The 57,671-nt window shown below is 43.1% G+C and carries 57 protein-coding genes, 1 tRNA gene and 1 other RNA gene (2 of these 59 only partly in view); 19 read left to right on the top strand and 40 right to left on the bottom strand.

The features are described from left to right. The 8 genes from RIN70_RS01510 to RIN70_RS01475 form a co-directional block, all read right to left on the bottom strand. Positions 1-480, bottom strand: the beginning of a protein-coding gene (locus RIN70_RS01510) for a glycoside hydrolase family 1 protein (RefSeq protein ID WP_155169346.1). Its footprint begins 906 nt before the window's first position; the window shows 480 of its 1,386 coding nt (coding positions 1-480); its start codon is at positions 478-480; its stop codon lies beyond the left edge, outside the window. A 134-nt stretch (positions 481-614) separates the two neighbouring features. Beyond that, complete coding sequence (locus RIN70_RS01505; protein ID WP_021154354.1) at positions 615-1,310, bottom strand: gamma-glutamyl-gamma-aminobutyrate hydrolase family protein; 696 nt, start codon at positions 1,308-1,310, stop codon at positions 615-617. 177 nt (positions 1,311-1,487) lie between these two features. Further along, complete coding sequence (locus tag RIN70_RS01500) at positions 1,488-3,008, bottom strand: ABC transporter permease/substrate-binding protein (protein ID WP_070674734.1); 1,521 nt, start codon at positions 3,006-3,008, stop codon at positions 1,488-1,490. Then, a complete protein-coding gene (locus RIN70_RS01495; protein WP_070674731.1) occupies positions 3,001-3,729 on the bottom strand; it encodes an ABC transporter ATP-binding protein in 729 nt (242 codons plus the stop codon). Before RIN70_RS01495 ends, RIN70_RS01500 begins: the two co-directional genes overlap by 8 nt. Then, the gene (locus RIN70_RS01490) at positions 3,722-4,576 is read right to left on the bottom strand and encodes an SDR family oxidoreductase (RefSeq protein WP_070674728.1); all 855 of its coding nucleotides are present in this window, start codon (positions 4,574-4,576) and stop codon (positions 3,722-3,724) included. The genes RIN70_RS01495 and RIN70_RS01490 overlap by 8 nt, the downstream gene beginning before the upstream one ends. Before the next feature lie 18 nt (positions 4,577-4,594). Then, a complete protein-coding gene (locus RIN70_RS01485; protein ID WP_070674725.1) occupies positions 4,595-5,044 on the bottom strand; it encodes a MarR family winged helix-turn-helix transcriptional regulator in 450 nt (149 codons plus the stop codon). 395 nt (positions 5,045-5,439) lie between these two features. After that, positions 5,440-7,941, bottom strand: coding sequence for a leucine--tRNA ligase (gene leuS / locus RIN70_RS01480; protein WP_195623504.1), 2,502 nt, complete (start codon positions 7,939-7,941; stop codon positions 5,440-5,442). 123 nt (positions 7,942-8,064) lie between these two features. Further along, complete coding sequence (locus tag RIN70_RS01475; RefSeq protein WP_313790622.1) at positions 8,065-10,044, bottom strand: peptide ABC transporter substrate-binding protein; 1,980 nt, start codon at positions 10,042-10,044, stop codon at positions 8,065-8,067. A 165-nt stretch (positions 10,045-10,209) separates the two neighbouring features. Here RIN70_RS01475 and RIN70_RS01470 point away from each other — a divergent pair, with 165 nt between their 5' ends. Then, positions 10,210-11,532, top strand: a complete 1,323-nt coding sequence (locus RIN70_RS01470; protein ID WP_080674710.1) for a DUF1958 domain-containing protein — start codon at positions 10,210-10,212, stop codon at positions 11,530-11,532. A 316-nt stretch (positions 11,533-11,848) separates the two neighbouring features. Here the strand turns inward: RIN70_RS01470 and RIN70_RS01465 are convergent, their stop codons facing one another. Continuing rightward, on the bottom strand, positions 11,849-12,940 hold the full coding sequence (locus tag RIN70_RS01465) for a glycerol dehydrogenase (protein WP_070594751.1): 1,092 nt from the start codon (positions 12,938-12,940) through the stop codon (positions 11,849-11,851). Positions 12,941-13,342: 402 nt separating this feature from the next. Next, positions 13,343-15,238 carry a M13 family metallopeptidase gene (locus RIN70_RS01460; RefSeq protein WP_049482786.1) on the bottom strand — a complete coding sequence of 632 codons (1,896 nt, stop codon included), beginning with the start codon at positions 15,236-15,238 and terminating at the stop codon, positions 13,343-13,345. A gap of 192 nt (positions 15,239-15,430) precedes the next feature. Here RIN70_RS01460 and RIN70_RS01455 point away from each other — a divergent pair, with 192 nt between their 5' ends. From RIN70_RS01455 to tpx, 4 genes are all read left to right on the top strand, one after another. Continuing rightward, positions 15,431-16,153: a metal ABC transporter ATP-binding protein gene (locus tag RIN70_RS01455; RefSeq protein WP_023919584.1), complete on the top strand. Its 723-nt coding sequence runs from the start codon at positions 15,431-15,433 to the stop codon at positions 16,151-16,153. Further along, positions 16,150-16,992: a metal ABC transporter permease gene (locus RIN70_RS01450; protein ID WP_003004302.1), complete on the top strand. Its 843-nt coding sequence runs from the start codon at positions 16,150-16,152 to the stop codon at positions 16,990-16,992. Before RIN70_RS01455 ends, RIN70_RS01450 begins: the two co-directional genes overlap by 4 nt. 11 nt (positions 16,993-17,003) lie before the next feature. After that, positions 17,004-17,933, top strand: a complete 930-nt coding sequence (gene fimA, locus RIN70_RS01445; protein ID WP_070594750.1) for a metal ABC transporter substrate-binding lipoprotein/fibrin-binding adhesin FimA — start codon at positions 17,004-17,006, stop codon at positions 17,931-17,933. Between the two features lie 78 nt (positions 17,934-18,011). Beyond that, the gene (tpx, locus tag RIN70_RS01440; protein WP_049491046.1) at positions 18,012-18,506 is read left to right on the top strand and encodes a thiol peroxidase; all 495 of its coding nucleotides are present in this window, start codon (positions 18,012-18,014) and stop codon (positions 18,504-18,506) included. Positions 18,507-18,540: 34 nt separating this feature from the next. Here the strand turns inward: tpx and RIN70_RS01435 are convergent, their stop codons facing one another. After that, positions 18,541-19,566 carry a DUF3114 domain-containing protein gene (locus RIN70_RS01435; RefSeq protein ID WP_049491047.1) on the bottom strand — a complete coding sequence of 342 codons (1,026 nt, stop codon included), beginning with the start codon at positions 19,564-19,566 and terminating at the stop codon, positions 18,541-18,543. Between the two features lie 124 nt (positions 19,567-19,690). Here RIN70_RS01435 and RIN70_RS01430 point away from each other — a divergent pair, with 124 nt between their 5' ends. After that, positions 19,691-20,344 carry a metal-dependent transcriptional regulator gene (locus RIN70_RS01430; RefSeq protein ID WP_070594749.1) on the top strand — a complete coding sequence of 218 codons (654 nt, stop codon included), beginning with the start codon at positions 19,691-19,693 and terminating at the stop codon, positions 20,342-20,344. A gap of 21 nt (positions 20,345-20,365) precedes the next feature. Here RIN70_RS01430 and dtd read toward each other — a convergent pair whose 3' ends face one another. From dtd to RIN70_RS01395, 7 genes are all read right to left on the bottom strand, one after another. Further along, positions 20,366-20,809, bottom strand: a complete 444-nt coding sequence (gene dtd / locus RIN70_RS01425; RefSeq protein ID WP_049486459.1) for a D-aminoacyl-tRNA deacylase — start codon at positions 20,807-20,809, stop codon at positions 20,366-20,368. A 179-nt stretch (positions 20,810-20,988) separates the two neighbouring features. Next, positions 20,989-23,208, bottom strand: coding sequence for a RelA/SpoT family protein (locus tag RIN70_RS01420; RefSeq protein ID WP_013904522.1), 2,220 nt, complete (start codon positions 23,206-23,208; stop codon positions 20,989-20,991). A gap of 172 nt (positions 23,209-23,380) precedes the next feature. Continuing rightward, on the bottom strand, positions 23,381-24,124 hold the full coding sequence (locus tag RIN70_RS01415; protein WP_313790621.1) for a 16S rRNA (uracil(1498)-N(3))-methyltransferase: 744 nt from the start codon (positions 24,122-24,124) through the stop codon (positions 23,381-23,383). A gap of 1 nt (position 24,125) precedes the next feature. Next, positions 24,126-25,076: a 50S ribosomal protein L11 methyltransferase gene (prmA, locus tag RIN70_RS01410; protein WP_049486462.1), complete on the bottom strand. Its 951-nt coding sequence runs from the start codon at positions 25,074-25,076 to the stop codon at positions 24,126-24,128. A gap of 10 nt (positions 25,077-25,086) precedes the next feature. After that, complete coding sequence (locus tag RIN70_RS01405) at positions 25,087-25,983, bottom strand: GIY-YIG nuclease family protein (protein ID WP_049482800.1); 897 nt, start codon at positions 25,981-25,983, stop codon at positions 25,087-25,089. Beyond that, positions 25,980-26,423, bottom strand: a complete 444-nt coding sequence (locus tag RIN70_RS01400; RefSeq protein WP_129824462.1) for an NUDIX hydrolase — start codon at positions 26,421-26,423, stop codon at positions 25,980-25,982. The genes RIN70_RS01405 and RIN70_RS01400 overlap by 4 nt, the downstream gene beginning before the upstream one ends. 12 nt (positions 26,424-26,435) lie before the next feature. After that, positions 26,436-26,906 (bottom strand): DUF3013 family protein, encoded by a 471-nt coding sequence (locus RIN70_RS01395; protein ID WP_003009881.1) that lies wholly within the window; start codon positions 26,904-26,906, stop codon positions 26,436-26,438. A gap of 114 nt (positions 26,907-27,020) precedes the next feature. On the opposite strand from RIN70_RS01395, the gene RIN70_RS01390 reads away from it, so the two are divergent. The 11 genes from RIN70_RS01390 to RIN70_RS01340 all read left to right on the top strand — a co-directional run bounded on the left by RIN70_RS01390 (position 27,021) and on the right by RIN70_RS01340 (position 35,704). Beyond that, positions 27,021-28,292, top strand: coding sequence for a replication-associated recombination protein A (locus RIN70_RS01390; RefSeq protein WP_003013609.1), 1,272 nt, complete (start codon positions 27,021-27,023; stop codon positions 28,290-28,292). Positions 28,293-28,358: 66 nt separating this feature from the next. After that, a non-coding RNA gene (ssrS, locus tag RIN70_RS01385) (6S RNA) lies at positions 28,359-28,551 on the top strand. Between the two features lie 5 nt (positions 28,552-28,556). Then, positions 28,557-28,629 (top strand) — tRNA-Lys (locus RIN70_RS01380). 96 nt (positions 28,630-28,725) lie between these two features. Continuing rightward, positions 28,726-29,139, top strand: coding sequence for a helix-turn-helix domain-containing protein (locus RIN70_RS01375; RefSeq protein ID WP_313790768.1), 414 nt, complete (start codon positions 28,726-28,728; stop codon positions 29,137-29,139). Between the two features lie 315 nt (positions 29,140-29,454). After that, on the top strand, positions 29,455-30,465 hold the full coding sequence (locus RIN70_RS01370; RefSeq protein WP_031576934.1) for a YeiH family protein: 1,011 nt from the start codon (positions 29,455-29,457) through the stop codon (positions 30,463-30,465). Between the two features lie 518 nt (positions 30,466-30,983). Then, the gene (locus RIN70_RS01365) at positions 30,984-31,400 is read left to right on the top strand and encodes a helix-turn-helix domain-containing protein (protein ID WP_225305933.1); all 417 of its coding nucleotides are present in this window, start codon (positions 30,984-30,986) and stop codon (positions 31,398-31,400) included. Between the two features lie 217 nt (positions 31,401-31,617). Then, positions 31,618-32,133: a DUF308 domain-containing protein gene (locus RIN70_RS01360; protein WP_155127159.1), complete on the top strand. Its 516-nt coding sequence runs from the start codon at positions 31,618-31,620 to the stop codon at positions 32,131-32,133. A gap of 610 nt (positions 32,134-32,743) precedes the next feature. After that, positions 32,744-33,277, top strand: coding sequence for a hypothetical protein (locus RIN70_RS01355; protein WP_201037030.1), 534 nt, complete (start codon positions 32,744-32,746; stop codon positions 33,275-33,277). A 152-nt stretch (positions 33,278-33,429) separates the two neighbouring features. Next, positions 33,430-33,927, top strand: coding sequence for a hypothetical protein (locus RIN70_RS01350; protein WP_118095969.1), 498 nt, complete (start codon positions 33,430-33,432; stop codon positions 33,925-33,927). Positions 33,928-34,025: 98 nt separating this feature from the next. Next, the gene (locus RIN70_RS01345; protein ID WP_272144443.1) at positions 34,026-34,583 is read left to right on the top strand and encodes a C1 domain-containing protein; all 558 of its coding nucleotides are present in this window, start codon (positions 34,026-34,028) and stop codon (positions 34,581-34,583) included. Between the two features lie 11 nt (positions 34,584-34,594). Beyond that, positions 34,595-35,704 carry an SPFH domain-containing protein gene (locus RIN70_RS01340; protein ID WP_118095970.1) on the top strand — a complete coding sequence of 370 codons (1,110 nt, stop codon included), beginning with the start codon at positions 34,595-34,597 and terminating at the stop codon, positions 35,702-35,704. A 50-nt stretch (positions 35,705-35,754) separates the two neighbouring features. Here the strand turns inward: RIN70_RS01340 and RIN70_RS01335 are convergent, their stop codons facing one another. The 19 genes from RIN70_RS01335 to RIN70_RS01245 form a co-directional block, all read right to left on the bottom strand. Further along, a complete protein-coding gene (locus tag RIN70_RS01335) occupies positions 35,755-36,462 on the bottom strand; it encodes a hypothetical protein (RefSeq protein ID WP_003017225.1) in 708 nt (235 codons plus the stop codon). Next, entirely contained in the window at positions 36,459-37,139 is a 681-nt protein-coding gene (locus RIN70_RS01330; RefSeq protein ID WP_272144446.1) for an ABC transporter ATP-binding protein, read from the bottom strand. Before RIN70_RS01330 ends, RIN70_RS01335 begins: the two co-directional genes overlap by 4 nt. Before the next feature lie 289 nt (positions 37,140-37,428). Next, positions 37,429-38,715: a sensor histidine kinase gene (locus RIN70_RS01325; protein ID WP_241672902.1), complete on the bottom strand. Its 1,287-nt coding sequence runs from the start codon at positions 38,713-38,715 to the stop codon at positions 37,429-37,431. A gap of 30 nt (positions 38,716-38,745) precedes the next feature. Next, on the bottom strand, positions 38,746-39,480 hold the full coding sequence (locus tag RIN70_RS01320) for a response regulator transcription factor (RefSeq protein ID WP_118228517.1): 735 nt from the start codon (positions 39,478-39,480) through the stop codon (positions 38,746-38,748). 909 nt (positions 39,481-40,389) lie between these two features. Next, positions 40,390-42,015: a chaperonin GroEL gene (gene groL / locus RIN70_RS01315; RefSeq protein ID WP_070590330.1), complete on the bottom strand. Its 1,626-nt coding sequence runs from the start codon at positions 42,013-42,015 to the stop codon at positions 40,390-40,392. 21 nt (positions 42,016-42,036) lie between these two features. After that, entirely contained in the window at positions 42,037-42,318 is a 282-nt protein-coding gene (groES, locus tag RIN70_RS01310; RefSeq protein ID WP_024055367.1) for a co-chaperone GroES, read from the bottom strand. Positions 42,319-42,447: 129 nt separating this feature from the next. Next, positions 42,448-42,741 carry a hypothetical protein gene (locus RIN70_RS01305; RefSeq protein WP_031572673.1) on the bottom strand — a complete coding sequence of 98 codons (294 nt, stop codon included), beginning with the start codon at positions 42,739-42,741 and terminating at the stop codon, positions 42,448-42,450. A 98-nt stretch (positions 42,742-42,839) separates the two neighbouring features. Beyond that, positions 42,840-43,694 (bottom strand): PTS system mannose/fructose/sorbose family transporter subunit IID, encoded by an 855-nt coding sequence (locus tag RIN70_RS01300; protein WP_037585172.1) that lies wholly within the window; start codon positions 43,692-43,694, stop codon positions 42,840-42,842. Next, entirely contained in the window at positions 43,678-44,520 is an 843-nt protein-coding gene (locus RIN70_RS01295) for a PTS mannose/fructose/sorbose/N-acetylgalactosamine transporter subunit IIC (RefSeq protein WP_014712796.1), read from the bottom strand. Before RIN70_RS01295 ends, RIN70_RS01300 begins: the two co-directional genes overlap by 17 nt. A gap of 56 nt (positions 44,521-44,576) precedes the next feature. Then, positions 44,577-45,071: a PTS sugar transporter subunit IIB gene (locus RIN70_RS01290; protein ID WP_000261775.1), complete on the bottom strand. Its 495-nt coding sequence runs from the start codon at positions 45,069-45,071 to the stop codon at positions 44,577-44,579. Positions 45,072-45,085: 14 nt separating this feature from the next. Beyond that, positions 45,086-45,523 carry a PTS sugar transporter subunit IIA gene (locus RIN70_RS01285; RefSeq protein WP_049472855.1) on the bottom strand — a complete coding sequence of 146 codons (438 nt, stop codon included), beginning with the start codon at positions 45,521-45,523 and terminating at the stop codon, positions 45,086-45,088. A 140-nt stretch (positions 45,524-45,663) separates the two neighbouring features. Further along, positions 45,664-46,962, bottom strand: coding sequence for an ABC transporter substrate-binding protein (locus RIN70_RS01280; RefSeq protein WP_129824457.1), 1,299 nt, complete (start codon positions 46,960-46,962; stop codon positions 45,664-45,666). Beyond that, positions 46,959-47,642, bottom strand: a complete 684-nt coding sequence (locus RIN70_RS01275; RefSeq protein WP_037585171.1) for a response regulator transcription factor — start codon at positions 47,640-47,642, stop codon at positions 46,959-46,961. The genes RIN70_RS01280 and RIN70_RS01275 overlap by 4 nt, the downstream gene beginning before the upstream one ends. Positions 47,643-47,647: 5 nt before the next feature. Continuing rightward, positions 47,648-48,964 carry a sensor histidine kinase gene (locus RIN70_RS01270; protein WP_049513885.1) on the bottom strand — a complete coding sequence of 439 codons (1,317 nt, stop codon included), beginning with the start codon at positions 48,962-48,964 and terminating at the stop codon, positions 47,648-47,650. After that, positions 48,964-49,947, bottom strand: a complete 984-nt coding sequence (locus RIN70_RS01265; RefSeq protein WP_272144453.1) for a substrate-binding domain-containing protein — start codon at positions 49,945-49,947, stop codon at positions 48,964-48,966. The genes RIN70_RS01270 and RIN70_RS01265 overlap by 1 nt, the downstream gene beginning before the upstream one ends. Positions 49,948-50,135: 188 nt before the next feature. Continuing rightward, positions 50,136-50,531: a single-stranded DNA-binding protein gene (locus tag RIN70_RS01260; RefSeq protein ID WP_003004675.1), complete on the bottom strand. Its 396-nt coding sequence runs from the start codon at positions 50,529-50,531 to the stop codon at positions 50,136-50,138. A gap of 101 nt (positions 50,532-50,632) precedes the next feature. After that, positions 50,633-51,259: a YtpR family tRNA-binding protein gene (gene ytpR / locus RIN70_RS01255; protein WP_003009800.1), complete on the bottom strand. Its 627-nt coding sequence runs from the start codon at positions 51,257-51,259 to the stop codon at positions 50,633-50,635. A 9-nt stretch (positions 51,260-51,268) separates the two neighbouring features. Then, on the bottom strand, positions 51,269-51,586 hold the full coding sequence (locus tag RIN70_RS01250; protein ID WP_003009797.1) for a thioredoxin family protein: 318 nt from the start codon (positions 51,584-51,586) through the stop codon (positions 51,269-51,271). Then, positions 51,583-51,873: a DUF4651 domain-containing protein gene (locus tag RIN70_RS01245; RefSeq protein WP_003004245.1), complete on the bottom strand. Its 291-nt coding sequence runs from the start codon at positions 51,871-51,873 to the stop codon at positions 51,583-51,585. The genes RIN70_RS01250 and RIN70_RS01245 overlap by 4 nt, the downstream gene beginning before the upstream one ends. A gap of 142 nt (positions 51,874-52,015) precedes the next feature. Here RIN70_RS01245 and pepA point away from each other — a divergent pair, with 142 nt between their 5' ends. After that, positions 52,016-53,080, top strand: coding sequence for a glutamyl aminopeptidase (pepA, locus tag RIN70_RS01240; protein WP_014712788.1), 1,065 nt, complete (start codon positions 52,016-52,018; stop codon positions 53,078-53,080). A 244-nt stretch (positions 53,081-53,324) separates the two neighbouring features. Next, the gene (locus RIN70_RS01235; RefSeq protein WP_021154294.1) at positions 53,325-54,809 is read left to right on the top strand and encodes a DUF1846 domain-containing protein; all 1,485 of its coding nucleotides are present in this window, start codon (positions 53,325-53,327) and stop codon (positions 54,807-54,809) included. Between the two features lie 387 nt (positions 54,810-55,196). On the opposite strand, the gene folK is transcribed toward RIN70_RS01235, so the two are convergent. The 3 genes in view from folK to RIN70_RS01220 are tightly spaced (at most 25 nt apart) and all read right to left on the bottom strand, a layout consistent with a single transcriptional unit that may run on beyond the window. Continuing rightward, positions 55,197-56,006, bottom strand: a complete 810-nt coding sequence (gene folK, locus RIN70_RS01230) for a 2-amino-4-hydroxy-6-hydroxymethyldihydropteridine diphosphokinase (protein ID WP_223325253.1) — start codon at positions 56,004-56,006, stop codon at positions 55,197-55,199. Positions 56,007-56,031: 25 nt separating this feature from the next. Continuing rightward, positions 56,032-56,586 carry a GTP cyclohydrolase I FolE gene (gene folE / locus RIN70_RS01225; RefSeq protein WP_003019101.1) on the bottom strand — a complete coding sequence of 185 codons (555 nt, stop codon included), beginning with the start codon at positions 56,584-56,586 and terminating at the stop codon, positions 56,032-56,034. An 8-nt stretch (positions 56,587-56,594) separates the two neighbouring features. Then, positions 56,595-57,671, bottom strand: partial view of a bifunctional folylpolyglutamate synthase/dihydrofolate synthase gene (locus tag RIN70_RS01220; RefSeq protein ID WP_272144458.1) — the 3' portion only. The gene runs 234 nt beyond the window's last position; the window shows 1,077 of its 1,311 coding nt (coding positions 235-1,311); the start codon falls outside the window, past its right edge; it ends in the stop codon at positions 56,595-56,597.

Raw genomic sequence — 57,671 nt, 5'->3', positions numbered from 1 at the left:
CTGATCGACCAGATCTCCATAGGTCTTGAAACAAAAACGCGCATATTCCTGGTAAGCATAGGCGGTTTCTTTTTTTTCCCAACCATCCCCTTGCTCTTGAAGAGCCATCGGTAAATCAAAATGATAGAGGTTGACCAAGAGGTGAATCCCTTTTTCTTTAATCTTTTCAAAGACACGGCGGTAGAAATCAACACCTGCTTGATTGATCTCCCCTCGTCCTTCTGGGAAAATACGTGACCACTGGATAGAGGTTCGAAAGGCCGTGTGGCCGGTTTCTAACAAGAGGTCCAGATCTTCTTCCCAGTGTTCATAAAAAGTCGATGTTTTCTCTGGTCCTTGCCCTTGATAAAAGCGGTTGGGCTCGACCCTATACCAGTAATCCCAGAGATTGTCTCCCTTTCCATCCTGGGCTAGACGTCCTTCTGTTTGAGGCCCCGAGGTCGAACTCCCCCATAAAAAATCCTTTGGAAATTGATACATGTCCTAATCCTCCTCATTCTACTAGCTCTATTGTAGCGCATCCTCCTCCAAAACCTAGGCACAATTTACAGTCTTTCTTACGCAGATTAAAGAAAAAGCCCCTTAGGAAAAATTCCTAAGGGAGCTGGTCCTCTTTATAATTGAGTCACGACATATTCAAAGAGCTTGCGATCTGCTGGGCTCTTGTCAAAACGTAGTTCTGGATGCCACTGAACTCCGAGGAAACGGCTCTCATCTGTGGATTGAACGGCTTCTATGATGTCATCTTTAGGATCCCGCGCGATTACTTCTAAGCCATCTGCCAAGTCTTTAATACTTTGATGATGGAAAGAATTGATGCGACTGGTCTTACCATAGATCTCTTGCAGGACCGTCTGATCCTTGGTCACCAACTCTTGACTGGTGTACTGACCTGGATTGTCCTGCCAGTGGTGTTCAATATCTTGATACAGAGTTCCCCCTAGAGCGACATTATAGAGCTGGGTCCCACGGCAAACGGTAAAGATAGCTTTTTTAGCCGCACGCGCTTCTTCAATCAAGGCCAACTCAAAGAGATCGCGTTTCAAGAGGTAGTCATCACTGTCGATGGTGATTTCTTCTCCGTAAAACTTGGGCAAGACATTTTGTCCACCGGTGATGATGAGCTTATCAATCATCGATATGTAGTCTTTGGCCAAGGCCGCATCTCCAATCGGCAAGATCAAGGGAATCCCTCCTGCCTCTTTGACCGCTTCGACAAAACCAGTCGCCGCATAGCTCATGTTCGCGTCTGGATCATCTGGGAAGGGTCTTTCATTTCCTGTAATTCCAATCACTGGTCTTATTTTCATGCTTATTTCCATATTCTTTCATTCATCTTCAAGGCTTATTGTAACACAATTTCAAGCCAGACTCAATGGAGAGTTTTTTAAGAGAAGGTCTCCCCCTCTATAACAAAAGCTTGCTGAAAGGGTTAAAATTGCTTTCTATTAAAAAATCCTCAAGTGCGAAGACTTGAGAATTATTTGTTAATTTTTAATAACCCTTTCTTTTACCAAAAAGTCACGTGCCACTTGATTAGCTGACTTGCCTTCTACTCCGACTTGGTAGTTCATCTGGCTCATTTGCTCTGCTGTGATTTTACCAGCTAACTTGTTTAGAATGCCTTCCAATTCTGGATGTTTCTTAAGAAGAGCTTCTTTCATGAGGGGCGCCCCTTGATAAGGTGGGAAGAGTTGCTTATCATCTTCAAGGACCACCAGGTCATAGCGAGCCAGCTCGGCATCCGTTGAGTAAGCATCTGTGATCTGGATGTCACCGGACTGGATCGCCTGGTAGCGAAGGGCTGGCTCCATGGTGGAGACTTGTAGATGGAGTCCGTAAACCTTCTGCAAGCCCTTGTTCCCGTCCTCTCGGTCATTAAACTCCAAGGTAAAGCCTGCCTTGAGTTGTCCTTCCACCTTTTTCAAATCTGAAATGGTCTTGAGGCCATACTCTTGGGCAATTTTCTTAGGCACCGCGACAGCATAGGTATTCTGATAAGCCATGGGTTTGAGCAAGGCCAGGTCGTCTTGTTTCTTGATCCCATCTCGAGCCGCTCGATAGACTGCTTCTGGATCATGGCCGACTTGCGGCGCCGGCTTGAGGAGACTTTCGGTCACGGTCCCTGTAAACTCTGGATAGATAGCAATATCCCCTTTTTTCAGAGCTTCAAAGAGGAAGGTGGTTTTTCCAAAATTTGGTTTAACAGTCACTGTCATGTCCGTGTTTTCTTCGATCAAAATCTTGTACATATTGGCTAGAATTTCCGGTTCAGGACCCAACTTCCCAGCAATAACCAGGTTTTCTTTTTCCGGTTTGGGAAGAAGACTTGGTGTATAGCTAGCTCCCAATCCGATAACCATTACCGCAAAAGCCGCAAAGATGGTCCGCAATTTGGCCTTTTCCATCCATTTGAGAAGAAGGTTAAAGGCGATGGCCAAGAAGGCAGAAGACAGGGCACCGATTAAAATCAGACTGGCATTATTGCGGTCAATCCCTAGAAGGATAAAGGAACCGAGTCCCCCTGCTCCAATCAAGGCAGCTAGGGTAGCCGTCCCGATAATCATCACAGCTGCTGTCCGAATCCCAGACATGATGACGGGCATGGCCAAGGGAATCTCAAACTTCTTGAGTCGCTCCCACTTGGTCATCCCAAAGGCGATTCCCGCTTCTTCAAGACTTGGGTCAATCCCCTGCAAACCGGTGATGGTATTTTGGAGGATGGGGAAAATGGCATAGATGACGAGAGCTGTCAAGGCCGGAAGTGTTCCAATTCCCATGATGGGAATGAAGAGCCCCAAAAGGGCCATGGAAGGAATGGTCTGGAAGATCCCAGCCACCTGTAAAACCCAGTTGCTGGCTCTCTTGCGTGTACTTAAATAAATAGCCAGAGGGACAGCCAGAAAAATCGCAAGGAGTAAGGTCAGTAATGACAGTTGCAAATGTTGCCCCAGTGCAGTGAGCCAGTCTCCAAAACGTTCTTGAAAGGTTGCAAGTAGTTTAGACATGGTGAGCACCTCCAAATAAATCTGCCACAAAGTCGTTAGCTGGCTGGGCTAGAATGGTCTCAGAATCTGCCACCTGCACAATTTCTCCTTCTTGTAGCACCGCAATCCGATCGCCTAATTTCAAGGCCTCGTCTGTGTCATGGGTCACAAAAATAGTGGTCATACCGAATTCTTTGTGCAATTCTTTGGTAAGAGCCTGCAACTGCTTGCGAGAGATGGCATCCAAGGCTGAAAAAGGTTCGTCCATGAGTAAGATTCTCGGCTCTGCAATGATAGCCCGCACAATCCCAATCCGTTGTTGCTCCCCACCAGACAGCTCATGGGGTTTGCGATCAGCGTAATCAGAAGCTGGAAGGCCTACTTTTTCTAAAAGTTCGACTGTTTTGGAAGCCACTCGCTCCTTGCCCCAGCCCTTCATCTCAGGAATGAGAGCGATATTTTCCGCAACTGTCAAATTAGGAAATAGAGCAATGGCTTGAAGCACATAACCAGTAGAAAGACGTAATTCGCGTTCATCATAGTCCTTGATGCGTTTTCCATCCATATAGATATTGCCATCAGTTGGCTCCAAAAGACGGTTAATCATCTTGATCATGGTGGTTTTTCCAGATCCTGAAGGGCCTACGAGGACCATAAATTCTCCAGCTTCAATACGGAGATTGACATCTTTTAAAATGTCCTTATCCGTGTAGCGCAAGGCTACATTTTTATATTCAATCATATTCTTCCTCAATAAGTTTTCTGTCTCTAAGAGTATCCAATAGGCTACTTGCCGGATGTCCTAGAATTTTTTCGATATCTGTTGAAACCCCAGCTTGTTCCCCAGCTTTAATCGCTGTATAGGTGCTGACCCAGGCATCGTACTCCCAAGTTTGTGCTGGCCATTTTTTCCGTGACTCATAAGCTTCTTCTACTGTTTCATCCACATACGCGATGGTGTCACCGGTCTCTTTTGAGAGAAGCGCTACGATTTCTTCCATGGAAAGATCCTCTGGCCCTGTCAGATTCAAGGTTTGATTTTCCCACTCCTTAGGATTTAAAAGAATTTCTGCTGCAACCCTAGATGTGTCCTTACGGGCAACAGCTGACACAAGACCACTGCCTGCAGGACCACGAATCTCTCCATTTTCAAGCGCCATATCAATCAGGAAGTCCAAGTAAAAATTATCTCTCAAAAAAGTGTAGGTGAACCCTAACTCCTTGATATAGGCTTCCGTCTGGGCATGATCTCGAGACAAGGTGAAAGTTGCCTTCTCATCTGCCCCATAAAAGGAGGTATAGACGATATGCTCTACTCCTGCTAGCTTTGCAGCATCTAAAAAGTCCTTGTGTTCCTTGACACGCTCTGGATTTTCCCGAGCAGAAACCATCAACAAGATATCAATACCCTTTAAGGCCTCAACCACCTCTGGTGTATTGGCATACACTATTTTACGAATTTCCGCTGACGCATTGATCTTTGCACGCTCTGGGCTTCGTGCTAGATGGACTGAAGCGATTCCCTTCTTATAGGCAAGATTAGCCACATAAGAACCTAATTTCCCTGTTACCCCTGTAATACCAATCATAACTGTTACTTCCTTTCCTTAGATGTCATTCTCTTTAGCTTTTAGATTTGAGATAATGCGCTCTTGATACTCCTCAAATTCTCGGATTTCTTGATCCGAAAATCCTTGATAGAAAATCTCACCCAGTTCCTTACTAACACGATCCCCAATTTCCTTTTGTGCCCAACCGAGGTCTGTCAAAGAAATATATTTTTTCCTTTTATCCTGCGTACAAGGTTGAATCGTAACCAAGCCTTGTTCTTCCAATTTCTTAACCATGCTGGTCAATGTATTATTGGCTAGACCCGTCGCAAGAGCGATATCGGTCGCAGTAGCGCACCCCAACTCTTGCTTCCACAAAATCGTTAAAATTTTCCCCTGTTCACTTCGGTATTGGGCATCTGGTTCCTTGCTCAAGAGTTTTTGAAAAAGTCGCCCGTTCAACAAGCGTATCTGTAAAGCTTGGTAGCCCCCTTGCATCTTGTCCATTTTGTCTCCTTTTTATTTCTATACCGAAATATCACAGTCATTGTATCACCGTTCGTTACATCTGTCAACTATTTCGATATAGAAATAACATTTTCCTTGGAAGAAGAGAAACATTTAAACTCCTTGTAAAACAACACTGAGTTTTACATATGTTCACTGTAATGCAGAATGAAATTTGTTAAAAAGCTTCGGTAGGTTTCTTCCTACCGAAGCTTTTTTGATATCACGCATCCAACCAACAACTATTTTCAAACCGACTCTTTGCCTTTTCACAAAAATCCTCCAGAGCTAAGCTCCGAAGGATTTATTTTTATTTCACAACGATACTAACCAATTTAGTTGGCTTCAATAGTCCAGTGGACTATTGAAGGTGGCAGATAGGGCTAATAAACTGGTTATTTAACAACGATATTAACGAGTTTATTAGGGACACTAATCACTTTCACGATTTCTTTGCCATCAATCTCTGATTTGACTTTTTCGTCAGCCAGAGCGACTTCTTGCAATTCTTCGCGTGACAGGTCTTTTGCGACCATGAGTTTAGCACGGACTTTTCCTTTGATTTGAACGACGATTTCGATTTCGTCTTCAATCAATTTGCTTTCGTCCCATGTTGGCCAAGCTACGTAAGAGATTGACTCACCGGTTGCTGCGACTGTTTGCCAGAGTTCTTCTGCTAAGTGAGGCGCAAATGGGGCAATCAATTGGATAAAGCCTTTGGCGTAGTCTACATAAAGTTTGTCTTCCTTGTTGGCAGCATTGACAAAGACCATGAGTTGGGCAATAGCTGTGTTGAACTTCATAGACTCGATTTGCTCTGTAACAGCTTTAACAGTTTCGTTGTAAACCTTGTCTAGAGCGCCATTGTTTTCCGCAACGATTTCTTTACTTGTAATCAAACGGTAAACACGGTCGAGGAATTTACGGCTTCCTTCCAATCCTTCTTCAGACCAAGCGATGGAAGCGTCAAGTGGTCCCATGAACATTTCATAGACACGAAGGGTATCGGCACCGTATTGTTCCACCACATCGTCTGGGTTGACCACATTCTTGAGGGATTTAGACATCTTAGCTGGTGCTTGCTCCAACTCTTCTCCTGTTTCCACATGGAAGAAGGAACCATCACGTTTTTCAACCTTGTCAGTCGCTACAAGAGCTCCACGGTGGTCACGGTAGCTAGTTCCCAAGATCATTCCTTGGTTAAAGAGTTTTTGGAATGGCTCTTTAGTCGGTACAACACCAAGGTCATAGAGGAATTTATGCCAGAAACGAGCGTAAAGCAAGTGAAGAACAGCGTGTTCTGCACCACCTACGTAGATATCGACTGGCAACCATTGTTTGAGGAGGTCCTCGTCAGCCAATTTCTCAGTGTTGTGTGGATCGATATAGCGGAGGTAGTACCAGCTTGAACCAGCCCATTGTGGCATCGTATTCGTCTCACGACGACCTTTGACACCATCTTCGCGGGTGACTTCCAGCCAGTCTGTCAAGTTAGCCAATGGGCTTTCACCAGTACCTGAAGGGCGAATGTCCTTGGTTACTGGCAAGACAAGTGGGAGTTCACTTTCTGGAACAGCTGTTGAAGTTCCATCTTCCCAATGAATGATTGGGATTGGTTCACCCCAGTAACGTTGACGGCTAAAGAGCCAGTCGCGGAGACGGTAGGTAACCTTTTCTTGACCAAAGCCTTTTTCTTCTAGCCAAGACACGATTTTAGCAATCGCTTCTTCTTTGTTAAGTCCATCTAGGAAGTCAGAGTTGACGTGAAGTCCATCTTCAGTATAGGCAGCTTCTGCTACATTTCCACCTTCCAGCACTTCTACGATTGGAAGACCAAACTGGTTAGCAAATTCCCAGTCACGCTCATCGTGGGCAGGTACGGCCATAACGGCACCTGTTCCATAACTAGAAAGAACATAGTCGGCAATCCAGATTGGGATTTCTTTACCATTGACAGGGTTGATGGCATAAGCACCAGTCCAAACCCCTGTTTTTTCCTTAGCAAGGTCAGTACGAGCTAAGTCTGATTTAAGGCTAGCTTGGTGTTTGTAGTCCGCTACAACTTCAGCTTGTTCAGGTGTCGTGATGTCATCTACTAGTTCATGTTCAGGCGCCAAAACAGTGAAGGTCGCACCGAAAAGAGTATCTGGACGAGTCGTAAAGACTGTGAATTCCTTGTCAGTCCCTTTTACTTTGAAGGTGACATTGGCACCAGTTGATTTACCAATCCAGTTGCGTTGCATGTCCTTGATAGACTCTGGCCAGTCAAGGTCATCCAAGTCGTTGAGCAAACGTTCCGCATAGGCAGTGATTTTAAGCATCCATTGGCGCATTGGTTTGCGGACAACTGGATAGCCACCACGCTCAGAGGTTCCATCTGGAAGAACTTCTTCGTTAGCGATAGCTGTTCCTAGTTCCTCAACCCAGTTTACTGGTACTTCAGCTTCATAAGCCAAACCTTTTTCGTAAAGCTTAGTGAAGATCCATTGCGTCCACTTGTAGTAGTTTGGATCTGTCGTATTGACTTCACGGTCCCAGTCGTAAGAGAAGCCAAGCGCATTGATTTGGCGTTTGAAGTTAGCGATGTTTTCTGCTGTGAATTCCGCTGGGTCATTCCCTGTATCCATAGCGTATTGCTCAGCAGGCAAACCAAAAGCATCCCATCCCATTGGGTGAAGGACATTGTAACCTTGCGCACGTTTGAAACGGCTAAGGATATCTGTTGCTGTGTAGCCTTCTGGGTGTCCTACGTGAAGACCCGCTCCAGATGGATAAGGGAACATGTCCAATGCATAAAACTTAGGTTTTGAAGCATCTGTTCCTGTCTTAAAGGTGTGATGGTCAGCCCAGTATTTTTGCCACTTAGGCTCGATTTCTTTATGATTGTAAAAACTCATAGCGTCTCTCCAATTTTCGTGATGCTCCTATTATACCATTTTTAGGCGATTTTTAAAGGTTCAGACAAAGAAAAAGACAGGTCCCATACGGGACCTGTCTTTCCTGTTTTCTTCAAGAAAAGTCTATTTCACATGCTTTTCAAGTTCTTCTTGCGCTTTTTTATTGGATTTTTCTTTTTCTTTCTTCCATTGATCACGCGCTTTGTCGTAGTCTTTAGCCGATACGACCTTGTCTTGAACTTCTAAATATTTATAGTTGAAGGATTGACCCTTGTGGCCTGTCCAAGCAAAGGCTGCAGAGTATGGTACAGTCTTACGAACGACTGGAGAAGCTCCATCCGAATGAATCGGAATCAAGAGGGCACTATCGGTCAACCAAGCTTGAGCGGCAGCATATTTTTCGTAACGCTTGTTCACATCTTTGGTTTCATTGTGCGCATCTTCGATCAATTGATCATATTCATCAAAACCAGCTGCTTTTGCGGCTGCATTATCCGTACCAGCATCGAATCCAAAGTAAGAATTGGCGTTTTCGCCGGATTTACCACTAGTGATATCGATGTAAGAAGATGGGTCCGTATAGTCTGGTCCCCAACCCAAGTTATTGTTCAAATCCCAGTCTTGTTGCGAAGCACTTTCAGCAAAGTAGGTAACCCGTTGCAGATCATCTTCAGAAATCATATTCAAATCGATGACAATATTTTCTGCTCCTAGTGTAGATTCAACTGACTGTTTAAAGGATTGAGCTTGTTTGATCCCTTCTGTATAAGTTGAAGAAGTTGGAAGGTCTAAATGAATTGGGAATTCAACTCCTTGAGCCTGCAAATCTGCCTTGGCTTTGGCAAACTCTTCTTTGGCCTTGGTTGGATTGTAGAGGGTGTCTTTTCCATCTGCGACAGAGACCCCTTTCCATTCATCCCCATAAGCTTCTAAGTCTTTTTCTACTGCATCACCAAATTGTTTGCCATCGATTTGGACAAAGTTTGGTGGCGTAAAGGTATTACGGATCACCTTATTGGCACCCGCTTCCCCGTTAGTTTGCGCTACATAAGCCTTGCGGTTGAAGGCAAACATAATGGCTTGACGGAAGTCTTTATTTAAGATTGCTTTCTTAGTTGAAGTCTTTTGAGCATCCGTGGTCTTCTTTGTGATTTCATAAGCCTGACGGTCAATGTTGAAGGAAAGATTGTAGGTAGAGGAACCTTGGTCAGTATAGACAATGTCGTCCTTATGCTTCTTCTCTACACTCTTATAGTTAGAACCATTTGGGAAAACACGGGCAACTGTATAGTCGCCGTTATCAAACCCACGAATCAAGGATTCTGAGTCTTGTCCATCATAATAGGTCAGCTTGACTTTACTGATCTTAACATTATCCGCATCCCAGTATGTTGGGTTCTTTTCCAATATCGCAGAAGATTTAGAAGTGATAGATTTGATCAAATAAGGACCGCAGTAGAGGATACTAGATGGAGAAGTTCCTTGACCATAGTCATCTCCTTTAGATTTCAGGAATTCTTCATTGACCGGCATCAAGATCCCCATCGTAGTCTTGGAATTCCAGAAACTTTCTGGTTGGCTCAAGGTATATTGAACGGTGTAATCGTCAATAGCTTTCACACCAACAGTTGAGAAATCAGATGTCTTCCCTGAAACATAATCATCCAAACCTTTGACAGATTTTTGGACCAAGTAAATCGCTTGTGATTTCTTATCTGCCGCGTGTTTGAGACCTGTCACAAAGTCTTGGGCCTTAACCTCTCCTCCATATTCTTCCCCTTCAGAAGTCATCCATTTGACCCCTTTACGGAGTTTATAAGTATAGGTCAAGCCATCCTTGGAAACAGTCCAGTCTTTAGCAAGCGATGGGATCAAGTTCCCGTACTTGTCCACTTCCAACAAGCCATCTATCGCATTTCCTGTAAACTCGGAAGTCGATTTTTTATTGGAAATCGAGTAGTCTAAGGTATCCGGATCCTGGGTATAGACATAGCTAAATGTCTGACCACCAGAGCTACTAGATTTCCCTCCTGAGCAGGCTGCCAGTACACCAGCTGATAAAAGCAGAGCGCTGGTAGCTAAGAGTACCTTCCCTTTGTTCATATAAATCACCTCATTGTAAAAAATGTTATACTCAATTTAAATTATAGCACTTTCTAGGGAAATGTAAACGCTTTTACTGCGAAATTATTCTATTTTTCCTTTATTTTTTCAATTTCTACTTTTTCTAAAATTTTTTCAAGTTGAATCCCTGGCCTGTATGATATAATGGAATCTATGAATTATGTGAGACATTTACACAAACGACTAAAACACAGCCTCTTGTCCCTCCTTGTAGGAGTCTTGACATTAGGCCCTATTTCCACTGCCTTTGCGGACGACATCTACCAGCAAGAAGATGTCATGAAAATCGCAGCTGATGCTGGACTGGTATTGGACGATTTTTACAAGCCTAAGGCTGACATCGTCATCGACGCCAATACTGGAGCCATTTTGTACGGAGACAATATCGACACGGTCCGGGACTCCGGAAGCATGGCCAAACTCATGAGTGCCTATGTGGTCTTTCGGGCCCTTAAGGAAGGCAAGATCAAATATGATACCGTGGTCACAGCAACAGAGGCAGACCAAGCCATCTCGGAAAACAATCTGTTAAGTAACTCACCTATTGTAGCTGGTGTTGACTACAAGGTATCTGAATTGATCAAGATGCTCTTTGTTCCATCTTCTAGTGCGGCCGTGATTATGCTCGCCAACGCCGTCACTGACAATGATCCCGATAAGTTTTTGGACTTAATGAATCAGTACGCACAAGAAATGGGGATGAGCCATACAAAATGGCACAATCCAAATGGGGCGATGATTTCGGTCCTTCAGGGCTACTACAATCCTCAGCGCTACGATGTCAATGCCAATAACGAAATTACAGCGCGGGACATGTCTATTCTGGCTTATCACATCGTAAACGACCTGCCAGAAATGTTGGAATACACCAAGCAAGCTCATACTACCATCATGGAAGGTACCCCCTACGAGCAAAGCTATGATAACTACAATACTTCCCTCGAAGGTGGAAAGTTCGCCCTTAAAGGAACAGATGGACTCAAAACTGGATCCAGCCCGACTGCTGACTACAACTACACCGCGACAACCAAGCGGGGGAAACAGCGGATTATCGAAGTCATTTTGGGGGTTGGAAACTACGATGTCGAGATCGCCGAAAGTTACCGCAATCAAATCGGGAATACCTTGGCTGAGAAAATGTTCGCAGACTACCAGTATAAAAAAATCCTTTCTGCAGGCGATCATACCATCGACGGGAAGACAATTCACTTGAAGCAAGACTTCTATGCGACCGTTAAGAAGGGGACGAAGCCAGCCCTTAAACTGGAAGACAACCGCCTAGTCGTTCAGAACGGCTTGCAACAGGTATCTCCAAGTATTAAAGCGGGAGTGGCCGTAAGTGAGTCTAAAACAACGACCTCTAGCAGTAAAAGCAAGGGACTCGATGTTATGTGGCTCTTCTGCTTCCTGCCTGCCGGAATTTTATACCTGATCTTTAAACAAACCGATCCAAAAAGAAGAAAATAGAAAAAGAACTCCCATTACCATAAGGTATGGGAGTTCTTGGTTTGTCGACAAAGTCATCTTAGAAACTTTCCTTAGGTGAGTACGGACGTCAGCGAACTTCGAAGAAGTTCCATGACTTAGTTTTGGACCTAAAGTTCCAAAACTCCCGAGTGCTAGAAACAATCGTGTTTCTAGCACTTTTCTCACGGCGGAAAGTTCCTAAGCATTTTTTAATGAGCCTTAAAAAGTATCTAATTTTAATTTTTTAGGCATCCATTAGTTTGTTTGATGTAAAAAATCAGTTTGTCTACATTATCTGTGAATGACAGATATTGATTTAGTCTAAACCTTGAACGTAGGCATCTACTGCTACGATGGCTTGGGCAATATCAGAAGCCTTCACTTCAAATGGCATTTGATGGATGGTTTCTCCTTCGATGGTGGCCTGTTGGCCAACCTTGAGAAGATCTTCATAACTTGCAGTTTCAAGATGCATTTCTTTCAGAGTGGTTGGCATACCGATTTGTTGATAGAAACGAATGTATTTATTCAATTCTTCCTTCGGACGGTTTTCTAAGAACAATTGAACTAACGTTCCGTAGGCTACTTTTTCACCGTGAGTCAAATGGTGGATGTCCCCAGTAAGGGCTGTAAAGCCATTATGGATGGCATGGGCAGCTGCTAACCCACCACTTTCAAACCCAATACCACTAAGAAGGGTATTGGCTTCAATGATGTTTTCAAGAGCAGGGGTTACGACTTTGGCTTCACAAGCAGCCATGGCTTGGAGTCCATCAGCAAATAAGGTTTCTTCACAACGTTGTGCAATGGCGACACCCGCTAAGGTTTGTCGTTGACCCAACATGGTTTTTCCATTGGCTTGCATTACCGCACGCGCTTCGACCCAAGTCGCTAATCCATCTGCGATTCCAGAAGCGAGCAAACGTTTTGGTGCTTGAGAGATGACTTTGCTATCCACCAAGACCAATTCTGGGTTCTTAGAATAGAAGATATAGCGCTCAAAGGCACCCTCATCCGTATAGATAACCGACAAGGCGGAAACGGGAGCATCTGTAGAGGCGATGGTCGGAGCAATCACAACTGGTGATTTTAGAAGATCAGCAATAGCTTTTGCACTATCGATGGTCTTTCCTCCACCAAGTCCAATGACCAAATCACAGCCATTTTCTTCTGCCAGACTAACCACACGATTGATTTCGTTGTCAGAAGCTTCTCCATTAAAGAAGACTGGCAAAACCGTAAGCCCATTTTGACCAAGGTATTCTTCAAAACGTTTCCCTACGATATCATAAACCACTGAATCACATAGTAAAACAGGGTGAGTCCCTAATTCTGAAATAGATTGCGCATTTTCAAACAAGGCATTTTCCCCTTGAATGTAACGTGACGGACTTGCAAAATTTCTCATAGTCTGCTCCTTTAAAATTTATTTAGTTCACACCCATAGTAGCATTTATTTCTATGAAATTCAAAGAATTATACAAGGCTCCAATCAATTAAATTTATCTGTTCACGCAGTCATTGGAAGCGTTTCATTTTTATTTGATGTATCTTATTATCAAAAATCCCCAAAGCTAGTTTCAGTAGGTTGAAACTTAACTCTGGGGATTTTTATTTTTTTCACGAGCAATCAAGAAAATCAATCGCTTAACTGAAGTTGAGACTACTTCCTTTGATCAACAAAACTAGTATCGCGAAATTGAACTCGCCCTAAAAGCGTCGAGAAAAAGAGAGATTGCCTGGTGGGCATGGCCCACATGGTCAATCTCCTATTTTCTTCTCGCTTTTTTTACGGGCTTAGTATCTTGATTTACCAAATGATCACACGATCTTCTGGTGCGCGCCACATGCCGTCGCCTTCTTTGACATCAAAGGTTTCAAAGAATTCGTCAAAGTTTGGTAATTGGACATTGGTGCGGAGTTTTCCTGGTGCGTGGACATCGACACTTGCGAGGAGTTGCATGTACTCTGTCCGAGCTTTCATGCGCCAGATGCGAGCAAAGTTGGTGAAGAATTCTTCTGCTGAGAAATCTTCCTCTTTCTTAGCGGCTTCAAGGGCTGCAGCGATACCACCGAGGTCTGCTACGTTTTCAGAAACGGTCAATTTCCCGTTGATCTTGGCACCGTAAGAGTCTTGTCCTTCAAACTGATCGATGACTTTTTGAGTCCGAGCGGTAAAGGCTTCGTAATCTTCTGGCTTCCACCAGTCTTTCAAGCTACCGTGCTCATCAAAGGATGCTCCATTGGTGTCAAAGGCGTGGGAGATTTCATGGGCAATGACTGCACCGATTCCGCCGTAGTTGGCTGATGATGATTGGTGAAGGTCATAGAAAGGTGCTTGTAAAATCGCTGCTGGGAAGACGATTTGGTTTTGTTGCGGATCATAGTAGGCATTGACCATATTAGCTGGCATGTGCCATTCGCTCCGATCGACTGGTTGGTTCCACTTGCTCCAAGTATGGGCAATGGAAATTTGAGCCAATTTTTGGGCATTTTCTACCAAGTTTTTGCTCTCGTCGATGATCTTTTTGGCGTATGTTTCTGGTAATTTTTCAGGGTAGCCGATATGCGGTGTGATGACATTGAGTTTGACAATGGCTTTTTCGCGGGTTTCAGGAGCGAGCCAGTCTGCTTTTTCAAGACGATCCTTGTAGACCTCAATCATGGTCGCTACTTTGTGCTCTACATCTGCTTTTGCTTCTGGTGAGAACTTTTCGCCCGCATACCAGAGCCCAAGCGCTTGGCTATAAGGTCCTTCTGCCAAAGCCAAAGCTGCCTTTTCTTTCGGACGTGCTTCTGGTGTCCCTGTGATGGTCCGTCCATATTCACCAGACAGGACACGGATTTCTTCGGTCAAGAAGGAAGTCCAAGAAAGAGCTGCGCCGAGTTTCAATTTAGCATGAAGGGTTTCCCAGTTGGCTGCTGAGTAGAATGTTGGTGCGAATTCCTTCCAGAAACGCTCTTCTGGCACGATGATAGTATCTGGCGTTTGTCCGATCACTTCTGTAAAGAAAGTATCGAGTGGCAATTCTGGAACCAAGGCCTTGAAATCTGCCCATTCATAAGGATGGTAGAGTTTGTTGTACTCTGATTTTTCTTCGTTTGACAAGACATATTTGGCCAATTCTGCATCAGCCGCAATGACCTTATCTAGGATATCTTTGATTTCTTCCTCTGAGAAATCGAATTTTGCCAAGAGTTTTTCAACCATTTGACGCCAAACAGCTAATAACTCTGGTCCTTTTTCATTGTCTTCTTCATAGTAGGTTGTATCAGGCAAAATCAAACCGAGTGCTTCTCCCCACAAGACATTCATTTGGGCATTCATAAAGTCTGGTGACACGCTAAATGGCAAGAGATTTGGTTTGCCAGCTAGCTCATAGGTGCCCAACTTGCTGGTATAGTCTTCAAAGGAAGATAAGGCCTTGATTTCGTTGATCAAGGGCATAGCTGGAGCCACACCAGCTGCTTCCCGTGCATCAAAATCTGCCACCATTTTGTGGTATTTGACAAAGTTTTGCAGAATGCTATCTTCAGGCAATTCTTCTCCTCTTTGCCATTTTCCGGTAATATCCAACATCAAGTTTTCGATATCTTGGATCAAGTCCATAAAACCACCGGTTGACGGTTTGTCATCTGGAATCACAGCTGTCTCAGCCCATGCCCCATTGACGTAATCATAAAAATCATCTTGTAAACGTACCATGATCTTCTCGCTTTCATTCTTTTGTAATAACCTTATCAAAAATAGGAACTTTTTTCAATGATTTCAAGAGATTTAAGTTGAATTATTTTAAAAATTAACTTGACTTAACTTTTTATTCGTGTATAATTATTTCAAAAATTAACTTGACTTAATTTTTTTATTCATGTATATTAATGGTAAAGGAGCAAAATCATGATTCAAATTGAACATCTCAGTGTTGCTTACCAGCAAACACTGGCCTTGGAGGATCTTTCCCTCACCATCCAGGGTCCAACCATCCTAGGCATTCTTGGCCCCAATGGGGCTGGAAAATCAACCCTAATCAAGGCCATGCTAGGACTTCTCCCTCATGCGGGAAAGGTCCAGCTCGATCAAAAAGATCTCAGCCAAGTTCTTCAACGGGTGGCCTACGTCGAACAGAAATCCGCTATTGATTTCCACTTTCCCATCACGGTGAGAGAGTGCATCTCACTGGGTCTTTATCCCCACCTTTCTATCTTCAAGAGAAAAAGCAAAGAAGATCTCCAAAAAGTGGAAAATGCCTTGAAACTTGTCAATCTTCTTGATCTAGCGGATCGCCAGATCGGCCAGCTTTCAGGAGGGCAATTCCAACGGGTGCTGATCGCCCGCTGCTTGGTCCAAGAAGCGGATGTCATTTTTTTGGATGAGCCCTTCGCAGGGATTGACTCTGTCAGCGAAGACATCATCATGCAGACCCTCCAGACCTTGAAACAAGAAGGCAAGACCATTCTGATCGTCCATCACGACCTCAGCAAGGTCCCAGCTTATTTCGACCAGGTCCTCCTCCTTCATCGTAAACTGATTGCATTTGGGAAAACAGAGGAAACCTTTACCAAAGAAAATCTGCATGCAGCCTATGGGCATGAACTCTTTATAGGAGGTGGCGTCGGATGATTACAGAATTTATCGATGGATTACAGCAATTCCACTTCTTACAGAATGCCCTGATCACAGCCATCGCCATCGGGATTGTCGCTGGAGCCGTTGGATGCTTCATTATTTTAAGAGGCATGTCTCTCATGGGAGACGCTATCTCACACGCAGTTCTTCCTGGTGTGGCTCTCTCCTTTATCCTGGGCATCAATTTCTTTATTGGCGCTATTGTCTTTGGCCTCCTGGCGTCCGTCCTTATCACCTATATCAAGAGCAACTCCATCATCAAGAGCGACACTGCAATTGGGATTACCTTTTCTTCTTTCCTCGCCTTAGGAGTCATCCTGATTGGAGTCGCTAAAAGTTCCACCGACCTTTTCCACATCCTCTTTGGGAATATCTTGGCCGTCCAAGACCGGGATATGTGGATAACCATCGGTGTTGGTGCTGCGGTCTTGCTGGTGATTGTCCTACTCTTTCGACCCTTACTGCTCACATCTTTTGATCCTGTTCTGGCTCAATCCATGGGCGTCCGGGTCAAGGTCTATCACTACCTCCTTATGGTGCTCTTGACCTTGGTTTCTGTCACTGCTATGCAGAGTGTCGGAACCATTCTCATCGTCGCCATGCTCATTACACCCGCTGCGACGGCCTATCTCTATACCAATAGTCTCTGGTCCATGATGCTCCTTTCATCCGGATTAGGTGCTCTTGCATCCATCCTGGGACTCTTTATTGGCTATAGCTTAAACATCGCCGTCGGGTCTTGTATTGTCCTCACTTCTGCTGTCTTCTTTCTCATCAGCTTCTTTATCGCTCCTAAGCAGAGAAAGAATAAGCACGCTCTTTCATCTCATTAAAGGAGAAACACATGAAAAAAACCGCTTCTATCCTCGCCCTCTTTGTGGCGCTCTTATTTGGTCTGTTGGCCTGTAGCAAAGGCTCTTCTTCTGGAGCTTCTGGTAAATTGAAAGTGGTCACCACCAATTCAATCCTTGCAGATATAACTAAAAATATTGCTGAGGATAAGATCGATCTGCACAGTATCGTTCCTGTCGGCAAAGATCCTCACGAGTACGAACCGCTTCCAGAAGATGTCAAAAAGACTTCGCAAGCAGACCTCATCTTCTACAACGGGATCAACCTCGAAACCGGTGGCAATGCTTGGTTTACTAAATTGGTCAAAAATGCCAATAAAGTTGAAAACAAAGACTATTTCGCAGCTAGCGACGGAGTCGACGTCATCTACTTGGAAGGCCAAAACCAAGCTGGAAAAGAAGACCCTCACGCTTGGCTCAATCTCGAAAACGGGATCCTCTACGCTAAAAACATTGCCAAACAATTGATCGCAAAAGATCCCAAAAATAAGGACTTCTACGAAAAAAATCTAGCAGCCTATACTGAAAAACTTAGTAAGCTCGACCAAGAAGCCAAACAAAAATTCAACAATATCCCAGAAGAGAAGAAGATGATTGTAACCAGTGAAGGCTGCTTCAAGTACTTCTCCAAAGCCTACGGCGTCCCATCTGCCTATATCTGGGAAATCAATACGGAAGAAGAAGGGACACCTGACCAAATCAAAACGCTGGTAGAAAAGCTCCGGCAAACCAAAGTACCGGCCCTCTTTGTCGAATCCAGTGTCGATGAGCGTCCTATGAAAACTGTGTCTAAGGATACCAATATCCCGATCTATGCAAAGATCTTCACTGACTCGATTGCCAAAGGAGGAGAAAAGGGCGATAGCTACTACAGCATGATGAAGTGGAACTTAGACAAGATCGCAGAAGGATTGAGTCAGTAGACCATTCAGATTTCTAAACAAATCAGTGGTCCCTCCACCGGTATTGCGGTACAATAAAAACAAAAAAGGAGTCTTTTTATGGCAACATTTTTAGGAAACCCTGTGACCTTTACCGGATCTCAACTTCAAGTAGGGGAAATGGCCCATGATTTTTCATTGATCACTCCAGCTCTTGAGAAGAAATCTTTAGCTGATTTCGCTGGCAAGAAAAAAGTCCTCAGCATCATCCCATCTATTGACACTGGTATCTGTTCCACTCAAACACGTCACTTCAATCAAACCTTATCGGATATGGAAGACACTGTCGTCTTGACGGTCTCTGTCGACCTTCCTTTTGCTCAAGGTAAATGGTGCGCTGCTGAAGGGCTCGACAATGCCATCATGCTCTCAGACTACTACGACCATTCCTTCGGGAAAGCATACGGCCTCTTGATCAATGAATGGCACCTACTTGCGCGTGCTGTCTTGGTCTTAGATGCGGATAACAAGGTTACTTACGTTGAATACCTAGAAAATATCAACAGCGAACCAAATTACGACGCTGCAATCGAAGCCGTCAATGCGCTTGGATAAATGAAAAAAGAGGTCTGCGACCTCTTTTCCATTGCTATAAAATCCGATGAAGTCCATTCTGTAGGAGGACGCGCCAGCGTAAGCGAGGGATGCCTCTGAGGAAACTCCGCACGCGCTGTGCCACTTGTTGCTTGTAGCTCTTGCCTCCTTGTGCAAAGACCCCTTTTCGACTCCAGTAGCCTTCGACACTGCGATCATTTTTAGGGGCTAGATAGCGAACACCTTGACGATAAAGGACCTGCTTCCGAAAGGCTGGGTCCCAAGCTTTGACGGGGTCAATATCTAAGTCCTTATGGGTCCGTCCCCTAGCCAGCCCGTAGTTAAAACTAGCCCCATTGACAATGCCATTTTCAGAAACTTCTACTGGATCGACTTCATTGAGAAAACGCCCGGCTTGATCGAGAATATACTCCGTATGAAAATTTAACAAGACCTTGAAATTGACTTGTTGGGAGGCCCCTGATGGATAATGAAGGTGACCATCTGGCCCTAGGGAGACCTTATTGTGAAGGCGGGCAGCCGCATAAGCATCCACCGTGACCGCTCTAGCCTTTTGTATGTAAGCTTGTAAGGCCTCCTCGTCAGTCTGTCCAGCTCTGGCCTTATGCGTCCGAATCCATTGGGCTTGGTAACTTGAAAGTAGGTAGCGTAACTGGTGAACCTGGCGTTTCAAGAGCTGATCTCCCGACTGATCTGCTAAGGGATCCTTTTCAAAGGCGATTTGCACGACGTGTGAAAAAGCCTTCCAAAAGTCGGAACCTGGCGGACAATCTGGAGACATCCTACTCAGAAGAAAGGCTGTTTCTTCACAAGTTCCGGACAGGTCACTTGGCATAAGAAGAATTTTCATGACTCCCCTCAGCAAGTCTTGGGCAGCCGTTTCCGTTAGATCTTTGATCTCTTGAAACCACATGTTTTGAAACAGAGGACTGGCAAAGAAAAAGACAGACTGGTATTGTTCTTGGTAGGCTTGTGGATCTTTCAATCCCTGCAAGTGCTTCTCTAGATAGGCTAAACTACTCTCTCTCCAGCCTAATCTCACTAATTCCCGTCTGTTCATAGTGCCGTCCTTTCTATGCTACTATACTACCATCTTTTGGAGCTTGAGACAATTCTCATTACTCCACTAGCGTTTTTGAGGATATTTTTGATATACTAGAAGTGAGCGAAGAAAAGAGGAAAGCATGACACCAAACAAAGAAGATTACCTCAAGTGCATTTATGAAATTGGCACAGAAGTAGAAAAAATTAGCAACAAGGAAATCGCGAGTCGCATGCAGGTCTCTCCACCCGCTGTGACCGAGATGATTAAGCGCATGATCTCAGAGGGTCTCTTGGTGAAGGACAAGTCTCGTGGGTATTTGCTAACGGATCTAGGATCGCAGTTGGTCTCTGATCTCTACCGCAAGCACCGCTTGATCGAAGTATTTCTTCTGGAAAAACTTGACTATACAACTGAAGAAGTCCATGAAGAGGCAGAAGTTCTCGAGCATACCGTTTCTGAACATTTCATTGACCAGCTGGATCACATGCTTGGAACTCCTAAGACCTGCCCTCACGGTGGGACAATTCCAAAGAAAGGCGAAAGGCTTGTCGAAGCCTACCAAGACCGTCTCAGCGAAGCGATCCAACCTGGTCTCTATATTCTGCAAAGGGTCCATGACACCTATGAATTGTTAAAATTCTTAGACCAGATCCATCTCCAGATTGGGGATACTATCGCGTTTCAACGATATGATGACTACACAGGCCTCTATCACTTAGTCATCCATGGACAAGAAATTTCTATCAACCAAGTGATCGCCCAACAACTCTATATTGAAAAACATGCAGTCTAATCCGACTGCATGTTTTCTTACTTATGGATTTTTTGTATCTAACAAAATCGTCACTGGACCATCATTGATCAATTCAATCGCCATATCGGCCCCAAAGATCCCTCGTTTGACAGGGACTTCTTTTTCTAATTGATCATTAAAGGCATCATATAACTGACTGGCCATATCTGGCTTGGCAGCCCCTGTAAAAGCAGGACGGTTGCCTTTTTTGGTATCCGCAAAGAGGGTAAATTGAGAGATCGATAAGATTTCCCCTTGGATATCTTTGACCGAAAGATTCATCTTATCTTCCTCATCTGAGAAAATCCGCATCTGCGATACCTTGCGGACCGCATAATCCAAATCCTTCTGGTCATCCTCAGGCCCCACTCCCACTAGGAGCAACAAGCCTTGCTGGATCGCATTGTAGACTTGACCATCAATGGAAACTGAGGCACTCTTAACCCGTTGAATCACTAATTTCATTTGATTATCCTATTTTATAAATCTATTTGGCATTCACTACTAACCTTCAAAGAACATCAACTTCAGACAAGGCAGCGAGACGCAGGCAGACTAGCTGAAAAACAACGGCTGTTCAGTTGCTTTTAGAGCAAGACAGCAAGGCGAGCTAACGAAGCTATAAAAGATAACTGAGTAGCCGATTAGCCGTTGGTACGCTTAACAGAGTAAACCTCCGGCACACTCTTAATCTTATCCACAACCGTTGTCAACATCGATAGGTTCGGAATCCCAAAGGAAATGTGGATATTGGCAAATTTCATGTCTTTGGTTGGTTGGGCATTGACAGTTGAGATCATCTTAGCTGTATTGGAGAGGACTTGGAGTACATCGTTAAGAAGTCCGGCACGGTTGAGTCCATAAATATCGATATGGGCGATGTAGTCTTTAGTCGTGTTGTTATCTTCCCATTCTACATCAATCAAGCGTTGCTCGTAGTTGTCTTGAGCGCGAAGATTCATGCAGTCTCGGCGGTGAATCGCGACACCACGTCCTTTGGTGATGTAGCCGACAATTTCATCGCCTGGAACTGGGTTACAGCACTTAGCAATCCGAATCAAGAGTCCAGAAGCTCCTTGGATAACCACGCCACCTTCATGACGGACCTTCAAGGTGTCTTTTTTATTTTCAACCTTGACCTCGCCACCTTTGACCAGCTCTTCTGCTTCTGCGCGTGCCTTGGCCCGCTCTTCTTCTCGGCGCTCATCCTCCGTCAAGCGGTTAAAGATGGTAATAGCCCCAATCTCTCCAAAACCAATCGCCGCAAACAAGGCTTCTTCTGTCTTATAGCTTGATTTTTGTAGCACTTTGTCCATGTGCTTTTTATCCATGAACTTATTGGCTACCAAGTCATGCTCGTGGAATTGGGCCATCAAGAGGTCACGGCCACGGTTAATCGACAATTCCTTGTCTTGATTTTTAAAGAATTGACGGATCTTGTTGCGCGCCTTGCTAGTTTTAACAAGGGTCAACCAGTCACGACTCGGACCAAAGGAATTGGCATTGGTGATAATCTCCACCTGATCTCCTGTCCGAAGTTTGGTATTGAGGGGCACCATCCGGCCATTGACCTTGGCACCAATCGCTTTTTCCCCAACCTTGGTGTGGATCTCATAGGCAAAATCGATCGGTCCGGAATCTTTGGGAAGCGAGCGCACGGTTCCGTCTGGAGTGAAGACGTAAATCTCTTCTGCCAGGATGTCTTCTTTTACATTTTCTACGAATTCCTTGGCATCGCCTGACTGGTCTTGGAGCTCCATCATCTCCTTGATCCAGTTCATCCCAATAGCAGATTCCTTACTGTTGACTTGACCTTTGATGCCTTTTTTATAGGCCCAGTGAGCCGCAACCCCGTACTCAGCGACTTCGTGCATTTCCTTGGTTCGGATCTGGAATTCAATCGGTCCTTTAGGGCCGTAGACAGTCGTATGGATGGACTGGTAGCCATTGGCCTTCCGGTTGGCAATATAGTCCTTAAAACGCCCTGGCATTGGCTTCCAGAGCTCATGGATGTAGCCTAGCATGGCATAGACATCGCTTGGAGTATCCAGGATACAGCGGATGGCAATCAAGTCATAGATTTCATCAAAGCGCTTCTTCTTATCCTGCATCTTGCGGTAGATCGAGTAGATATGCTTTGGTCGGCCATAAATTTTTCCATGCAAATGGCGTTCCCCAGCATAGGTCTCAATCTTGTGGACGACTTCTTCCACCAACTCTTCTCGCTCGCGACGTTTTTCCTTCATCATATGAGAAATCTTGTAGAATTCTGTCTCATTCAAATAACGGAAAGACAAATCTTCAAGCTCCCACTTGACACTGGAAATCCCGAGACGGTGGGCCAGTGGCGCATAGATCTCCATGGTCTCACGCGAAATGCGTTCTTGCTTATCTTTGCGCAAATGCTTGAGGGTACGCATATTATGCAAGCGGTCAGCTAATTTGACCAAGATTACACGAATATCTTGAGACATGGCCATGAGCATCTTTCGATGATTTTCAGCCAACTGCTCTTCGTGGGACTTGTACTTGACCTTCCCGAGCTTGGTCACCCCATCGACGATCACACGCACGTCATGACCAAATTCGCGCTCTAAATCATCTAAGGTTGCATCCGTATCCTCCACGACATCATGCAAAAAGCCACAGGCTACCGTCACAGCATCCAGTTTCAGCTTAGCAAGGATTCCTGCCACTTGAATCGGGTGAATGATATAAGGCTCACCAGACTGACGGAATTGACCACTATGGCAATCAACTGCATAGACCAAAGCCTTTTGCACAAAAGCAACATCCTCAGGTGATAAATATTTTTTTGTAAGGGCAACGACTTGGTCCCCAGTTAAATTCTCTTCTTTTGGCATTCGTTTTCTCCAGTTTCTTGGATACTATTTTAACACTTTTAGAAGCAGATGGGAACCAATGAAGCTACTTTAATATACGGTTACTACTCGAAGATCATTCTGGGATCCATCTTGCTTTCATCATTCGTAAAAATTTTTGTAAAAAAACTAACGAAGCGATTCCTTCACTTCGTTAGTTCATTAATTCTGTAACAACACTCACAGCGCTGAGAGCATAGAGTGGGGCTGTTTCTGCTCGTAAAATCCGAGGTCCAAGTCCTGCAAGGACTGCTCCTTTGGCTGCAAAACTTTCAATTTCTGCAGGAGAGAGGCCACCCTCTGGTCCAAAGATAAAGAGCAGTTTGCTTCCAGCTTCTATTCCGGTCAGCGACTGAAGTAAAGCTGCTGCCTCTCCTTCTTTGGCTGACTCTTCATAAGCCACTACGATAGAGTCAAACTGGTCCAGTTGGGCTAGAAAGTCTGCCTTTTTCTCAAAAAGGGTAATGCTTGGAACAAGATTCCGCTTGCTTTGTTCTGCTGCTCCAAGGGCGATTTTTTCTAGCTTCTCGACCTTTTTGCCCAATTTCTTGCCGTCCCATTTGGCGACTGACCAGTCTGCAGGAAAGGCCCATATCTGACTAGCACCCAGTTCTGTTACTTTTTGAGTGATAAACTCCAGCTTGTCTCCCTTGGGGAAGCCTGATGCGATGGTCACTTGGACTGGCAGTTCCACATTGTCTGCTAATTCCTCGATTAGTTCCAAATGACGGGTTTCTACATTGACCACGCGCGCCAAGCGCTTGATCCCATCATCAAAAACTAGTGTAACTTCGTCATCCTCTTTCAAGCGCATGACCTGAAACATGTGCTTGCTGGTCTCCTTGTCCTCGATAGTGACAGGTGAGCTAGCCAAACCTTTTACAAAATACTGCTGCATGCTAGCCTCCAATCACACCGGAGATATCCTTGGTCTTCTTGAAGACGCAGGCATTCCATTCCCCTTGGATCATGTGGGTTTCAAGGAAAAATCCAGCTGACTCAGCCGACTCACGTACCATGTCCCATTTGTCCTTGATAATTCCACTCATGATCAGGTAACCTTCGTCCTTGACCAAACGATAAGCATCATCTGTCAGATGGATAAGAATATCCGCCAAGATGTTGGCCACGATGACATCTGCCTCAATCTCCACGCCTTTCAGCAAATCGCCTGGAGCTACATGGATGTTTTCCATTCCCGGGTTGAGTTCAATATTTTCCTGAGCGACCCGAACCGCTACATCATCTAAGTCATAGGCGAAGATTTCCTTGGCACCTAGGAGTGAGCTAGCAATAGAGAGAACACCGGAACCTGTCCCCACATCCAGCACTGTTTCGCCACCACGAAGAACCTGCTCCAAGGCAAAGAGGCTCATCTTGGTTGTTGGGTGGGTCCCAGTTCCAAAGGCCATACCAGGGTCCAGCTTGATAATCTTTTCTCCCGCAGTCGCCTCATAGTCCGTCCATGACGGCACGATGGTCAAGTCATGGGTAATGCGAGCTGGTTCATAGTATTTCTTCCAGTTGTCGGCCCAATCTTCCTCAGCTAGAGCAGTCGTCCCCATCTTGACCTCACCCAGATCCATAAAGTCTGTCAATTCTGCTAAGCGAGCCTGCAAGTCCGCTTCAACCGCAGCTACATCGACCGTCTCCGGGTAGTAGGCGGTCACCACAATTTCTTCTTGCTGCTCGACATCAGGAAAAATCTCACCAAAGCGGTCGACATTTCCCACATAATCCATGCTGTCTTCGATTGCTACCCCTTGGGCGCCTAACTCGATCAAGAGGTTGGAGACTAGTTCCTCACCCTCACGCTTCACTGTAACTTTTAACTCTTGCCATGTTTCCATTTGATTCTCCTTAACAATCCATTGTTTCTTCTAATTCTTTTAAAGTCTTACCGTCCTTATTTTTCCAATCCGTTCGACCATTCGTATTCATGCCTAGTACAAAAGCGGCTGCGTAAGATGGACTGGAGAACAGTTGTTTTTCTTGTAAAACACCATCTTTAATCACATTTGATTTGATTAATTCCTTACGCAATTCTTTTAGACTTGCTGGTATTGCGGGTGAATCAACCTCATCCACTTGACTGCCTTCTAAAACAACAAAACCTTCCGAAGTCTGTTCGCAGATAGCTTCAATCATTCGATTTGATTTCTTTGTTTTTCGCTTCAAATAGAGATGAGTTGAATTTTCATTAGAAACATTCTGATCTGTTTTCTTGGTCATAGGAACAAACACTCGGTACCCTAAGGTTCCTACAATCATCAAAGTATTTTCTACAACCTCATCCAACTCAGACTGCTTTTCTTCTGTTACATTCCCAGAATTGGGCTCATTCCCATTTTTGACAATAAAGCGCCCCGCGTCCTTTGCTAGTTGTGTAAATTTATTTTCCAAGTAACTAATTTCTGTGGGACCAAAGGAAATATTCTGCGTCGTCAAAATAATCACATCATTAAAATAATCTGCATGGTTATCACGAGTATGTTCCTGAACACGTAAAAGGACACCTTCACCATTTTTGCGATTCGTCGCCTGCCCAATATAGGTAACATCCTTTTGCTTATTTTCATCACGACCAAATAAGAAATAAATGCCACTTTGCTTCATTTCGTCACGTGATTTTAAATCTGATAATTGAATGCGTGGAATTTTATAGATCACACCTGTCCAATTGGACAAGGTACATTTGATTATACCAGTAACTTCTCCATCCATGAGAAACATGTTGATATTTTTACTACGCTTCATCCTAATTTCTTCTCCACATAATCTCTCACCCGTTCTTGCAATTGGGGAACAACACGATCTGAAGTTAAAAACTCTTCAAAGCTCACTAACTTATAGCCCTGTCCCTCATCTCCAAAGTCAATGTGTTCAAACTCTTCTTGGGCTAGATTGCCAACTAGAAAAACGAACTGTTTCTTCTCATCCAAGATGCCAGGATAGATCTCGGACCATATCACTTCCTCTTTCGACAGTTGAATATTCAATTCCTCATAAACCTCACGCGCCACACACTCAAAAGGTGTCTCATTTCCTTCCCGACCACCACCTGGCAAGTCCCACATATTGGGGTAAGGAATCGTTTCTTTATCATCGCGCAAGATGGTCAAAATTTGCCCCTCACAAATCAAGGTAATTTTACAACCCGTAAATTCGAACCGCTCTTCTAAGCAATCCTCAAGCATGAGCTTTCCCTCCTAATATCTCGGATAGGGATAAAAGGTGCTTTCTTCTAGGCCAACTTTTCCTTCTTCAAAAACTTCTTGGTTCCAGACGATCTCAAAGCTCTCTGCTTCTTCGTCTGCTAAGAAATCCATGAGCTCATCCAAGGCCAGCTCGGCTGTATCTCGGAGGAAAGTCGCAAAATAGGCTAGAAACTCACGAGACAAGCCTTTTTTAGGCTCATAAGGAATCGCTGTTAAATAGGCATCTTCCTCCACATGAGACTTGGCTGGATTGTAGAAGAGCACGGCTTCTTCAAAGAAGATATCCTCGTCAGATTCTTCGCCAGCTTCATCAACCAGTGCAACCCCGCCTGTGTTTTGCGCTTCCAAGAGAAAAGCCACTTCTACCGCATGGTTTTTCTTATCCCAATTGATCTCAAAATCAAAAGGAAAAACCTTGTCCATCTCCTCTTCTAAAACATCCAAAAATCCGTATTTAGACATAGCGTCCTCTTTCTAATTTCCCACTCTTAGAGCGGAATATGATACAATAGTTACTACAATCTTACCATAAAAACCGTCTCTTTGAAAGGAGACAAAGCTAGAAAGGAGAAGGAAATGCCCGACAATCTCGCACTCCGTATGCGACCACGAACGATCGATCAAGTCATCGGTCAACAGCACCTGGTTGGAGAAGGCAAAATCATTCGTCGCATGGTCGAGGCCAATCGTCTGTCCTCTATGATTCTCTATGGACCTCCGGGGATCGGAAAGACCAGTATTGCTTCTGCGATCGCAGGAACGACTAAGTATGCCTTTCGGACTTTTAATGCAACGGTTGACAGTAAAAAACGCCTACAAGAAATCGCAGAGGAGGCCAAATTTTCTGGTGGCTTGGTCCTGCTCTTGGACGAAATCCATCGCCTCGATAAAACCAAGCAAGATTTTCTCCTGCCTTTGCTCGAAAGCGGTCTGGTCATCATGATCGGTGCAACGACTGAAAATCCCTTTTTCTCTGTCACACCCGCTATTCGTAGCCGCGTACAAATCTTTGAGCTGGAACCGTTGACGACGGAGGAGGTCAAGCAAGCTCTAAAAACGGCGCTGGATGATCCCGAGCGTGGCTTTGATTTTCCAGTCGTGCTCGATGAGGACGCTTTGGATTTCATCGCTACCTCAACCAATGGAGATCTTCGCTCTGCCTTTAATTCTCTCGATCTGGCTGTGCTGTCGACCTCTGAAAATGCAGAAGGGATCCGCCATATTACGCTAGAGATCATGGAAAACAGCCTCCAGCGCAGCTACATCACTATGGACAAAGATGGAGACGGCCACTACGACGTGCTCTCTGCTCTGCAAAAATCTATCCGTGGTTCGGATGTCGATGCTAGTCTCCACTACGCCGCTCGTTTGATCGAAGCCGGAGATCTACCCAGCCTCGCTCGTCGCTTGACTGTTATCGCTTATGAGGACATCGGTCTGGCCAATCCAGATGCGCAGATTCATACGGTAACAGCCCTTCAAGCAGCTGAGCGCATCGGCTTTCCTGAGGCTCGCATTCTCATCGCCAATATTGTCATCGATCTAGCCCTTTCGCCTAAATCCAACTCAGCCTACGTCGCAATGGACAAGGCGCTGGCTGATCTTAGAAGTTCTGGCAACCTTCCTATTCCTCGCCACCTCCGCGATGGTCATTATGCTGGAAGCAAGGAACTGGGAAATGCGCAAAACTATAAATACCCTCACAACTACCCTGGCAACTGGGTCAATCAGGACTACTTGCCAGACAAGCTCAAACACGCTTCCTACTTTATTCCCAATGAAAATGGCAAGTACGAGCGTGCTCTCGGAGCCACCAAGGAGAAGATTGATCAATTTAAGAAAAAGTGACATCGGTTTCAAAAAATTGAGATTTTTCCTTGAAATATTTTCAAAATGTGGTATCATATACATATAGAAACGCTGTGGTGTACGACTTCACACTTAAGTGTTGACCGACTATTTTTTGTATTATTAGGGAAACAAAAGACTTCTGGCAGTATGCAGGCCGTTTCACGCGGAAGCAGCTAAGTCAGAGCGAGTTGCCCACCTGCTTAATTGCGCGGGTTCAATACAAATCGTGAAGTATCGGCACCAATACAGCTTTTTATATTTGCCTCCTTAGCTCAGTTGGTAGAGCAGTAGACTCTTAATCTATGGGTCACAGGTTCGAGCCCTGTAGGGGGCATCTACATACAACAGGAAAAAGCCTTGATTTACAAGGCTTTTTTGTTTGTCTATAACTGATTTGCCCCATCATTTGCCCCACATTTTTTTATGAGCAATCTTTCCAGACATCTCTGATTACGAAAAACAAAAAAGCTATCCTACCTTTGCAAATTTGGATAAGATAGCAGAATATTTTAATGCAACTCCAACCCAACTATTTGGAACTAGTAAAGAGATTGAGTTAGAAAAGAGTGTTCTTGAATCTAATGAATACTCTGATAAAGTAAGTGAGATTTTAAAAGCTGTCAAATACATCGAAGATTTTCTAGAAACTGATGGACAGTACTTAGAGGATTTACTTTACTTAACAAGAGGCAACCAACTATACACAGAAGATGGAGATGAGTTGTATATTGATCCAACTTCTCAGAAAAGAACACTTCATAACCAATATGAACCTGGTTTTATTGAAGCAAGGGATAAATCTCCACTAGAACTCTTAATTGAAAATAAGGACCTATTAGATTAAAAAAAGCGAGGATATGTACTGATCCCAAAAGTTAGATTTTTTCTGTCTAACTTTTGGGGTGCAGTACATTTTCAACTCTCTTATTTATTTTCTTATCTCACATAATTACTTCACATATCCAGGCTCATCAAATTCATTTTTTTCAATAACATATGCCACATTTGCATCCTTATTGATCAAAGAACATATATCTATTAAACTACAAAAGCTCTCTGACCGCAAAATTCCGTTAATTTACAACCTTATTCCTACTTTCTATTTTACTTTTCTGACAGATAAGATTATAATAAGAAGTATTTATTTTCGGAGGTTTTTATGTCATTTCTATCAAAAAATTGGGCAGGACTGTTAGCCTGTCTGATCATTTCTATCATCTCTTGGGTTTTAGGAGGCTTTCTGCCTGTTGTGGGAGCACCTGTTTTCGCCATTTTTATCGGAATGATTCTCTACCCCTTTCTCACTCCCTATAAACAACTGGATGCTGGTTTGACTTATAGCTCCAAAAAATTGCTTCAGTATGCTGTTATCTTACTTGGTTTTGGACTCAATATCTCTCAAGTTTTCGCAGTTGGAAAATCTTCCCTTCCTGTCATCCTTTCGACTATTTCTATCGCTTTAATTATTGCTTTCTTTTTCCAACGATTTTTTAACATGGATACAAAGCTAGCTACCTTGATTGGGGTAGGCTCTTCTATCTGTGGCGGTTCTGCCATTGCAGCGACTGCTCCTGTTATTCACGCCAAGGAAAAAGAAGTAGCCCAAGCCATTTCTGTTATCTTTTTCTTCAATGTCTTGGCAGCTCTTATCTTTCCAACTCTAGGTTCTTGGCTCCATCTCTCCAACGAAGGTTTTGCTCTCTTTGCGGGTACTGCGGTCAACGATACTTCCTCTGTAACAGCCACAGCTAGCGCCTGGGATAGTCTGTATCATACCAATACTCTAGAATCTGCAACCATTGTCAAACTGACTCGTACCTTAGCTATTATCCCTATTACTCTCTTCCTCTCCTATTGGCAAAGCCGTCAACAAGACAACAACCAAGGAGTAAAGCTTAAAAAAATCTTCCCCGTTTTCATTCTCTACTTCATCCTAGCTTCTCTGCTAACTACCGTCCTTACTTCTTTTGGTGTTAGCAATAGCTTCTTTTCACCTCTCAAACAGCTCTCCAAATTCCTCATCATCATGGCTATGAGTGCTATTGGTCTCAAAACTAACCTCGTTGCTATGATCAAATCCAGTGGAAAATCCATTCTTCTTGGAGCCCTTTGCTGGATTGCTATCATCCTGACTAGTCTTGGCATGCAATTACTCATCGGTATTTTCTAAGAAAAAAGGGAGCCTAAAGGCTACCTCAGAACGTAGACAGACGTCATTTTTGGCGTTTGTCTTTTTGTATGTTCAAAGATATTTTGTCTTATCATCTACTATTCCATCCAAAAATCTGATTTAAAGCAAAATAAAAAGGGATATTCCCTATCCATTTCGATAATTTTTTCATTAATTTGTTTTTCCATTTTATCCTCCGATTAGTCTCGCACTGATATTTATTGATAACAACACTATATTTCTAGTATAGCATAATCATTAGATATTATAGGTTTTCAAACCAAATGAGAGTCATTCGTTTTTGCCCCATTTTTAAATCATGACATTGGAAATACCTAAAAGTACTTCCCTAAAATCACTTATATTTCAATATTTTTAATTACTCTCAATATGAAAATCCTTTCCAAATCCATGCAGGGGGCATCTAAATCAACAGGAAAAAGCCTTGATTTATAAGGCTTTTTTGCTTGTCTATAACTGATTTGCCCCATCATTTGCCCCACATTTTTTTATGAGCAATCTTTCCAGACATCTCTGATTACGAAAAACAAAAAAGCTATCCTACCTTTGCAAATTTGGATAAGATAGCAGAATATTTTAATGCAACTCCAACCCAACTATTTGGAACTAGTAAAGAGATTGAGTTAGAAAAGAGTGTTCTTGAATCTAATGAATACTCTGATAAAGTAAGTGAGATTTTAAAAGCTGTCAAATACATCGAAGATTTTCTAGAAACTGATGGACAGTACTTAGAGGATTTACTTTACTTAACAAGAGGCAACCAACTATACACAGAAGATGGAGATGAGTTGTATATTGATCCAACTTCTCAGAAAAGAACACTTCATAACCAATATGAACCTGGTTTTATTGAAGCAAGGGATAAATCTCCACTAGAACTCTTAATTGAAAATAAGGAATTGTTTGATAAATAGAAAAAGCGAGGATAACCTCGCTTCAGATTGAAGTTAAAATCTTTAGAAGACACTTTTATAAGGACTTTGTCTTCAATCTGTGAAAAGGAGTGAAAACTCCTTTTCTTTTTGTAAGTCAGACTGAAACTTCCAAATTGTTTATTTATTTTATTGACATTTTCTATAAAAATAAGTACAATAGTTTTATTAGAAACTATACTATATAGGGGGTATTGAAATGAAATTTTCTAATCGTTTACTGCTATTCCTTGCAGGAGTTGTTTTTGTCCTTTTAGGACTTTTCCTATTTACAAACCCAGTAGCTAATCTTGTTGCTTACAGCTGGTGGATTTCATTTGGTTTACTGGTTTCTTCTATAGCAGCTATTTTAGGCTATTTCTCTGCACCAAAAGAGCTTCGCTCACCTTTTTATCTTTTCCAAGGATTTGTTAGTCTTCTCTTAGCTCTTTACCTCGTTGCTTATGGCTTTGTGACCCTGCCGGTCGTCATTCCGACCATTGTAGGAATTTGGTTAATTGTAGAAGCCATTATTGCTTTCTTTAAAGGCAATCGTCTAGGATTGATTTTCCCTATTATTGGTAGCAATATCACGTGGGTAGCCTTGCTTGAATTTTTACTAGGTCTAGTGATTCTGTTCAATCCAGTGGCTACAGGTGTCTTTGTCGTTTATGTCATTGCCTTTTCATTTTTAGTTACTGGCTTCACCTACATTATTGAGGCCTTTCGTAAATAGTCTAGTTGCTATTTCTATCGCATTCAAAAAAGCTGGGAAATCATATTCTCAGCTTTTTCGTCTCTTTAATTATCACTTTTTCGCATTCCATTCTACGTAGAAATTTGTTTTTCCATTTTATTCTCCAATTTGATCTCGCACTGACATTTATTTATAACAAAACTATATATCTAGAATAGCATAATCATTAGGTATTATAGGTTTTCAAACAAAATACGAGTCATTCGTTTTTGCCCCGCTTTTGCCCCATTTTTAAATCCTGACATTGAAAATACCTAAAAGTATTTCCCTAAAATCAGCTATATTTCAACATTTTTGTTTATTTTCAATATGAAAAGTTCTTACAAATCCATGTAGGGGGCATTTTTTATGCACAAAAAGCCTTGAGAACCAAGGCTTTTTTGCTTGTCTTAAGAGTATTTAGCTCACTTTTTTAGATACTATAATGTAGCCTACGAAGTTAAATCATTCTGCACCATTGTTATTCCATTTAAAATAAAAACCACCTTTGAACCCTACCAAACAATTGACAGTTCTTCACCGAATCCGCTATGATAAGGGTACTTGAAATTCCGAGTTTTCATAGCATTTAAAATGTAAGGAGTCCAAAATGAAAATCTATTATTCAAAATATGTCGGATATGGCTTTTTGGCTTTTGCCTGTGCGCTCTTTATCCACTTAGCTTTTTTATCGCTCCTAGGTTTTGAGGGAATTCCCAAAGTCAGTTTCGTCACCCTCATTCAGATCCTTTTATTTCTAATTGCGATCTATGCAACCATTGCTGGGATCAAAAGACTGACTAGCCGTCAGATCGCTTTTGAACTGACTTCTGATGGGATCCATGCTTATCAGGGAGTGATCCTGACAAAAGATATCTTTATCCCCAAGGAAGATTTGGTGAGTGCAGCCTATAAAGTGGCTGACGTTAGTGACCCCGATCACCAAAATAGTAAGAGTTATTTTATCGAATTTCAGCTGAGGGAAAATACTGCACTAGAAAATCTCTCAAAATCTAATACGATCATTGACACAGAGCACCATACCGTAAAACTCTTCGTCAATTTTTGTAAATTTAAGGAAGAAGATTGGCAAAACCTATCCAAGTACTTGACGAACGAATACCATTTACAAATATTCGACTAACTTGATTGTAGCTATCAAATCAAAAAACGTTTACCTTGTTCAACCGATCTTATTAAACGTAAAAAATGAATTCATCTTTTTCTAGTGAAAGGGTTTTCTTCCCGGTGTGTAATATGATATAATAACCATATAAATGAAAAAGGAGTTTTTTTATGAAAAAAACAGGTAAAGTTTTAGGTTTGGGAATTTCACTATTAACTATCTCAACTTTAATGGCTTGTAGCTCTATTTCAAAACTACACTCGTCATCAAAAGAAGATAAAACAGAAGCTACTTCTAGCACTTCCGAAAAGAAAGGGATCATAGATAAAGCAAAAGAAAAATTGGGTGTTGACAAATTTGACCCTCAGGATACATCTGATCAAACAATCGAATCCATCAAAACCTATGAGGATTACTTGATAATGTATGAAAAGATTATACAAGATTATTTTGATCAATGTGAAGCTGTGTATAAGGAAAAAGGCCTAGGCGATGATGCTTCTTTTGAAGAACAGAAAAAATCTTTAACTCAATCAATGGAAGATCAGAAAAAACAATATGGTGCATTAAAGAACTCTCCAATTCAAGGAAAAGAGCATATTGTCCAATTTCTTAAAGAATACAGAGACTCTCTCAAAGAGTTGGTTGATCAATTAGCAGCTAGCTAAGCAAGAGAATCTTCTAATTTCCAAGGAAAACCGGTCCCTGGGGTCGGTTTTTTATGAACATTCATTTAAAACAAATTTGCTCTATAGGGGAGAAAAAAATGGATTATCAACTATTACCTCATGAATTTATGATAATGCACAGCGACCACGTTTGTTTTGGGAACTCAACCACTTTAACAGACGAATTGATTTTGACAAATCTAAATTTAGTCCATATTAAAAAAGGAATCTTTGGAGGAAAGAAAAGTCAACAATTGATTCCTATTAATCAAATCAAATTGTTCGAGGGAAAACCACAGGTTTCGGTCTGTAAAGTAAATGGATCAAAACGCTTAGAAATATACTACAATGGAGGCCAAGTCGTTTTTGGGTTCGATAACGCTAAAGATACCGACAAATGGGCTTCCAATTTAATTAAGCTTGTAACAGGAGATACAAGTAATTTTGATAAGTTAGGAGATAGTAGCCTGTTTGGACTAGATGTTTTAGCTGAAACTCTAAAAGATACTTTTAACGTCTTTAAAACAGGATTAGGAATTAAAGAGAAAGAGCCTGAAAGAATCACCACAAAGTGTACTTTTTGCGGAGCTCCTTTGTCAGGATTAGCTAAACAAACAGTAAGATGCTCATATTGCGATATGGAACAAAATCTATAGGAGAGTAACAAATGGGATTTATTAAAGCAGTAACAGATTCAATTGGTGGTACATTTGCTGATCAGTGGAAAGAAATCATTACAGTTCAAGCTTTTGACGAACATACAGCAGTAAGCCCTGGTATTCTTCAGGAAAACAACAACGGTAGAGGGGTTAATAATAAGGGATCTGTAGGCGTTATCTCCAATGGTTCTAAAATTTTTGTCCCAGAGAATACAGCCGCTTTTATCTTTAGCCAATCCGGAATCGAGGAAATCATTACTAAACCAGGTGGATACGAATACCAAAATGGAGAAAATAGTATCTTTAATGGTGACGGAATAAAAAAATCACTTTTCGATAATGTAGTAAACCGTGTTGGTTTTGGTGGCCAGAGTGATCAACAAAAACAGATTTCTTTTGTAAATTTACGAGAGATCCGGGATATTAAATTCGGAACCCGCGGACCCGTTATGTATAACGATTTGTTTTATGGAGCTGACTTAGAAGTGCGAGCATTCGGTACATTCTCTATTCAAATTACAGATGCAGAACGATTTGTCCGCAACTTTCTTCCTGCAAATGTTAGTTATTATACGTTTGATAGCCTGCAAGCGAGGTCCCAAATTGTAACTGAATTTTTACAATCTTTTATTGTAGCTCTAAATTCTCTATCTACTACTTACCGAATTTCACAATTACCATCACAAGCAACAGTTCTAGCAAACCAAGTAGCTTGTGATAATCAATATGCTGGAACTTGGAAAGAACGTTTTGGTTTTGAAATTATAAAAGTAGCTATTGCAAATATCGAATTCTCACCTGAATCTAAGGAGTTAGTAAAACAATTTTCATCCAATAAGATGAACTTAAAAGCATATGATGATGTATCACAGAAATCATCTAATATTGCAGCCCAACAAAAGATCGCTTCGGGAATTGAACAGCATGGTCTCGGAGATGGCCCTGGAATGATCTTTGGAATGAATATAGCTCAACAATTAGATGACAGAGCAAGCAAGCCGACGATGACTTTTGACGAACAAATAGAGATGCTGACAAAGTTAAAATCACTTTTAGATGCAGGCATTCTATCTCAGGATGAATTTGACCAAAAGAAAAAAGAAATCATGGATTTATAATAAGAAAATGAGTAGGGGTAACTCCTACTCATTTTCTTATTTAACTGTTCTTAGTTCCCCATTTTCCCTTTGGGTACGAGCAGATAGAAAAATAGCAAATTCAATCCAAATACAGCAACAAAGAGCGCCAATTGAGAGACATCGATCGTTTGTTTCTCGGTCAAATCTTGGATCAGCTTTGTATAATAATAGCCCGGGAAAGCCCGTTGTAGCTTGCCAACCAGGTCCATAAATCCTCCACTTGCGCCAAGCGTATCAAAGGGAATAATGGTCATAGCAGCCAAAATAATGACAGGAAAGCCAATGGTATCAATCGTCTTGGCATCTACTCTTACCCCAAGAACAAAGCCAATCACGCTAAAGTATATCCCCATCAAGGATAAGAGGAAAAATTGCACCAACAGGCTAGTCGTCACTGGAAAGTGAAAACCTAGAACAGCAACTACTAGTACTGCTAAAAAGATCAAGCTGTTCAGAATCAGTTGTACGATCGATTGATCCCATAAATAGTTCTTGACACTATAGCTTGTAAAGTGGGATTCAAAAGAATAAAACCCAATATCTGAGGCGATACGCTTACTAAAAGTTGCAAGGCTATTGCCAATGACCCCGATAAATACGGCAATACCTAATAAAATACTTGGCGAAACTCCTTTTTGAAGCTGATCAAAGAAGATATACCAGCCTATGGGTAAAATAATGGTGAATAATACAAAGCGCTTATTTCGTAAAACTTGTTTTAATTGAATCTTTTTCATGCTTGTTCCCCTCCTTTATTCATCTCTTCTCGGAAATACTGCTCAATGGTTTGACCAGCCTGGTGAATGTCCTCAACAGACTTTGTGGCAGCAATTCGACCATCTTTTAAAATCAAGACTTTTGTAAAAAAGGCATCAATTTGGTTGAAATCATGGGTCACCACAACAGATGTAAACTCTTGCTGCTCCAGCAATTTCCAAAAATTATCCACTGCTTCCAAGTCCATGCCAGTCGTTGGCTCATCTAAAAAAATCAACTTTGGATGATTCAAAATAGTTACCAACAAGGACAAGCGTCTCTTTTGACCACCGGAAAGACTTCCTACCATCTGCTCTCTTGATTCTCTTAATTCGACCATTTCTAAGAGTCCATTGATATCAGCCTGCTTCAGCTGATTCATCCGGCTTTTTAATTCGACGAATTCAGCAAGGGTTAGATCCTCGATGAGCAGATCCCCCTGAGGCATCATCCCAATTTCTCTTTGAAAATCAAGCGAAGTCTTTATCGTCCCCGAATCGGCCTGGAGCTGTCCAGCGATAATATTGAACAGGGTGCTTTTACCTGCCCCATTATTTCCTAGCAAGGCAATTTTGTCTCCTTCTTCTATCGAAAAAGACACCCCTTTTAATACTGTCTTCTCCTTAAATGATTTTGTAATAGATGCGACCTGAAACATACGATCCCTCTTTTCTTATTGATCTTGTGTACAGTATACTTCAAAGAGGCAGGCTTTGTGGCTCTCTGTCAGAATCGGTCAGAAAATCGTCGTGAATGGTCAAAAAAGAGGCTGGGACAAAAGTCCTAGCCTCTCAATTATTTTTGGATTGTCGAGCAAGACGCAGTGGTTGAGTGGGCTCTACTACGCTGATTTCATCAGCTTTTACAGCCCTACTCAACTGTGCGGAGGTGGGACGACGAAATCGAATTCTAACGAATGACCGATTTCTGTCCCACTCTCTCTTCCATTATTCCTTCCAAAAGGTCAGGCTTTGGGTAAATCGGTAGTTTGAACTCTTGGTAGACACTGTCGTTTTGGGATACTTTTCCAGTAATTGTTGGATCTTGTACAATCCAAGACCGCGGCCCTCTCCTTTACTCGAGTAGTCTTTTTCAAAAATTCTCGCCAGATCTATTTTTTCAGCTTTTGTACTATTTTCAACTATTAAAATAAGGGAGTTCGTCTCCTGGAGCATGGCAAGAGTCAGCTGGGGGTCCTCTGATTCAAGACTCGCTTCGATAGCATTGTCACAAAGGATGGATAAGAAGGTGATGAAATCTAAAACCTCGATGAATAAATCTCGAACAGGTTCATCGATCTCGACAGAGATCCCAATCCCTTTGTTTTGAGCCTCCAATAATTTTGCGGACAGAACACTTTTTACAGCTGGATTTTCAATGTGACTGAGTTTGGCAATATCAAACTTGCTATCGTAAAATTGTTGGCCACTCTCTCGAAGAACATTCTCATAGACTTCCCTGATCGCATTGAGATCTTCATGCTCAATACTTAACTTGAGACTGGTTAAAATATTCAGGTAATCATGACGAAAGGCACGAATCTCCCCATAGAGCATTTCGACGTGTTGGCTATAGGTGGCTAACTCCTGCAGTTGCCTATCTTTTTGCTCTAGAATCTCTTGTTTCAATCGTTCTTTGGACACTGCATTGAAATACAAGAGCATCACAAAAAACAAAATCAGATAAATACTATTTAACTGTTCCCGTAAAGCATCTGCATGAGGAATAGCATCCTCAAAAACCACCAGACCTACAACACTGAGCAAATACACAAACATGGAAAGATTCATTGGGAGTAAGAAACGATTAAAATACTGCCGTTGAAACCCTACTTTCAAATCTGTAAAATCTAGTTTTAACAATTTAGTGATTCCTATATAAACAGGAAAGACCAACAATTCAAGTAGAGCATCATACCAGCTGACAGATGCCTCATGAACAAGTACAATCCCGAGCATCGGAAAGACATAAAAGGCTAGGAGGCGCCCAATGAGACTCTCCATGACAACCGGGTAGAGCCCGTAAAAAATATTCAAAAGGTGTCGTATGTTACGATTTCGATAGAAACTATAGGCAATAAATACTAAGAAATAGCCAAAAAAGCCTACCGGTGGCACAAGGGTAAAGATAATTGCAAAGAAGAAGGGGCACAAAAAGAGCCAGCGCAAGGTGAACTCTTGTCTACTGATATGACGATAGATCAGCATGCTGACGAAGAACTTTAGGTAAGACATTAGAATATCTAACAGCAATTCTTTCTCCCTCTATTTTTTCAAAGCTTCCAGTAAGCCTCTATACTTGGTCCGTGAGATCAAGCAATTGTCTCCATTTTCAAAAAAAGCTTTCTTGGCTTCTTTATCAATCTTCGTAATATTTTGCGGATTCACCACAAAGGAGCGGTGGCACCGATACAAGCGGGGATCTGCTTTTTCGATATCGGCAATACTAGCGTAAAATTCCAAGCGCTCTTCCTGGGTGTGTAAAATGACCTTGTGAATGGCTGGAGACGTTTCAACATACAAAATCTTATTAAAAGGAACTTGTACACGCGCCATCGCACTCTCAAACGTAAAGGCATCTTGCGCAATCGTGGTCCCAGCTTGCTCCAAGGTATAGTCGATGGCTGAGCTGATTCTCTCTTTGAACTCTTCCTCACTCAGCGTTTTATCGATAAAATCCAAGGCAGCTACTTTGTACTGAAAGGTAATGGGCATGAATTCAGAGTGAGTGGTGACAAAGACAATGGTCGCATGGGGGTCTTTCTTACGAATCTCTTTTGCGATCTCCAGACCTTTTTTCTCCTCACCTTTAATCTCGATATCTAAAAAGAATAGGTGATGGGCGCCTCTCTCTGTGATAGCATCCAGCAACTGGCTTGACTTCCCAAACACTTCTGGCGCTTTGCATTGCAAGAATTTTTGACGGATGAGATCCTGCAAGACCGCTTCGATACGCGATTGTTGGATCCATTCATCTTCTAACACAAAAATCTTCAACAAAGTCCTCACTCCTTCCCCTCTACGAATATGTTCTATTTTACCATAAATGATGCCTGCTGAGCCACTCTTTCAAAAGAGACTTAATAGCCCTTCTACCTTTTCTCCTTAACAAAAAAACTCTCCCGGAGGAATCCGGAAGAGCTTGCGCAAGGGGAATTTGAAAAATATTTTTTAATATGAAAAAGGTCGATAAAATCTATGCTATGTTCAAACTCTCATTTTACTAACAGCGATATTACGATCAAGTTTTATTGTCAATAGACATGTATGTGGGAAGTTCTCCCCTTGCAACAATGTAGACCTGTGATCTACTCTTACTAGTATACACTAGAATTATTACAAAATCAGTTAATTTGTATTGCAATTTGTTGGCAAATATCCCTCTGCCTGAAAACACCGCAAATGCTTGATTCCCAAGCATCTACGCAAGTCCTCTTTAATTAGTATTTATCATTTCTGTTACAAAATTTAAAATAAAAATATTATTCCATAACAAATGAAAATCCCAAAGCACGATAAAAAGAGGCTGGGACAAAAGTCCTAGCCTCTCAATTATTTTTGGATTGTCGAGCAAGACGCAGTGGTTGAGTGGGCTCTACTACGCTGATTTCATCAGCTTTTACAGCCCTACTCAACTGTGCGGAGGTGGGACAACGAAATCGAATTCTAACGAATTACCGATTTCTGTTCCACTCTCTTTGAGCTAGTAAGACGATTAGCCAGACCGCACAATAGCGGCTGGCGTCAAATGATTCGTGCTTTAGAACCAATCATGGGTATCAGGTTACGACAGAAAATAAAGAAGGCCGATAACGCCTTCTTTATTTTCTTAGTAAGACACTTCGGCAAGGCACCATGATGCTTGCCGTAGCCTAATGAGGTGCTTCAGCACCCATTAGGCTACGTGTCTTACATCATCCCCCCCATCATGCTTGGATCCATTCCTGGTCCTGCTGGGGCTGCTGGTTCTGGTTTGTTGGCTACGACTGCTTCGGTCGTCAAGATCAGACTCGCTACGGAAGCGGCGTTTTGAAGGGCTGAACGGCTCACCTTCACTGGGTCGATGATTCCTGCATCAATCATATTCACCCATTCACCTGTTGCAGCATTGAAACCTGTTCCGACTTCGGCATTTTTCAAGCGATCAATCACAATAGATCCTTCGTAACCGGCATTGTGGGCAATTTGGCGCACGGGTTCTTCCAAAGCACGAAGAACGATATTGCGTCCTGTTGCTTCATCCCCTTCTAATTCAAGGGCTGCGACTGCAGAGATGACATTGACAAGAGCTGTACCACCTCCGGCAACGATCCCTTCTTCAACGGCTGCGCGAGTCGCATTAAGGGCATCTTCGATACGGAGTTTCATTTCTTTCAATTCTGTTTCTGTTGCAGCACCAACCTTGATTACGGCAACGCCACCAGACAATTTAGCCAAACGTTCTTGTAATTTTTCACGGTCAAATTCAGAGGTTGTGGTTTCGATTTGTGACTTGATGACCGCAACACGGTTAGCGATCGCTTCTGGGTTACCAGAACCTTCGACAATGACAGTACTGTCTTTATCGACTGAAACTTTAGCTGCTTGACCAAGGGCTTCAATGGTTGCATCTTTCAATTCAAGACCGAGATCTTCTGTGATAACAGTTCCACCTGTCAAGATAGCGATATCTTCTAGCATGGCTTTGCGGCGATCACCAAATCCTGGTGCCTTAACAGCTACGACATTAAAGGTACCGCGGATCTTGTTCAAGACAAGTGTTGGAAGAGCTTCGCCATCTACATCATCTGCGATGATCAAGAGTGGACGGTTGCTTTGAAGAATGCTTTCCAACAATGGCAAGATTTCTTGGATGTTTGAGATCTTTTTGTCAGTGATCAAAATGTATGGATTTTCAAGATCTGCCACCATTTTTTCATTATCAGTGACCATGTATTGTGAGAGGTAACCACGGTCAAACTGCATGCCTTCAACCACTTCAAGCTCGGTTTCCATTCCACGAGACTCTTCAATGGTGATGACCCCATCTTTGCCAACTTTTTCCATGGCTTCAGAGATGTACTCACCGACTTTTTCAGAACGAGAAGACACAGCAGCTACTTGAGCAATCGCTTCCTTGCTCGATACTGGAATCGCATTGTTTTTCAAAGCTTCTACTGCTGTTGCAACAGCGGTCTCGATCCCACGGCGGATGCCAATTGGGTTAGCACCTGCAGTGACGTTTTTGATCCCTTCACGGACGATAGCTTGAGTCAAGACCGTTGCGGTCGTTGTACCGTCACCTGCGATATCATTGGTCTTAGAAGCCACTTCTGACACCAATTTAGCACCCATATTTTCAAAATGGTCTTCCAATTCAATTTCTTTTGCGATGGTCACCCCATCATTTGTGATCAAGGGTGAACCAAATGATTTTTCAAGAACCACATTGCGCCCTTTAGGGCCCAACGTAACTTTCACTGTATCTGCTAAGACATCGACACCACGGACCATTGCAGAACGTGCATCAGATGAAAATTTAATATCTTTTGCCATTTCTCTTACCTCTTTCTTCTCTTACTCTACAATTGCAAGAATGTTTGCTGTTCCAACGATGGTGTAGGTTTCTTCCCCATCTTTCACTTCAATTCCTGCATGGCTTTCAACCAAAACGTGGTCTCCTGCTTTTACAGCTGGAGCGATGAGTTCACCACTTAGGGTACGCACACCTTCACCAACGGCAACCACTTCAGCTGTTTTTGTATCGGCCTTGCTCGCACCTGCGAGGACAAAACCTCCAACAGTCTGTTCTTTTTCTTCTACTTTTAAGACCACACGGTCTCCTAATGGTTTTAACATGTTCATTCCTCCATACGTGTTTTTAGCACTCTCTATACGTAAGTGCTAACTTATGTTTCTATTGTATCACTTGGTCAGAAATAGTCAAGAAAAAAACACCTCAAAAATAGATGAGATGTTTCTAAAATTTCAATTTAAAATTGTCAATTTTTGATTGAAATCATCGATCACTTTTTGAAGATTGATCCGCCCGCGGTAGATGCCATATCCAAAAACAATCATGCCTAAAATTCCAATCAAGGCTAGTAAAATCCCGAGGATCAAGAGTGGAAGGAAACTTTTGTGAAAGAGATAGATCAATACCACACCAATACTGGCAATGATAAAGAGTAAGCTGAACCAACGACCAAGGTTTTCAAGCATGTGGCGTTGGTACTTGATTTCTGTTTCATATCCATTGACAAGTTCTTGTTTTGTAACCATGGGATTCCTCCTGATAAAAATTGAGAATGAAGTGCAAGTAAAGGAGGTCCATTCACTTCATTCTCAAAAACTCCTACTAGCAAATTCGTTTTTTTACCTTAGTATTTAAGATGTGGGTCAAAGATACCAAGGGCAACACCGATCAAAGCCACTACAACGAGAAGTAACATAACTTTGTTTGGTGAAATTTTTTTCTTAGACATCAACCACCAGCAAAGAGTGATGAAGGCTGCTGTCAAGAGACCTGGATAAACACCATCGATCTTTTCTTGGATGTTCAAGAAGACTTTTCCTTCAGAATTCTTGAATTGAAGGGCTGTTGTAACAGATACCCAAGTAGCTGCTACGGCACCGATAACCATACCACCGACGACGCTGATCGCTTTACGAAGAGCTTGTCCTTTTGGTCCTACAAGGAATTCAACGGCTTTATCCCCTAATTGGTAACCTTTGAAGAAGGCAAAGCGCATACCAAAGTAGACTAAGAGGTTCCATACGACGATGTAGAAGAGGGCACCAGCGACGTTACCACCTTTAGAAAGTCCAAGGGCAATCCCCAAGAGAACTGGGATCAAGGTACCAACAACCAATGAGTCACCAATACCAGCGATTGGTCCCATCAAACCGGCACGCATACCGTTGATGGTTTCGCCATCCACTGCATCTCCGTTTGCACGCGCTTCTTCCAAACCAGCTGTGATCCCTACAACAAGAGATCCAAGTTGTGGTTCAGTGTTGAAGAAGGCCGTATAGGTTTGCATAGCATCCTTTTGTTCTTCTTTTGTGTCATACATTTCTTCTACGATTGGAAGCATAGAAGTCAAGTACCCGAAGGTTTGCATATGTTCTTGAGAGAAACAAGTCAAATGACCATAATACCAATGATGGAATGCTTTTGCTAATGTTTTCTTTGAAATTTTCTTTCTATCAGCCATTTTAAATATCCTCCTCATCATCGTCTAGGTCCACCACTCCGGCTGGAGCAGCTTTCATCGATTTGATCACTTCAAGTTCATAGTAGATTACTGCAAAGATTAATGAAACAACGGCACTGGATACCAAGTTCAATCCGAGAGATTTTGCCAAGGTAAATCCAACAAAGAATGGAATGAAGTCAGTTGCTTCTGTAACAATTTGTTTCAACAAGATGGCAATACCGACACATGGGAGAAGAGCACCGACTGTAAAGAGGGCTTTCATCCAGTAACCATCCATAGGAAGGTATTGTTTCATCAAATCAACCATGTTTTCACCGTATTTGGTGATAATCATTGTTGGAAGGAAAGAGAAGAGGAAGTGAGAGATCCAAGGGTAAACCCAGTCAACTGCGTAGAGTTTTTTGAAGTTTCCTTCTTCAACGGCTTTCCAACCAATGTGTTGCCAAACCAAGTTCATAGTAGCGGTACCGTAGAAAAGAACTGTACCAATTGTCCCAACGGCTGCACCGATTGGAGCTGCAGCTGCGGCGATTCCTGCTTCATCTGTGATGTTATTAGCATGCACAAACAAGATAGCAAGAGGAACACCGATGTAAGAGATGGCACGCACATCGGCAGATACGGTACCACCAGGTGTTACCAAGGCGATATAAACGACTTGAAGGGCAACCCCGACCATAATACCGGTTGTCACATCTCCAAGAATTAAACCTGAAATCAACCCACCGATCAAAGGACGACCGAGTGTATAGTTCCCGATACTGGAACCTCCCATACCAGGCATTGAAGACAAGCTGGCGAAAATACCAAGCAAGATTGCTTGAATCCATGAAATTGTCATAACAAACGCTCCTTTTGTTTGTAAATTTATTTACCTAACAGATCAGACTGTTAGTTTTAAAAACCAAATTTTGATTTGAAATCATCCCAATACCCGATGGAAACATCTGGCAACAATTGGAATTTCACCTTGTAGCCTGCTGCTTGAATGGCTTGGAAGGCTTCTGCTTCTTCCTGAGTGATGGATTGGTTATTTCCCAATTTCACAGCTCCAGGACGATCATTTGCAGGGCCAACAATGATTTCTTTGACATCACCTGGGACAAACCCTTGGTCGACCAAAATTTCCTTCATATCGATTGGATTTTTGGTGATTAAGAAGTAACGACTATCTGATTCTGTTACTTTTGCTGATTTTTCCTTAAAGGCTTCCTTTGTCCATACAAAGGTTTTCTTGTCTGATGCGCCTTTGTAAGCTTGGATCAAAACCTTGTTTGATGCTGCTGCATCGTTTACGGCAATCAAACCATCACATGGTTTTTCTTTTGCCCAGCGTGTGACTGTCTGACCGTGAATCATGCGATCATCAATCCGTACAAATGTTACTACCATAAGGTACCTCCCTATTAAATATCGTCATCATCTTCTTCAGCACTAGTAGCTGAAACTTCAAAAGGCTGTAGTGCAGATCGTGCTTCTGATAAGATGGTAGCTGACAAATCGTCTCCATCCAACACATCCTTCATCACAACTGCCGTCAAGGCCATGGTGAGGTTCATCCCACCAAGGATCAAGGCTCCATCGAGCTTTCCAGCTTCTTCTAGAACCGTGGCTGCAGTGGTTAATGGACTACCACCTACGATATCTGCCAAGACCAAAACAGAATCATCAGCTGTCAATCCTGAAATGCTCTCTCTGAAATCAACTGCGAAGTCATCGACCGATTTTCCTTCTTTGAGTCCAACTGCGATGACTTGATCCATCTTATCACCAGCAAACATGGCTAGTGATGTCTTTAGACCTTCTGCCAGTCCACCATGACTGACCAAAACGAGGTATTTCATTTTGCTACGCCTCCTTTATTTGACTCTATTGTAGATTATTTGAAAGCGTTTTTACATTGTCAAATGTCACATTCCTAATATGACATTTAGCAATAAAAAAATGACATCTGTCACTTGACAAAATGCCATCTTATTTTACTCTAAACTCCTACCTGTAGACTACTTTCAATCTCCCTCTGAATTTGAGGCAAGCGGTTCTCAACATCTTGATCGCGCAAGGCATTGCCAATCAAGTAATCTAACTTTTCTAACACCTCTTTTGAGACATTTTTCGGACTACTTTCAACAGCTTGTTCCATAATGCGGTTCAAGGTCTGATTGGTCAAGGAATCCGTCCCAAAATCATCTACCTGCAAAAGGTCTTTACTAGAGCGACTCTTGACTACCTGTGGCATGACAGAGATCCCCTGGGATTGGGCAAAGAGAGTTTGTTGAATTTCTGGATCCTCTGTTAAGAGTTGCATCAATTCCCAAGACAACTTGGAATGAGAACTTCGAGCCGACATAGCAAAAGAAGTCGTCGTGACCAAGGTTGCCTTGGTCGTTTTTGACTTAGCAGGCATCGGGATACAGGTCCAGGTGAAGTTTGAATATTTAGAAACGTGGTAGGGATAAGGTTTATAGGTCCGATATTGGGCCAAGGTCATGGGATAGAAGGCGACTTTTCCCTGGTCAAAATCTTTAGAACTCACCTTGTAATTTTTATTTAGATCTTCCAATTTTTGCAGAAAAGTCAGAGACTCTTTGACTTCTGGAGCTGTCAGCTTGAGCATGCCACCCTGGAAGAGATGACCTCCATTTGCCGCTAAGGCTTCTTTCCAGGTGTATTCTGTACTTCCAAATTGGTCCAATTGCCCATCCCCATTGGTATCCTTGGTTAGTTTCTTGCAAATCGTATAGAACTCTTCAAGGGTCCAACCTTCTTTGGGAACCGCGATGCCTTCTTTATCCAAGAGATCTTTATTGACACACATCAAAATCGGATTGCTTTCATAAGGTAAGGCATAGGTTTGCCCCTGATAGACACCCGATTCAAAGGCAACAGGATAAAAGGCAGCTTGATCTTTTCGATCCATATAGCCGTTTAACTTTTCTAGCACTCCTCGCGCTGCTAATAAGGTAAGATCTTGCTCAGAGACCATAAACACATCTGGCGTCTTTCCTGAGACAATCTTTTCAGAGAGCCAGTCTGAATAATCTGACTGCGGAATCCCGTTTTCATACTCTACACGGACGTGGGGATGGGATTTTTCAAATTTTTGAATCGCACGATCCAAGGCATGGGAACGTTGACTGGTCGGCACATCCCAGCTAGAACCTGCATAAACGCCGATATGGAGTACGGTCGGTTGCTGTTTCCACCAATAAAAACCTGCGCTCACACAGAGCACAACAAGGAGACCAATCCCCCAACAAAGATGCTTTCGCTTCAATTTCATTCTGTATTTCCTTTAGAAAAATCACGTCTCGTCACTCCTGTTTGGACTGACCAGATCGCTAATTGCGTTCGATCTCGTAGGTTTAATTTCGCCAAAATCGTTGATAAGTAATTGCGCACGGTTCCTTCTGACAAGAAGAGTTTGGCCGCAATTTCTTTATTGGACTCCCCATAGCCAACTTCTTGGATAATGCGCCATTCTGTTGTGCTCAAATCCTTGACATTGTCCTCATCTACAGCAATAGAGAAGTTGGTTTTGGCCATTTGTGAGAAAATTTGAAAGACTTTACTAGCGATATTCGGGTTGATCATTGCTCCGCCTTGATACACCACCTTAATCGCTTCATAGAGTTCCTCTGTCGAGGCTCCCTTTAAAAGATAACCTGAAGCACCATACTTGAGTGCACTATAGATAAATTCATCATCGTCAAAGGTCGTTAAAATAATAATTTTGATATCCGGATAGTGCTCTTTGACTTCTTTTGTTGCCAAAACCCCATCCATGCCTGGCATCCGAATATCCATTAAGATCAGGTCAGGATGTGTCTGTGGAATGCTAGACAAGACGTGATTCCCATCTTCCACTGTGGCCACCACTTCGATATCGGGGTGGGCTGACAAAATAATTTTCAGAGATTCTCGAATCAAGGCCTGGTCATCTGCCACCATTACTTTTATCACCATCTCTATCTCCCTTCTTTATATTTCGGTAAACTGACGTGCGTGAAAAATCCATCGCGGCTTTCAAATTGAATCTGTCCTCCTAGGATAGAAATTCGTTCCATCATCTGCTTGAGCCCATAGCCATAGGTCAAGGTTTCAAACCCACCCCCATTGTCCTGCAACTCGATCAGATAATCTTCTTCGTCCTCAAAAAAATGAAGACTCATCTGACTGGCATGGCCGTGGCGAACCGCATTGGTCATGGACTCTTGGATGACACGAAAGATCGTATCCTCAATCATGACATCCATATCGACATCAATCCATTCATAGTGTAAATCAACCTGCAAGTTTGAAAGCGCCTGATACTCGCGGATCGTCTTTTCTAAAGCATCTTTGAGGGTCCGTCCCTCAAGAGCTCCCGGTCTAAGACGGTTGAGAGAGCCCCTCACATCTTGAATCCCTTCACGGACAACTTCTGATACGCTTTTCACTTGCTCCTTTGCCCGATTGGGATCGATATCAATCAAGACTCCGACAGCATCTAAACCGGCTGAGATCCCTGTTAGCGCGTGCCCCAAGGTATCGTGAATCTCCCGAGCAATCCGCTTACGCTCCCGATCTTCTGCAATCTTCTCAGACAAGGCCATATAGTTATTCAACTCCGTATTGACCTTCGAAACCATGGCCAACTCTTCTTCAACCTCGTGGTTTTCTGCAAGAACATTCATAATATAGAATAAAAGCGAAATAATAAAGAGCACCATATTCAAGGCATAGAGGGAATTCTTCATGAAAAAGGCTAGGATTCGGATAGAGGCAGGGTAAAAATGAATATAGACATCAAGAGAAGGAATCGGAAAGAAAAGGGAAAAGACGTCTGAATTGGTCACGAGGAGCATCAAGAAACTCACTAGGATAAAAGCAAACCAATACTTGCGGTCTCGCTTGGTATTCAACTCTTTGGAACCATAGAAGATATCCGCAAAAACCAAGAGAATCAGCCCGTTATAAGCTACATTTTGGACCCACATCAAGAGCAACATCAGGAGGATCTCCAGAATGTTCCACTTATCAAAAATGGACCATCGACTCGTTTGAGACCGATAACGACTCATGGAAATCAAGGCAATCCCAGCAAATAAGAGTGCAGACAACCAAAAAGTTGTAGAGGGCGCAAAAGGAATGCGCTCTAAGCGTTCTACTAATAGGGAAGCTTGTCGTTGAGCAATGATATAATTGGTTGCTTGAAGATAGATGATACTGTTGAGCATCACAGCGATAAAATTCACGACCATCAGAATGGCCAAACTGTATCTCACACCTCTAAATTTTCTCATTACTGCCACCCATTCACATCAAATTGATCGATGTTTTCCTTTGTCATCATCTGAACCGGAATGGTTATTTCTTTTTGGTAGCTCTTCCCAGCCGTCATATCTTGGATGACCTCCATCACGCGGTCTCCCATCTTCAAAGGAGACTGGGCAACGGTTCCTACGACATCATCTGTCGAGTGCAGCAAGGCTTTCATATCTGGTGAGCCATCAATCCCATAAATCGCAATGGAATGGGTGATTCCTTGCTCCTTGATCGCCGCTAAAGCTCCTATAGCCGATCGGTCATTCAGGGCAACTAGGGTATCAACATTCCCCCCTGACTGCAAGAACTTACGGACAGCGGGCATGGCGATCTCCGTCTGACCCTTGGTTTCTAGTTCCGAGATGATCTCATAAGATCCATGTCCTTTGATGGTATCCTTAAATCCCTGAATCCGCGTATCTGCCGAAACAGTCCCTTTGTGCTCCAAGAGAAGGATCCGAGCATTTGAAGAGCGTTTCATCAACTCTTTCGCAATCAAGACTCCTGCTTGGTAGTTGTCGGAGACAATGCTGGCATCCGGCTTAAAATGCTTGAGCTGGGTATCAACTGCAATGATCTTAATTCCTTGTTTTCTAGCTTTTTTAAGAGCCCTTAAAATCGGCTGACTATCCCCTTTGACCGGATTAATCACAATCACATTTACTTTTTGAGCGCAAAAATCATCGATCTGCTGGCTCTGCCTTTTTTCATCCAATTCCGGATCTCGAACAGATACAAGAGCCCCTCTCTCATCGGCAATCCGACTAATTTCCGAATGAATACTTTTATAGAACTCATTGTTCATGGTCATATAGGTGACACCAATCTTGGTCTGATCCTTGATGCTACTGGTTTGACAAACAGCATAGATCCACAAGAGGAGGCAGGCCACTGGAATCACCAGTAGAACCCGTTTTATCAGCCATTTTAACAGTTCTTTTCTTTCTTCTTTCCTCTTCAAACTCCGTTCCTTTTCTGAAAATTTTGAATATATATTACTTTATTTTACTACTTTTTCAAGAAAAGTGCTGGCTTTTATTGTACAGATGCATATTTTTGATTTATTTTTAAAAGAGTCGTTCCCGAATAAAATCCCTAGCAAGTATCAAAAAAGCTGGTCTATAAACGAACCAGCTTTCTTTTTTGATCCTAAAAGGGAAGATCTTCCTCTTCTAAGATGATATCGGCTAAATCTCCCGTTCCACCATTTTCACGCATCGCTCGCTGAGCGCGGCTCTCTAGCAACTGAAAACTTTGGCAGAGGACCTCTGTCACATACTGCATAACTCCATTTTTCTCGTAGCGGCGCGTCCGAATCTCTCCATCCAAAGAGATCAGGCTCCCTTTGCTAGCATAACTAGCCATGGTTTCAGCCAATTTCCCCCAGACAACGACATTGACAAAATCAGTCTCTCGCTCCCCGTTTTGGTCCTTGTAGCGACGATTGACCGCAACGGTCACTCGGGCAACGGATTTGTCTGTGCTGGTTTTATGCAATTCTGGGGCCGCTACTAGGCGACCGATTAAAATAACTTTATTATACATCATTTACCTCCTATCTATTTATTCGAAAAAATTTCAAAAAATGGAGGTGACAAACCAAAATCAAAAAAATCTAGGATCCAAAACATCCTAGATTCTTCTCTTTATTCGTGCCAGTGACGAGCAGGATCAAAAGGTGTCCCTGCTACTTCTGCGTCATCCAATTCAATAATGCCTCGTTTTTGAGGAGCATTTGGCAAGTGCAATTCGCGCGGACTGCACATCATCCCATAGCTTTTTTCTCCACGAAGGGCCCCTGGGAAAATCAAGCTACCATCCGGCATCATGGCACCTGGAAGAGCGACAATGGTCTTGAGACCCACTCGCGCATTTGGAGCTCCAGCTACGATCTGAACCGTCTTATCTGGTCCAACTGCTACTTGGCAGATATTCAAGTGGTCACTATCTGGATGGGCTACCATTTCAAGGATTTCTCCCACCACAAATTTTGGTTCCCGATCATTGACCAAACGTTCTGCGAAGCCTTCTCTTTCCAATTCTTGATTCAAACGAGCTACTTGCTCATCTGTCAAAAAGACTTGGCCCTTGCCTTCGATGGCGAAGAAAGATGAGGCATCAAAAATATTCCAGGCAACGGTTTCTTGCTTGTCCTCACGGTAAACGCGAGCCACTTTTCCTTTTCTCTCCACCGCGAGCTTTGCTTCTCCACTATTTTTCAAGGTCAGCATCAAGACATCGCCGACTTGTTCTTTGTTGTATGTTACAATCATGTTTTTCTCCTATTTTAATCCTGCTAAGAATGCTGTAAGCTGCGCCTTGGTTTTTCGATCCCGATTGACAAACCGACCGATTTCCTTATCCTTTTCCAGAACCACCAAACTTGGGATCCCATAAACATCCCAGACTTTCGCCAGATCCATATAGGCATCTCGGTCAATCAAGATAAAGGTAAATTCGGGATTTTCAGCTTCAATCTCCGGCAAAAAAGGCTTGAGGTAACGACAATCCCCACACCAATCTGCTGAAAAGACAAACACTTTCTTGCCATCTTGCTCTACATAAGAAGCAATTTCTTCTAGAGAATTTGGTGTAATCATAGTTTTTCCTCTTCATAATGCAAGAGACCGTCCTCATAGACAAAGCGGTAATGGCGCTCATCTTCAAAAATGACGCCTCCTACTAAGCGTTCTTCACTAGACTCGTAGAGTTCCACATACAGGGTCGCAATCGTCCCCATGGCTTCCATTTGCTCCCGTACTTCTGCTACCAACTCTTCTTGGGTACGGAGACGCTTTTGATCTTTGGCGATTTTATAAACACCGGCCGCAAGAGCTCCTGCACTTGCTACAGCCAGACTAGACAAAATAATTTTTTTAGCTTTCATAGTGCCTATTGTAACACAAAATAAGCAGAGGGACAACGGTCTAGGCTGGATCTCTCCCTCTGCTTTTTGAGATTGATTTCCATAATAACGCTACCATCCTTGTAGAAAAAGTGTTAAAATAGCATCAGAAAGAAGGTAACCTATGACTGATTTATTTTCTAAAATCAAAGAAGTAACTGAAATCCCTGCTATCTCAGGTCATGAAGCTCCTGTACGGGATTATTTGCGCCAACAATTGACCCCTCATGTGGACGAAATCGTGACAGATGGTCTCGGTGGGATCTTTGGGGTCAAACATTCAACAGCTGCCGATGCTCCTCGTATCTTAGTAGCTGCCCACATGGACGAAGTTGGTTTTATGATCAGCGAAATCAAAGCTGACGGAACTTTCCGTGTTGTCCCAATCGGAGGTTGGAATCCGATGGTCGTCAGCAGCCAACGCTTCAAACTCTTTACACGCGACGGACGTGAATACCCTGCTATTTCAGGATCTGTTCCTCCTCATTTGACACGTGGAACAGGTGGACCAACCGTACCTGCCATTAGCGACATCGTCTTTGATGCAGGCTTTAGCTCTAAAGCCGAAGCTGAAAGCTATGGGGTCCGTCCTGGAGATACTTTGGTCCCAGACAGCTCTGCGATTCTCACTGCTAATGGTAAAAACGTCATCTCCAAAGCATGGGATAACCGCTACGGCGTCTTGATGGTCAGCGAATTGGCTAAGAGCCTTTCTGGACAAGCCTTAAACAACGAACTCTATGTAGGGGCCAACGTTCAAGAAGAAGTGGGACTTCGTGGAGCTCACACTTCAACTACTAAATTTGATCCTGAAATCTTCCTTGCGGTAGACTGTTCGCCAGCAGCCGATGTCTTTGGAGACCAAGGTGCGATTGGGGAAGGAACACTGCTTCGCTTCTACGATCCAGGTCACATCATGCTACCAAATATGAAAGATTTCTTGCTCACTACTGCTGAAGAAGCAGGCATCAAATTCCAATACTATTGTGCCAAAGGTGGTACCGATGCAGGTGCAGCACACTTGAAGAATGGTGGAGTCCCATCAACCACCATTGGTGTCTGTGCACGTTACATCCACTCTCACCAAACCCTCTATGCCATGGATGATTTCTTACAAGCGCAAGCCTTCTTGCAAGCATTGGTTAAGAAATTGGATCGCTCTACAGTTGATTTGATCAAGCACTATTAAGTAGCATCGATCTGAAGCCCCGTAAGGGGCTTTTTTAGAGGAAAAACAAAGTTCTCTTTGAAACTTTCCAGCGTGAGTCACCATTGAGTCCCTTGGCATCCGCACTCTCCTTAGGAAAGTATCTTAGAATATTTTATCTTCCATCTGTTTTCTGATATAATATGAAAGAATGAAATGGTAGGGAACGGAACACTCATCCTTGGATTCGTGTGGCAGACCCTTCCCTTATATACAGGAGTTTTACATGAAAAAACAAGCTTTTAGTTCTGAAAAGTATTTGAACTTGCAACGTGACCACATTATTGAGCGGATCAACCAATTCGATGGCAAGCTCTACCTTGAATTTGGTGGTAAGATGTTAGAAGACTTTCACGCTGCTCGTGTCCTCCCTGGATACGAACCAGACAATAAGATCAAGCTGCTACAAGAATTGCGCGACCAGGTGGAAATTGTCATTGCCATCAACGCCAACAACATTGAGCACTCAAAAGCCCGTGGGGATCTAGGAATTTCTTATGACCAAGAAGTACTGCGTTTGATCGACAAATTCAATGAATTGGGGATCTTTGTAGGCTCTGTCGTCATCACCCAATATGCTGGACAAGCTGCAGCAGATGCCTTTCGCAAACAACTGGACAAGAGCGGGATCGCCTCTTATCTACACTATCCGATCAAGGGCTATCCGACTGATATGGACCACATCATCTCTCCTGAAGGGATGGGGAAAAACGACTACATCAAAACTAGTCGCAATTTGGTCGTTGTGACAGCTCCTGGCCCTGGTTCTGGTAAGCTGGCAACTTGTATGTCCAATATGTACCATGACCAATTAAATGGGATCAAATCAGGTTATGCTAAGTTTGAAACCTTCCCAGTATGGAATCTTCCTTTGCACCACCCAGTCAACTTGGCTTATGAAGCAGCGACTGCAGATCTAGACGATGTCAATATGATCGATCCCTTCCACCTCCAAACCTACGGGGAAACGACGGTCAATTACAACCGCGATATCGAAATCTTCCCTGTCTTGAAGCGCATGTTGGAACGCATCTTAGGAACCTCTCCTTACGCTTCTCCAACAGACATGGGCGTCAACATGGTTGGCTTTGCCATTGTGGACAATGACGCTGCGATTGAAGCTTCCCAACAAGAAATCATCCGTCGCTATTACCAAACTATCTTGGATGTCAAAGCTGAACGTGTCGGTGAAGGGGCTGTCAAGAAGATTGAGCTCTTGATGAATGATTTGGGCATTACTCCAAATGATCGGAAAGTGACCGTGCTTGCCCGCCAAAAAGAAGAAGAAACAGGTGAGCCAGCCTTGGCCCTTGAATTGCCAAACGGCGAGATGGTAACCGGAAAAACCTCTGATCTCTTTGGCCCAACCGCAGCCCTCTTGATCAATGCGATCAAGAAATTGGCGCATATTGATAAAGAAACCAAATTAATCGAGCCAGAATACGTCCAACCTATCCAAGGCTTGAAGATCAATCATTTGGGTAGCCGTAACCCTCGTCTTCACTCAAACGAGATCCTCATTGCCCTAGCCATTACAGCTATGACCAATGAAGACGCTAAGCTTGCTATGCAAGAATTAGGCAAGTTGAAAGGCAGCGAAGCCCATTCAACCGTGATGCTGACAGACGAAGACAAGAACGTCCTTCGCAAGCTCGGTATCAACGTCACCATGGATCCTGTCTACCAATACGATCGCTTATATCGTAAATAAACTCAGACAAACAAAAACAATCCCTGCTCTAGGAATTGTTCAGATTGAAGACAAAGTCTTCTTAAAAAACTTTCCTTAGGTGAGTACGGACGTCAGCGAACTTCTATGAAGTTCCATGACTAATTATTGAGCCCCTTCGCTTTTCAATTTTTAGGCTCAGGCTAAAACAGTTCCCCGAACTGTTTTACTCTCAATAATTCCGAGTGCCTGAAACTGAGTCGTTTCAGGCACTTTTCTCACGGCTGAAAGTTTCAGAATATGATTGAATAACTATAACGAGTATAATTTTTAAAGAATTGATTAAATTTTATTAAAGATTCGTTTCTCTACGCTCTCAACAATCCCTCGAACAGGGATTGTTTTTTATTATGATGCAAAGAAGAGAGACTATTTGACAGCCTCCCATAATTGGCGAATGGGCTTTCTTTGAACAGGGTCCACAAAATGAGGAGCAATTTCATTCAAAGACTCTAGGACAAAGGCACGTTCTGCCACATAAGGATGCGGCAAGATCAAGTTTGGACTGTAACAAATGGTGTCCTCCATATAGAGCAGATCTAGATCGATCACACGTGGCCCCCACTTGATCTCACGGACACGCCCCATTTCCTGCTCAATGGCAAGTAAGGTCTCTAGTAAATCCTCTGGGGTCATCCAGGTTTCAACCTCTGCCACCTGATTCAAAAAGGTGTCCTGCTCCACCCCTCCCCAAGGTTCTGTTTCAATCCTTGTGGATGTCTGAAGAAGACGAATGCCTCGATCCTTGATTTTTTCTAGCGCCGTCTCTAGTTGCAGTTGTTTATCTCCCATATTGGTGCCAAGCCCAATAAAGGCCCGTTTTTTCTCCCGTTCGATTGTCACCGAACAAGTCTCTAATGGCAAGGGAACAGGAGCCCAGGGCTTTTTCAACTCCAGACGAACTTTTTCTACAAAGGCATAGCTTTCAAAAATCTTTTGCACCAACTGAAAGGCCACCGTTTCAATCAGATCGATCTTTTCTACCTGCATCCACTCGGTCAACTGTTCCGCCAAGATCCCGTAATGGATCGAAGCTTCCAAATCACCTGTGCGGGCAGCGCGAGTCATCTCATAATCTATCCATAGGTCTAGGACAAAGCGTTGTCCTAATTCTTTTTCTGCTGGAAAAACACCGTGATAGGCGTATACCTCTAAGTCCTTGATCCGTAATTGATCCACTCTGTTCACCTCTTATAGCCAGCCATTAGTGGCCCATGAGTTTATAGGCTTCATTTTTTAAGTCTTTATCTGTCGCAAGCAGTCCACGCGCAGCAGTTGTCACTGTAGCGGTCCCAGGTTTACGGACACCACGCATGTTCATACACATATGCTCTGCTTCTACCCAGACAAGGGCTCCTTGTGCTCCAAGATATTCCATCAAGGCATCTGCGATTTCTACCGTCAAACGTTCCTGAATCTGTGGCTTTTTAGCATAAACTTCAACCGTACGAGCCAGTTTGGAAAGCCCAGCCACACGGCCATTTGGAATGTAGGCAATGTGCACTTTTCCATAAAATGGTAAAAAGTGATGCTCACACATGGAATGGAAGAAGATATCCTTCTCGACCACCATATTGTTATCAATGATTTCAAATGATTTAGACAGGTGCTCTTCTGCTGTCTGCCCTAGTCCTGCAAAGATTTCTTGGTACATCTTGGCAATGCGGGTCGGCGTTTCCTGAAGTCCCTCACGGTTCTCATCTTCACCGACTGCCTCGATGATCATTTTCACTGCTTCTTCAATTTTCTTTGTATCCATATCATCTCCTAGTTGGATTTTTCTGTTTTTAATAAATAAGGTCGTACCTTGCTAAGGAAGTAGAGCGACCCCGTTACAATGAGGAGCTCATCGCCTTTTGCTTGCCAGTTTTGTAGAAACTCTTGCCAGTTGACTTCCTCAAGCTGATGCTTTTTCGCAGCAGCTCTTATCTCTTCTTGAGAATAGGCTCTTGGATCTTCAAAGGTTGTGAGGATCAAGCGACTATTTTCCAGTTCCTGCCACTGAATGAGCATCTCTTCTAAAGCTTTGGTCCGGATGCAGGTAAAAAGAATGGTCTTTTTTTGACTTGGGAAAAGTTCCCGAAGACTTGCGATTAAAGGCGCAACGGCGTGGGGGTTATGGGCCCCATCTAGCAAGATCATGGGATTTTGTGAGACCACTTCCATCCGGCCAGGCCAGACGACTTGATGCAAGGCCTCATCCACTAACTCTCTTGACAAGAGTTCACGCCCTGCTCTTTCAAAAAGTATATCACAGATACTAATCGCGAGAGCTGCATTTCTGGCCTGGTGATGACCTAAGAGCGCTACTTGATAAGAGGCTTTTTCTCTTTTAGAACTGTGATAAGAAAATGATTGGCCTGATAGACAAGAGGCTTCTAGCTCAACTTGGTAATCTCTGTCATAGGCTGTTATCGGTGCCTGCTTCTGAATCGCAATACCTTCAATGACTTGGCTGGCTTCTGCTTCTAATTTCCCTAGAACCAGAGGAATTCCTGGCTTAATGATGCCTGCCTTTTCACGGGCGATGGAAGCCAGATCTGGCCCAAGAAGGGCGACATGATCCAAGCCAATCGAAGTGATCGCAGTCAGAACAGGCTGACAGACATTGGTACTGTCTAGTCGTCCCCCCATACCGACTTCCATGATCACATAATCCAGCTCCTCGTGATCAAAATAATCATAGGCGATGGCCGTCATCACTTCAAATTCCGTCAAGCCTTGAAAGATAGCCCTTGATTGTTCAGCTTGCAGGAGCTGCTGGTAACGATCCAGGTAGGTTTGCAGGTCTCGATCCGAAATGGCTTCGCCATTAATGGTGATTTGGTCATTGTAATGGATCAG

It is taken from the genome of Streptococcus parasanguinis, assembly GCF_032163505.1.
Lineage (GTDB): Bacteria > Bacillota > Bacilli > Lactobacillales > Streptococcaceae > Streptococcus > Streptococcus parasanguinis_V.
This window is presented reverse-complemented; position numbering and strand designations above follow the sequence as displayed.

Bases quoted from the DNA above. Each gene is read 5' to 3' on its own strand.
- dtd (WP_049486459.1), bottom strand. From the start codon at position 20,809: ATGAAATTAGTGATTCAACGGGTTAAGAGTGCCTCAGTTTCCATTGAT.
- tpx (WP_049491046.1), top strand. From the start codon at position 18,012: ATGGCAACATTTTTAGGAAACCCTGTGACCTTTACCGGATCTCAACTT.
- RIN70_RS01400 (WP_129824462.1), bottom strand. From the start codon at position 26,423: ATGCTTGAGGATTGCTTAGAAGAGCGGTTCGAATTTACGGGTTGTAAA.
- pepA (WP_014712788.1), top strand. From the start codon at position 52,016: ATGACTGATTTATTTTCTAAAATCAAAGAAGTAACTGAAATCCCTGCT.
- RIN70_RS01330 (WP_272144446.1), bottom strand. From the start codon at position 37,139: ATGTTTCAGGTCGCATCTATTACAAAATCATTTAAGGAGAAGACAGTA.
- RIN70_RS01285 (WP_049472855.1), bottom strand. From the start codon at position 45,523: ATGAAATACCTCGTTTTGGTCAGTCATGGTGGACTGGCAGAAGGTCTA.
- RIN70_RS01340 (WP_118095970.1), top strand. From the start codon at position 34,595: ATGGGATTTATTAAAGCAGTAACAGATTCAATTGGTGGTACATTTGCT.
- RIN70_RS01470 (WP_080674710.1), top strand. From the start codon at position 10,210: ATGGAATCTATGAATTATGTGAGACATTTACACAAACGACTAAAACAC.
- RIN70_RS01435 (WP_049491047.1), bottom strand. From the start codon at position 19,566: ATGAACAGACGGGAATTAGTGAGATTAGGCTGGAGAGAGAGTAGTTTA.
- RIN70_RS01450 (WP_003004302.1), top strand. From the start codon at position 16,150: ATGATTACAGAATTTATCGATGGATTACAGCAATTCCACTTCTTACAG.
- RIN70_RS01415 (WP_313790621.1), bottom strand. From the start codon at position 24,124: ATGCAGCAGTATTTTGTAAAAGGTTTGGCTAGCTCACCTGTCACTATC.
- RIN70_RS01465 (WP_070594751.1), bottom strand. From the start codon at position 12,940: ATGAGAAATTTTGCAAGTCCGTCACGTTACATTCAAGGGGAAAATGCC.
- RIN70_RS01335 (WP_003017225.1), bottom strand. From the start codon at position 36,462: ATGAAAAAGATTCAATTAAAACAAGTTTTACGAAATAAGCGCTTTGTA.
- RIN70_RS01245 (WP_003004245.1), bottom strand. From the start codon at position 51,873: ATGAAAGCTAAAAAAATTATTTTGTCTAGTCTGGCTGTAGCAAGTGCA.
- RIN70_RS01420 (WP_013904522.1), bottom strand. From the start codon at position 23,208: ATGCCAAAAGAAGAGAATTTAACTGGGGACCAAGTCGTTGCCCTTACA.
- groL (WP_070590330.1), bottom strand. From the start codon at position 42,015: ATGGCAAAAGATATTAAATTTTCATCTGATGCACGTTCTGCAATGGTC.
- prmA (WP_049486462.1), bottom strand. From the start codon at position 25,076: ATGGAAACATGGCAAGAGTTAAAAGTTACAGTGAAGCGTGAGGGTGAG.
- fimA (WP_070594750.1), top strand. From the start codon at position 17,004: ATGAAAAAAACCGCTTCTATCCTCGCCCTCTTTGTGGCGCTCTTATTT.
- RIN70_RS01370 (WP_031576934.1), top strand. From the start codon at position 29,455: ATGTCATTTCTATCAAAAAATTGGGCAGGACTGTTAGCCTGTCTGATC.
- RIN70_RS01305 (WP_031572673.1), bottom strand. From the start codon at position 42,741: ATGGTTACAAAACAAGAACTTGTCAATGGATATGAAACAGAAATCAAG.
- RIN70_RS01390 (WP_003013609.1), top strand. From the start codon at position 27,021: ATGCCCGACAATCTCGCACTCCGTATGCGACCACGAACGATCGATCAA.
- RIN70_RS01270 (WP_049513885.1), bottom strand. From the start codon at position 48,964: ATGAGAAAATTTAGAGGTGTGAGATACAGTTTGGCCATTCTGATGGTC.
- ytpR (WP_003009800.1), bottom strand. From the start codon at position 51,259: ATGATTGTAACATACAACAAAGAACAAGTCGGCGATGTCTTGATGCTG.
- folE (WP_003019101.1), bottom strand. From the start codon at position 56,586: ATGGATACAAAGAAAATTGAAGAAGCAGTGAAAATGATCATCGAGGCA.
- RIN70_RS01260 (WP_003004675.1), bottom strand. From the start codon at position 50,531: ATGTATAATAAAGTTATTTTAATCGGTCGCCTAGTAGCGGCCCCAGAA.
- RIN70_RS01485 (WP_070674725.1), bottom strand. From the start codon at position 5,044: ATGGACAAGATGCAAGGGGGCTACCAAGCTTTACAGATACGCTTGTTG.
- RIN70_RS01350 (WP_118095969.1), top strand. From the start codon at position 33,430: ATGAAAAAAACAGGTAAAGTTTTAGGTTTGGGAATTTCACTATTAACT.
- RIN70_RS01460 (WP_049482786.1), bottom strand. From the start codon at position 15,238: ATGGTACGTTTACAAGATGATTTTTATGATTACGTCAATGGGGCATGG.
- RIN70_RS01475 (WP_313790622.1), bottom strand. From the start codon at position 10,044: ATGAACAAAGGGAAGGTACTCTTAGCTACCAGCGCTCTGCTTTTATCA.
- leuS (WP_195623504.1), bottom strand. From the start codon at position 7,941: ATGAGTTTTTACAATCATAAAGAAATCGAGCCTAAGTGGCAAAAATAC.
- RIN70_RS01430 (WP_070594749.1), top strand. From the start codon at position 19,691: ATGACACCAAACAAAGAAGATTACCTCAAGTGCATTTATGAAATTGGC.
- RIN70_RS01280 (WP_129824457.1), bottom strand. From the start codon at position 46,962: ATGAAATTGAAGCGAAAGCATCTTTGTTGGGGGATTGGTCTCCTTGTT.
- RIN70_RS01395 (WP_003009881.1), bottom strand. From the start codon at position 26,906: ATGTCTAAATACGGATTTTTGGATGTTTTAGAAGAGGAGATGGACAAG.
- RIN70_RS01325 (WP_241672902.1), bottom strand. From the start codon at position 38,715: ATGTCTTACCTAAAGTTCTTCGTCAGCATGCTGATCTATCGTCATATC.
- RIN70_RS01505 (WP_021154354.1), bottom strand. From the start codon at position 1,310: ATGAAAATAAGACCAGTGATTGGAATTACAGGAAATGAAAGACCCTTC.
- RIN70_RS01345 (WP_272144443.1), top strand. From the start codon at position 34,026: ATGGATTATCAACTATTACCTCATGAATTTATGATAATGCACAGCGAC.
- RIN70_RS01360 (WP_155127159.1), top strand. From the start codon at position 31,618: ATGAAATTTTCTAATCGTTTACTGCTATTCCTTGCAGGAGTTGTTTTT.
- RIN70_RS01355 (WP_201037030.1), top strand. From the start codon at position 32,744: ATGAAAATCTATTATTCAAAATATGTCGGATATGGCTTTTTGGCTTTT.
- RIN70_RS01300 (WP_037585172.1), bottom strand. From the start codon at position 43,694: ATGAGGAGGATATTTAAAATGGCTGATAGAAAGAAAATTTCAAAGAAA.
- RIN70_RS01500 (WP_070674734.1), bottom strand. From the start codon at position 3,008: ATGTCTAAACTACTTGCAACCTTTCAAGAACGTTTTGGAGACTGGCTC.
- RIN70_RS01235 (WP_021154294.1), top strand. From the start codon at position 53,325: ATGAAAAAACAAGCTTTTAGTTCTGAAAAGTATTTGAACTTGCAACGT.
- RIN70_RS01250 (WP_003009797.1), bottom strand. From the start codon at position 51,586: ATGATTACACCAAATTCTCTAGAAGAAATTGCTTCTTATGTAGAGCAA.
- RIN70_RS01455 (WP_023919584.1), top strand. From the start codon at position 15,431: ATGATTCAAATTGAACATCTCAGTGTTGCTTACCAGCAAACACTGGCC.
- RIN70_RS01295 (WP_014712796.1), bottom strand. From the start codon at position 44,520: ATGACAATTTCATGGATTCAAGCAATCTTGCTTGGTATTTTCGCCAGC.
- groES (WP_024055367.1), bottom strand. From the start codon at position 42,318: ATGTTAAAACCATTAGGAGACCGTGTGGTCTTAAAAGTAGAAGAAAAA.
- RIN70_RS01495 (WP_070674731.1), bottom strand. From the start codon at position 3,729: ATGATTGAATATAAAAATGTAGCCTTGCGCTACACGGATAAGGACATT.
- RIN70_RS01290 (WP_000261775.1), bottom strand. From the start codon at position 45,071: ATGGTAGTAACATTTGTACGGATTGATGATCGCATGATTCACGGTCAG.
- RIN70_RS01405 (WP_049482800.1), bottom strand. From the start codon at position 25,983: ATGAAGCGTAGTAAAAATATCAACATGTTTCTCATGGATGGAGAAGTT.
- RIN70_RS01490 (WP_070674728.1), bottom strand. From the start codon at position 4,576: ATGATTGGTATTACAGGGGTAACAGGGAAATTAGGTTCTTATGTGGCT.